Origin of the sequence: Roseateles toxinivorans, assembly GCF_004362525.1 — a bacterium.
Lineage (GTDB): Bacteria > Pseudomonadota > Gammaproteobacteria > Burkholderiales > Burkholderiaceae_C > Paucibacter > Paucibacter toxinivorans.
This window is the reverse complement of the sequence record NZ_SNXS01000001.1, coordinates 857,510-915,180: the sequence shown is the minus strand read 5'-3', so window position 1 is coordinate 915,180 and position 57,671 is coordinate 857,510. Positions and strand designations below refer to the sequence as shown.

Annotated in this window: 39 protein-coding genes (1 of these 39 cut by a window edge); 29 read left to right on the top strand and 10 right to left on the bottom strand. The window is 62.5% G+C overall.

Annotated elements, in window-relative coordinates:
- The 18 genes from DES47_RS04045 to DES47_RS03960 form a co-directional block, all read left to right on the top strand.
- Nucleotides 1-790, top strand: partial view of an HNH endonuclease gene (locus tag DES47_RS04045; protein WP_133699348.1) — the 3' portion only. Its footprint begins 80 nt before the window's first position; 790 of the gene's 870 nt are visible here — the last part of the coding sequence; its start codon lies off the left edge, out of view; the stop codon is at nucleotides 788-790.
- A gap of 96 nt (nucleotides 791-886) precedes the next feature.
- On the top strand, nucleotides 887-2,371 hold the full coding sequence (locus DES47_RS04040; RefSeq protein ID WP_243748146.1) for a type I restriction-modification system subunit M: 1,485 nt from the start codon (nucleotides 887-889) through the stop codon (nucleotides 2,369-2,371).
- Complete coding sequence (locus DES47_RS04035) at nucleotides 2,368-2,577, top strand: hypothetical protein (RefSeq protein ID WP_133699346.1); 210 nt, start codon at nucleotides 2,368-2,370, stop codon at nucleotides 2,575-2,577. Before DES47_RS04040 ends, DES47_RS04035 begins: the two co-directional genes overlap by 4 nt.
- Complete coding sequence (locus DES47_RS04030; protein ID WP_133699345.1) at nucleotides 2,577-4,097, top strand: type I restriction-modification system subunit M; 1,521 nt, start codon at nucleotides 2,577-2,579, stop codon at nucleotides 4,095-4,097. Before DES47_RS04035 ends, DES47_RS04030 begins: the two co-directional genes overlap by 1 nt.
- Entirely contained in the window at nucleotides 4,090-5,265 is a 1,176-nt protein-coding gene (locus tag DES47_RS04025) for a restriction endonuclease subunit S (protein WP_208114896.1), read from the top strand. The genes DES47_RS04030 and DES47_RS04025 overlap by 8 nt, the downstream gene beginning before the upstream one ends.
- Nucleotides 5,262-8,258: a type I restriction endonuclease subunit R gene (locus tag DES47_RS04020; protein WP_243748144.1), complete on the top strand. Its 2,997-nt coding sequence runs from the start codon at nucleotides 5,262-5,264 to the stop codon at nucleotides 8,256-8,258. Before DES47_RS04025 ends, DES47_RS04020 begins: the two co-directional genes overlap by 4 nt.
- Before the next feature lie 57 nt (nucleotides 8,259-8,315).
- Nucleotides 8,316-10,535, top strand: a complete 2,220-nt coding sequence (locus DES47_RS04015) for an AAA family ATPase (RefSeq protein ID WP_133699344.1) — start codon at nucleotides 8,316-8,318, stop codon at nucleotides 10,533-10,535.
- A gap of 32 nt (nucleotides 10,536-10,567) precedes the next feature.
- Nucleotides 10,568-11,683 carry a 5-methylcytosine-specific restriction endonuclease system specificity protein McrC gene (mcrC, locus tag DES47_RS04010; RefSeq protein ID WP_243748143.1) on the top strand — a complete coding sequence of 372 codons (1,116 nt, stop codon included), beginning with the start codon at nucleotides 10,568-10,570 and terminating at the stop codon, nucleotides 11,681-11,683.
- A 124-nt stretch (nucleotides 11,684-11,807) separates the two neighbouring features.
- A complete protein-coding gene (locus DES47_RS04005) occupies nucleotides 11,808-13,571 on the top strand; it encodes a hypothetical protein (RefSeq protein WP_133699343.1) in 1,764 nt (587 codons plus the stop codon).
- Between the two features lie 4 nt (nucleotides 13,572-13,575).
- Nucleotides 13,576-14,331 carry an OmpA/MotB family protein gene (locus DES47_RS04000; RefSeq protein ID WP_133699342.1) on the top strand — a complete coding sequence of 252 codons (756 nt, stop codon included), beginning with the start codon at nucleotides 13,576-13,578 and terminating at the stop codon, nucleotides 14,329-14,331.
- Nucleotides 14,328-15,719, top strand: a complete 1,392-nt coding sequence (locus DES47_RS03995; protein WP_133699341.1) for an EH signature domain-containing protein — start codon at nucleotides 14,328-14,330, stop codon at nucleotides 15,717-15,719. Before DES47_RS04000 ends, DES47_RS03995 begins: the two co-directional genes overlap by 4 nt.
- Nucleotides 15,716-18,571: a DEAD/DEAH box helicase gene (locus tag DES47_RS03990; RefSeq protein ID WP_133699340.1), complete on the top strand. Its 2,856-nt coding sequence runs from the start codon at nucleotides 15,716-15,718 to the stop codon at nucleotides 18,569-18,571. The genes DES47_RS03995 and DES47_RS03990 overlap by 4 nt, the downstream gene beginning before the upstream one ends.
- A gap of 135 nt (nucleotides 18,572-18,706) precedes the next feature.
- Complete coding sequence (locus DES47_RS03985; protein WP_133699339.1) at nucleotides 18,707-22,135, top strand: TM0106 family RecB-like putative nuclease; 3,429 nt, start codon at nucleotides 18,707-18,709, stop codon at nucleotides 22,133-22,135.
- Between the two features lie 30 nt (nucleotides 22,136-22,165).
- Complete coding sequence (locus tag DES47_RS03980; RefSeq protein ID WP_133699338.1) at nucleotides 22,166-22,615, top strand: hypothetical protein; 450 nt, start codon at nucleotides 22,166-22,168, stop codon at nucleotides 22,613-22,615.
- On the top strand, nucleotides 22,612-23,661 hold the full coding sequence (locus DES47_RS03975; RefSeq protein ID WP_133699337.1) for a hypothetical protein: 1,050 nt from the start codon (nucleotides 22,612-22,614) through the stop codon (nucleotides 23,659-23,661). Before DES47_RS03980 ends, DES47_RS03975 begins: the two co-directional genes overlap by 4 nt.
- 458 nt (nucleotides 23,662-24,119) lie before the next feature.
- Nucleotides 24,120-25,580, top strand: a complete 1,461-nt coding sequence (locus tag DES47_RS03970) for a hypothetical protein (protein ID WP_133699336.1) — start codon at nucleotides 24,120-24,122, stop codon at nucleotides 25,578-25,580.
- The gene (locus DES47_RS03965) at nucleotides 25,577-27,481 is read left to right on the top strand and encodes a phospholipase D-like domain-containing protein (RefSeq protein ID WP_166651845.1); all 1,905 of its coding nucleotides are present in this window, start codon (nucleotides 25,577-25,579) and stop codon (nucleotides 27,479-27,481) included. The genes DES47_RS03970 and DES47_RS03965 overlap by 4 nt, the downstream gene beginning before the upstream one ends.
- Nucleotides 27,481-29,553, top strand: a complete 2,073-nt coding sequence (locus tag DES47_RS03960; protein WP_208114895.1) for an SNF2-related protein — start codon at nucleotides 27,481-27,483, stop codon at nucleotides 29,551-29,553. The genes DES47_RS03965 and DES47_RS03960 overlap by 1 nt, the downstream gene beginning before the upstream one ends.
- A gap of 105 nt (nucleotides 29,554-29,658) precedes the next feature.
- Here the strand turns inward: DES47_RS03960 and DES47_RS03955 are convergent, their stop codons facing one another.
- Nucleotides 29,659-30,810: a site-specific integrase gene (locus tag DES47_RS03955; protein ID WP_243748142.1), complete on the bottom strand. Its 1,152-nt coding sequence runs from the start codon at nucleotides 30,808-30,810 to the stop codon at nucleotides 29,659-29,661.
- A gap of 119 nt (nucleotides 30,811-30,929) precedes the next feature.
- Here DES47_RS03955 and DES47_RS03950 point away from each other — a divergent pair, with 119 nt between their 5' ends.
- The 4 genes from DES47_RS03950 (at nucleotide 30,930) to DES47_RS03935 (ending at nucleotide 35,216) form a co-directional block, all read left to right on the top strand.
- On the top strand, nucleotides 30,930-31,928 hold the full coding sequence (locus tag DES47_RS03950; RefSeq protein ID WP_133699333.1) for a DNA-binding protein: 999 nt from the start codon (nucleotides 30,930-30,932) through the stop codon (nucleotides 31,926-31,928).
- Nucleotides 31,929-32,472: 544 nt separating this feature from the next.
- Nucleotides 32,473-33,114 carry a LexA family protein gene (locus tag DES47_RS03945; RefSeq protein ID WP_133699332.1) on the top strand — a complete coding sequence of 214 codons (642 nt, stop codon included), beginning with the start codon at nucleotides 32,473-32,475 and terminating at the stop codon, nucleotides 33,112-33,114.
- Complete coding sequence (locus DES47_RS03940; protein WP_133699331.1) at nucleotides 33,111-33,866, top strand: DUF5131 family protein; 756 nt, start codon at nucleotides 33,111-33,113, stop codon at nucleotides 33,864-33,866. The genes DES47_RS03945 and DES47_RS03940 overlap by 4 nt, the downstream gene beginning before the upstream one ends.
- A gap of 57 nt (nucleotides 33,867-33,923) precedes the next feature.
- Nucleotides 33,924-35,216 carry a three-Cys-motif partner protein TcmP gene (locus DES47_RS03935; protein WP_133699330.1) on the top strand — a complete coding sequence of 431 codons (1,293 nt, stop codon included), beginning with the start codon at nucleotides 33,924-33,926 and terminating at the stop codon, nucleotides 35,214-35,216.
- A gap of 15 nt (nucleotides 35,217-35,231) precedes the next feature.
- Here the strand turns inward: DES47_RS03935 and tcmP are convergent, their stop codons facing one another.
- Nucleotides 35,232-36,446, bottom strand: coding sequence for a three-Cys-motif partner protein TcmP (gene tcmP, locus DES47_RS03930; protein ID WP_166651843.1), 1,215 nt, complete (start codon nucleotides 36,444-36,446; stop codon nucleotides 35,232-35,234).
- Nucleotides 36,447-36,763: 317 nt separating this feature from the next.
- Here tcmP and DES47_RS03925 point away from each other — a divergent pair, with 317 nt between their 5' ends.
- Nucleotides 36,764-37,069, top strand: a complete 306-nt coding sequence (locus DES47_RS03925) for a hypothetical protein (protein WP_133699328.1) — start codon at nucleotides 36,764-36,766, stop codon at nucleotides 37,067-37,069.
- 28 nt (nucleotides 37,070-37,097) lie between these two features.
- Nucleotides 37,098-37,370: an antitoxin Xre/MbcA/ParS toxin-binding domain-containing protein gene (locus tag DES47_RS03920; protein ID WP_166651842.1), complete on the top strand. Its 273-nt coding sequence runs from the start codon at nucleotides 37,098-37,100 to the stop codon at nucleotides 37,368-37,370.
- A gap of 702 nt (nucleotides 37,371-38,072) precedes the next feature.
- On the opposite strand, the gene DES47_RS03915 is transcribed toward DES47_RS03920, so the two are convergent.
- Together DES47_RS03915 and DES47_RS03910 are read right to left on the bottom strand one after the other, a co-directional pair.
- On the bottom strand, nucleotides 38,073-39,149 hold the full coding sequence (locus DES47_RS03915) for an AI-2E family transporter (protein WP_133699326.1): 1,077 nt from the start codon (nucleotides 39,147-39,149) through the stop codon (nucleotides 38,073-38,075).
- A 58-nt stretch (nucleotides 39,150-39,207) separates the two neighbouring features.
- Nucleotides 39,208-40,035: an IclR family transcriptional regulator gene (locus DES47_RS03910; RefSeq protein ID WP_133699325.1), complete on the bottom strand. Its 828-nt coding sequence runs from the start codon at nucleotides 40,033-40,035 to the stop codon at nucleotides 39,208-39,210.
- 183 nt (nucleotides 40,036-40,218) lie between these two features.
- Between DES47_RS03910 and DES47_RS03905 the strand changes: the two genes are divergently transcribed.
- The 5 genes from DES47_RS03905 (at nucleotide 40,219) to DES47_RS03885 (ending at nucleotide 46,734) form a co-directional block, all read left to right on the top strand.
- Entirely contained in the window at nucleotides 40,219-41,880 is a 1,662-nt protein-coding gene (locus DES47_RS03905; protein ID WP_133699324.1) for a long-chain fatty acid--CoA ligase, read from the top strand.
- 29 nt (nucleotides 41,881-41,909) lie between these two features.
- Nucleotides 41,910-42,896, top strand: a complete 987-nt coding sequence (locus DES47_RS03900; RefSeq protein WP_133699323.1) for a tripartite tricarboxylate transporter substrate binding protein — start codon at nucleotides 41,910-41,912, stop codon at nucleotides 42,894-42,896.
- 9 nt (nucleotides 42,897-42,905) lie between these two features.
- A complete protein-coding gene (locus tag DES47_RS03895; RefSeq protein WP_133699322.1) occupies nucleotides 42,906-44,438 on the top strand; it encodes a class I adenylate-forming enzyme family protein in 1,533 nt (510 codons plus the stop codon).
- Nucleotides 44,435-45,403: a tripartite tricarboxylate transporter substrate binding protein gene (locus DES47_RS03890; RefSeq protein ID WP_133699321.1), complete on the top strand. Its 969-nt coding sequence runs from the start codon at nucleotides 44,435-44,437 to the stop codon at nucleotides 45,401-45,403. Before DES47_RS03895 ends, DES47_RS03890 begins: the two co-directional genes overlap by 4 nt.
- 401 nt (nucleotides 45,404-45,804) lie before the next feature.
- Nucleotides 45,805-46,734 (top strand): 2-hydroxyacid dehydrogenase, encoded by a 930-nt coding sequence (locus DES47_RS03885; protein ID WP_133699320.1) that lies wholly within the window; start codon nucleotides 45,805-45,807, stop codon nucleotides 46,732-46,734.
- 3 nt (nucleotides 46,735-46,737) lie between these two features.
- On the opposite strand, the gene DES47_RS03880 is transcribed toward DES47_RS03885, so the two are convergent.
- From DES47_RS03880 to DES47_RS28625, 6 genes are all read right to left on the bottom strand, one after another.
- Nucleotides 46,738-47,577: an efflux RND transporter periplasmic adaptor subunit gene (locus DES47_RS03880; RefSeq protein WP_133699319.1), complete on the bottom strand. Its 840-nt coding sequence runs from the start codon at nucleotides 47,575-47,577 to the stop codon at nucleotides 46,738-46,740.
- A gap of 15 nt (nucleotides 47,578-47,592) precedes the next feature.
- Nucleotides 47,593-49,611 (bottom strand): preprotein translocase subunit SecA, encoded by a 2,019-nt coding sequence (locus DES47_RS03875; RefSeq protein ID WP_133699318.1) that lies wholly within the window; start codon nucleotides 49,609-49,611, stop codon nucleotides 47,593-47,595.
- Complete coding sequence (locus DES47_RS03870; RefSeq protein WP_133699317.1) at nucleotides 49,608-51,800, bottom strand: PqqD family peptide modification chaperone; 2,193 nt, start codon at nucleotides 51,798-51,800, stop codon at nucleotides 49,608-49,610. The genes DES47_RS03875 and DES47_RS03870 overlap by 4 nt, the downstream gene beginning before the upstream one ends.
- Complete coding sequence (locus tag DES47_RS03865; RefSeq protein WP_133699316.1) at nucleotides 51,782-53,683, bottom strand: efflux RND transporter periplasmic adaptor subunit; 1,902 nt, start codon at nucleotides 53,681-53,683, stop codon at nucleotides 51,782-51,784. The genes DES47_RS03870 and DES47_RS03865 overlap by 19 nt, the downstream gene beginning before the upstream one ends.
- Before the next feature lie 4 nt (nucleotides 53,684-53,687).
- Nucleotides 53,688-54,296: a hypothetical protein gene (locus DES47_RS03860; protein WP_133699315.1), complete on the bottom strand. Its 609-nt coding sequence runs from the start codon at nucleotides 54,294-54,296 to the stop codon at nucleotides 53,688-53,690.
- A gap of 26 nt (nucleotides 54,297-54,322) precedes the next feature.
- On the bottom strand, nucleotides 54,323-57,671 hold a 3,349-nt coding region (locus DES47_RS28625; RefSeq protein WP_208114894.1), incomplete at its 5' end, for a right-handed parallel beta-helix repeat-containing protein.

Sequence of the window (57,671 nt, the reverse complement as noted above, 5' to 3'; positions counted from 1 at the left end):
TCCCGTGCCGGTGAAGACTGGCGATGTAATGTGGCTGCTCACCGGGAAGGCGTCAGCGTCTGGCAGCCAGTATGCGTTTGTGTACTGGTTCAAAGTCGAGGGAACTTCGCAGACTGCGGATGGCGCCACCAGACTTGTAGGTAGCCAAGGCAAACGCTTTGCGCCAGCTTGGGCCGTTTCCGTGCGCGAAATGCCCTGGTTTGCCACGCTGTTTCAGAAGGTGCTTGGCAGCGGCGCATTTGGCTGTAGGCCGGTCCCTGCGGAACTTGTGCCGGCTCTTGAAGCTCAGATGGCTGAATCGGAAGGGCCGAACTCGTCACTAGCAATTGGCGACGACGTGACGGCCTCGGTAGAAGCGGCGGAGCCCGGCACTGAAGATGAGCGGCAGCTCAGGGCCGTGCTGACACGGCGGGGCCAGCAGCGCTTCAGGGATCAACTGCTGCAGGCCTATGGGCGGCGCTGTGCGATCAGCGAATCCCGCGTCGAGCAACTGCTGGAGGCGGCTCACATCGTGCCGCACGCAGAGGGCAGTGACTACCGGGTGAGCAATGGCCTCCTGCTGAGGGCTGATTTGCATACCTTGTTTGACCTGCACTTGCTGGGCATCGATGGGTCCTTGCGCGTTCATCTGCACCCTTCGCTGAGGCACAGCGAATATGCCCGCTATCAGGGCAAGCGCATTGAATCCTTGCCAGCATCAAGCGCTGAATGGCCCTCGCCATCGAACCTGCAGTCCCGGTTCGCCCGGTATATCGCCAAGGCGGAGCTTGCTGAGATGGCGTGCGCGTGAGCATCAAGGTGCCAACGATTTCATCACTCTGCGGCCATGCAGGGAAAATGCCTGTCCACATGAAGTCGCAGGAACATTGAAACCATGCCAGAACAATTGGTCAGCCTGACCGATCTTGAGAGTCACCTCTGGGAATCCGCCAACATCCTGCGCGGCCCGGTGGATGCTGCCGATTTCAAGACCTACATCTTCCCGTTGCTGTTTTTCAAGCGCATCTGTGACGTCTGGGATGACGAGTATCAGGAGATCGTTGACGAGACGGGCGACGAGGCCCTGGCCTGGTTCCCTGAGTCTCACCGATTCCAGATCCCCGAAGACTGCCATTGGAACGACGTTCGTACCAAGGCCAGCAACGTCGGCGCGGCTCTGCAGAGGGCGATGCGCGAGATCGAGAAAGCCAATCCGGACACGCTCTATGGCGTGTTCGGAGACGCACAGTGGTCCAACAAGGATCGGCTGTCAGATGCGCTGTTGAAGGACCTGATCGAGCACTTCTCCAAGCTGCCGCTGGGCAACCACAACGTCAATTCGGACCTGCTCGGCGACGCCTACGAGTACCTGATCAAGAAGTTCGCCGATGCCACCAACAAGAAAGCTGGCGAGTTTTACACCCCGCGTAGCGTGGTGCGATTGATGATCGACATGCTCGACCCCAGGGAGAGCGAGACCATCTACGACCCGGCTTGCGGTACCGGAGGCATGTTGCTGGCTGCAGTGCAGCACGTCAAGGAAACCCATGGCGACGTGAAACGCCTGTGGGGCAAGCTCTTCGGCCAGGAGAAAAACCTGACCACGTCGGCCATCGCTCGCATGAACTTGTTCCTGCACGGCATTGAGGACTTTCAAGTCGTGCGCGGTGACACGCTGCGCAACCCGGCATTCTTTGACGGCGATCGTCTTGCCAACTTCGATTGCGTGATCGCCAATCCACCGTTCTCATTGGAGAAGTGGGGCGAGGAGCAATGGATCAACGACCCGTTCGGGCGTAACTTTGCCGGTCTGCCTCCTTCGTCCAGCGGCGACTTCGCCTGGGTGCAGCACATGGTCAAGTCCATGGCCGCTGGCTCTGGGCGCATGGCCGTGGTGCTGCCGCAAGGCGCTTTATTCCGTAAGGGCGCCGAAGGCGAGATTCGCAAGAAGCTGCTGGAGCTGGACCTGGTCGAGGCCGTCATCGGCCTGGCTCCAAATCTGTTCTACGGCACCGGCCTGGCTGCCTGCATCCTGGTGCTGCGTCAGCGCAAGTCCAAGGCCAACAAGAAGAAGGTGCTGATAGCAGACGCTTCGCGATTGTTCCGCCGCGGCCGTGCGCAGAACTATCTGGAGCTGGAGCATGCTGCTGAGGTGCTGGGCTGGTACCGCGGCTATGCGGATGTGCCGCATGCCGCGCGCGTCGTGAGCCTTGATGAGATCAAGTGCGAGGACTGGACCCTGAACATTTCGCGCTATGTCTTGCCCCCGCTTCAAGACGACATCCCTCCGTTGCCTGAAGCAATAGCTGCATTCAAGGCTGCGCTCTCGCGATGCCGAGAGGCAGAGGACGCTTTAGCCAAGGTGATGGCCGACGGAGGTTGGTTGAAATGAAGCAAGCAAAGCTGCATTGCCCAGCCTGCGGAAAGCAAAACGGCGTGAGCATCCTGTATGGCTTTCCGTCTCCCGAAGCGATGAGCATGGCTGAACGAGGCGAGATCGCGCTCGGCGGATGCTGCATTCCCTGGGAGCCCATGGAGAACCGTTGCCTGGCGTGCGAGCACGAGTGGGGTAAGGCCGATATCGGTGAGGACGATTAATGAGCAGTAAACGCATCACCCAACAAGAACTCGAAACCTACCTCTGGGGCGCCGCCGTCTTGCTGCGCGGCCTCATTGATGCGGGCGACTACAAGCAGTTCATCTTTCCGCTGCTGTTCTACAAGCGAGTGTCTGATGTTTGGGAAGAAGAGTACCAGGCGGCTCTGGCCAATTCCAGCGGCGACCTGTCCTACGCCCAGTTCGCCGAGAACCACCGCTTCCAGATCCCCGCGGGTGCGCATTGGAATGACGTGCGTCAGGCCGCCAAGAACGTTGGAGCCACTATTCAGAAGGCGATGCGCGCCATCGAGTCGGCCAACCCCGATCTGCTGGACGGCATCTTCGGCGATGCCACATGGACCAACCGTGAGCGCCTGCCGGACGAAACGCTGAAGAACCTGATCGAGCACTTCTCCACCCAGACGCTATCGGTGACCAACGTGCCCGAGGACGAACTCGGCAACGCCTACGAGTACCTGATCAAGAAGTTCGCAGACGACTCCGGCCACACGGCGGCCGAGTTCTATACCAACCGTACCGTTGTGCACCTGATGACGCAGTTGATGGCCCCGCAGGCCGGTGAGTCGATCTACGACCCCACCTGTGGCACCGGCGGCATGCTGATCTCGGCGCTGGACGAGGTGAAGCGTTCCGGCGGCGAGTACCGCACGCTCAAGCTCTACGGGCAGGAGCGCAACTTGATCACCTCATCCATCGCCCGCATGAACCTGTTCCTGCACGGCGTGGAGGACTTCGACATCAGCCGGGGCGACACATTAGCCGACCCCAGACACATCGAAGGGGACCGCCTGCGGCAGTTCGACGTAATCCTGGCCAACCCGCCGTACTCCATCAAGCAGTGGAACCGCGAGGCCTGGAGCAGTGACAAGTGGGGTCGCAACTCCCTGGGCACGCCGCCGCAAGGCCGCGCCGACTATGCGTTCCAGCAGCACATCCTGACCAGCCTCAGCGCCAAGGGGCGCTGCGCCGTGCTCTGGCCCCACGGCGTGTTGTTCCGAAACGAAGAACAGACCATGCGCGCCAAGATGATCGAACAAGACTGGGTGGAGGCCGTCATCGGATTGGGGCCCAACCTGTTCTACAACTCCCCGATGGAGTCCTGCATCGTCATCTGCAACCGTAAGAAGACGGCTGCACGCAAGGGCAAGGTGATCTTCATCGATGCGGTGAACGATGTCACCCGCGAGCGAGCGCAGAGTTTCCTCACGCCCGCGCACCAGCAGCGCATCCTGGCGGCCTTCAAGACGTTTGCCGATGTGCCCGGTTTCGCCAAGGTCGCCACGCTGGCCGAGATTGGCGCCAGCGGGACCAACCTGTCGATCCCTCTGTACGTGAAGCGCATTGCAGCAGCCATCGCAACCGACAGCAATGGCGACGCGGTATCGCTGCACTCCGCCTGGGCGCAATGGCAGAACGACGGCCGTGCCTTCTGGCAACAGATGGACGCGCTCGTCGCAACGCTGGATGGGCTGATTGCTGAGGACATCGAACGTGTCTGACAAAAAGAATTTGAAGCCGGGCTGGAAGGTCTGGCCCTTCGACCAGATGGCGATAAACGTCAATGTTCGCATCGACAACCCATCTGAGTCTGGGATGAAGCACTACGTTGGCCTGGAACATCTGGATTCCGACTCGCTGAGGATTCGTCGCTGGGGAACGCCAGACGATGTGGAAGCCACCAAGCTGATGTTCAAGAAGGGCGACATCATCTTCGGCCGCCGTCGCGCTTACCAGCGCAAGCTCGGTGTTGCAGCGTTCGATGGCATTTGCTCGGCCCATGCAATGGTGCTGCGGGCCAAGCCTGACATCGTGCTGCCCGAGTTTCTACCGTTCTTCATGCAGAGCGATATGTTCATGAACCGAGCGGTCGAGATCTCGGTTGGCTCGCTGTCGCCCACGATCAACTGGAAGACGATGGCTGTTCAGGAGTTCGCGCTGCCGCCGATCTCGCAACAAATAGAGCTTGTCGAAGTCTTGAGTGCGGTGGAGAAGGCGATTGAGGCACAAACAAGCGCAGCGGAGATTGGTCGAGCAACAAGGTCTGCTCTTGTAGAAGATGTCTTGGCGGCGAACTTCGACCCGAAAGTTGCGAAACCGTTGGGCACATACCTGACAGATTTGAGTTACGGCTCGTCGTCGCGTTCAGCCTACGAGGAAAACGGATATCCAATCCTTCGGATACCGAATGTCCTGAGAGGGCGCGTTGACTATTCGGATATCCAGCACATTGAACTCAATGACACGGAGTACGAGCGCTTGGCTCTCCAAAAAGGCGACGTCCTACTTGTAAGAACCAACGGAAATCCCCAATACGTCGGGCGTTCGGTGGTCATCGACCGCCTCCACGAAAAGACCGTGTATGCCAGCTACCTGATTCGAATCCGCTGTGACGAAAGTACGTTGCGCCCTGCATTCCTTGCTGAGTACCTCAACGCGCCATCAACAAGGCAGCGACTTCGAGGGGAAGTGAAGTCCAGTGCAGGCAACTACAACATCAATATTGCCGGGATTAAGAAACAACCAATCTGCACACCCAACGATGTTGATCAGGATAGCTTGCTGCTGCAATTGAAGGATCTTGATGACGCCATCGAGATACTGGAGTCGAGGGTTGTGGCGAGTAAATCAATTAAGAAGCAGTTGCTCGCTGAAATGTGGGAGGCATGATGTTTACCGAATCCAACACCGTCGAAGCCTACGTCCGCGACCTGCTCGCCGGACCCATAAAGGCTGTCCCGGCCAATACAGCTCAAGAACCGCAAGCCAGCTACGATCCCAGCCCCAAAGGCATCGGCTGGCGCTATGCGGCGCCGGCTGAAGTACCACGCCAGATTCAGGAAGTGCTGGTCGAGCCCTGGTTGCGCGATGCGCTGATCCGCCTGAACCCTGAGGTTGCTGCTCAGCCCGACCGCGCCGATGAGGTGCTCTACAAGCTGCGCGCCATCGTGCTGTCGGTGCGCTCGGATGGCCTGATACGCGCGAACGAGGAGATGACCGCCTGGATGCGCGGCGAGCGCTCGATGCCCTTTGGTCGGAACAACGAGCATGTGCCGGTGCGGCTGATCGAGCTGGATGACCTTTCGCAGAACCAGTACATCGTCACCCAACAGTTCACGTACCGCGCCGGACCCACCGAGCGCCGTGCCGATCTGGTGCTGCTGGTCAACGGTCTGCCGTTGGTGCTGATCGAGGCCAAGACGACCACCCGGAGGAGCGTCAGCTGGGTCGACGGTGCGGTGCAGGTGCACGACGATTACGAAAAATTTGTGCCCGAACTGTTCGTCTGCAACGTGTTCTCGGTGGCCACTGAGGGCAAGGCCTACCACTACGGGTCGATCGGCCTGCCGGTCAAGGACTGGGGACCCTGGCATCTGGACGGTGGCGACGCGCAGCACCACCCGCTGAAGTCCCTCAAGCTCTCGGCCGAGAGCATGCTGCGACCGCACGTGGTGCTGGACATACTCGGAAGCTTCACCCTGTTCGCCACGGACAAGAAGAAGCGCCGTATCAAGATCATCTGCCGCTACCAGCAATACGAGGCGGCGAACAAGATCGTCGAGCGCGTGCTGGCGGGCTATCCAAAGAAGGGCCTGATCTGGCACTTCCAGGGCTCGGGCAAATCGCTGCTGATGGTGTTCGCTGCGCAGAAGCTGCGCATGCATGCTGACCTGAAGAACCCGACAGTGCTGATTGTGGTGGACCGGATCGATCTCGACAGCCAGATCACCGGCACCTTCACCGGGGCGGACATTCCGAACCTGGAGAAGGCCGACAGCCGCGACAAGTTGCAGCAACTGCTGGCGCAGGATGCGCGCAAGATCATCATTACGACGATCTTCAAGTTCGGCGAGACACCCAACGGAAAATCGGGCAGTCTGAACGACCGCGGCAACATCATCGCGCTGGTGGATGAGGCCCACCGTACCCAGGAAGGTGACCTGGGCCGCAAGATGCGCGAGGCCCTTCCGAATGCGTTTCTGTTCGGTCTGACGGGCACACCAATCAATCGCTCCGACCGCAACACCTTCTACGCCTTTGGGGCCGACGAGGATGACAAGGGTTACTTGAGCCGTTACGGCTTTGAGGAATCGATCCGCGACGGTGCCACGCTGAAGCTGCACTTCGAGCCGCGCCTGATCAACCTGCACATCGACAAAGCTGCGCTTGATGCCGCCTACAAGGATCTGACCGGCGGACTCTCGGATCTAGACAAGGACAACCTAGCCAAGACTGCCGCCAAGATGGCGGTGCTGGTGAAGACACCTGAGCGCATCCAACGCATATGTACGGACATCGTAGAACACTTCCAGACCAAGGTGGAGCCCAACGGCTTCAAGGGCCAGATCGTCACCTTCGATCGCGAGTCCTGTCTGCTGTTCAAGGCCGAGTTGGACAAGCTGCTGCCGCCCGAGGCCACGGACATCGTCATGTCGGTGCAGGCGTCCGACAAGAAGGAGCATCCGGAGTACGCGGTCTATGACCGTTCGCGCGATGAGGAGGAGCGCCTGCTCGACCGCTTCCGCGATCCTGCCGACCCGCTGCAACTGATCATCGTCACTGCCAAGCTGCTGACGGGCTTTGACGCGCCGATCCTGCAGGCGATGTACCTGGACAAGCCGCTTCGCGACCACACGCTGCTGCAGGCCATCTGCCGAGTGAATCGCACCTACTCGGAGCAGAAGACGCACGGCTTGATCGTGGATTACCTCGGCATCTTTGATGACGTGGCGGCAGCGCTGGAGTTCGACGACAAGAGCGTCAAGCAGGTGGTCAGCAACATCCAGGAGCTGAAGGACAAGCTGCCCGAGGCCATGCAGAAGTGCCTGGCTTTCTTTGCTGGCTGTGATCGCAACTTGCAAGGCTATGAAGGCCTGATCGCCGCGCAGCAGTGTCTGCCAAACAACGAGGTGCGTGATAGCTTTGGCGCCGAGTTCAGCGTACTCAACAAGATCTGGGAAGCACTGTCGCCAGACCCGGTGCTAGGCCCCTTCGAGAAGGATTACAAGTGGCTGTCCCAGGTGTATCAGTCGGTCCAGCCAACAAGCGGCCACGGCAAGCTGATCTGGCATTCGCTTGGCGCGAAGACGATCGAGCTGATTCATCAGAACGTGCATGTAGATGCCGTGCGCGATGACCTCGACACCTTGGTGCTTGATGCCGACTTGTTGGAAGCGGTGCTCTCGAACCCTGACCCAAAGAAGGCCAAGGAGATCGAGATCAAGCTGAATCGCCGCCTGCGCAAGCACGCTGGTAACCCGAAGTTCAAGCAACTCTCTGAGCGCCTTGATGCATTGAAGGACCGCTTTGAAGCCGGTCAGATCAACAGCGTGGAGTTTCTGAAGCAACTGCTAGAAATCGCCAAAGAGACCTTGCAGGCCGAGAAGGATGCACCGCCTGAAGAGGACGAGAACCGCGGCAAAGCGGCGCTTACAGAACTGTTCAACGAGGTCAAGACGGCTGAGACGCCAATCATGGTTGAGCGCGTGGTGGCTGACATCGATGAGATCGTTCGCATGGTGCGTTTCCCTGGCTGGCAGACCACGCTGGCCGGCGAGCGCGAGGTCAAGAAGGCGCTGCGCAAGGCGCTCTTCAAGTACCGGCTTCATGCGGATGAAGAGCTGTTCGAGAAGGCGTACGGATACATCAAACAGTACTACTGATGCTCTGCTGTGGCCGCGCTGCCATCGAGCGAGCTGTGATTCATAAGGGAGAGAAGAATGACGGAAAAAACGAGCGTGGCAAGCCCGGTCTGCTGGTTTGTGGGAGCGAGCTTCGGTGGTACCAACGACCAGACGCCGCGTTTTCTTGCCGAAGGTGTGTGGGAAGTGGATAGCCCGACTGAGAAGGAGTCGGCACACGTCAATTCGATGAAGCCTGGAGAGCGTATAGCGATCAAGGCCGCGTATGTGCGGAAGCATGACTTGCCTTTTGACAATCGAGGCCAATCGGTCGCGGTGATGGCCATCAAGGCTACCGGTGTCGTACTCTCAAACGAGCGCAATGGTCACAGCGTTAAGGTGAAGTGGAGCCCCGTCAGCCCACCTCGGGAATGGTACTTCTACACCTACCAAAGGACCATGTGGCGGGTTGAAGCAGGCGAGTGGAGTAGCGACGCACTGATCGCTTTTGCCTTTGAGAATCAGCCGCAAGACTTGGAGCGCTTTTGCAATGCGCCGTACTGGCGGGAGCGCTTCGGGACGGGAGCACCGGACCAACGCCGTTTCGGCTGGACGCGGTTTTTTGAAGCTGTTGCTGACAAGCTCTTGGTCTTTCGCAGCATGCGTGCGGAATTGATCGCGGGCTTGCAAGAAATCGGCACGCGCAACGACGTGCTGGACTATCTGGCGGTTGACAAGCGTACCGATGGAACTAAAGGATGGGTGCGCGACATTTGTCCGTTTACTGTGATGGGCAGCTTCAACCGTGGCATCACGGATTCGAACCGGAAGAAGCTCGCCGCTGAATTGGCCAAGTTCCTTGACGTTGATGAGGCTGTCCCTTCGTCGTTCGAAGGGATTCCGCTGCTGCACAACATGAAGTCCTGGTACTTCCCCTTTGAGGAGGAGCGGCAGTCTGACCACATCGACTCTCTCTGGGAGGTTTTTGCAGCTGGACTGGCGTATGCAGGTTCTGATGAAGCCTCCCTTCGGGTCCGTTTTTCCGAAGCCTTTGACCGAGCCAACGGTAGGCCAAATGTGGGCTGGAATCTGACCATCGGCTTGTACTGGATTCGGCCGTGGTCGTTCTTGAGCCTGGACGGGAACTCGCAGGCGTACCTGAGCAACAAGCTCGGACTCCGTCTGGGCAAGAGCGGTCCTAAGGGCAGATGTGCTGCGGCAGACTATCTCGCCGCGATGGATGCGCTTGAACCTCGGTTCAAAGAGGTTGACTACCCGGTGCACTCATACCCGGAAATGTCACTGGAAGCTTGGACGTATCAGGACCCTGTGGCAACAATCGGCGAGAGCGTTTCAATCGATGAGCTAATCGTTGCGGAGGTAGATGACAGCGCGTCCGACACGGTGAGACCTATGGCCTCGCTGGAACCCTTTTCGGTCAGCGACATCCTCAAGGATGGCTGTTTCTTGGAGCGTGATGAGCTTGAGCGCATGCTTGAGCGCTGGCGCGAGAAGAAGAACTTGATCCTTCAAGGCCCACCCGGAACCGGGAAGACCTGGCTAGCCAAGCGGCTGGCCTATGCCTTGATGACTCAGAAGGATGAAGCCAGGATCAGGGCAGTGCAGTTCCATCCGAACTTGTCATACGAGGATTTCGTGCGTGGTTGGCGACCTGCAGGCGATGGCAAGCTGTCCTTGGTCGATGGCGTGTTCATGGAGGCGATCAATGCGGCAAAGGCGAAGCCGAACCTCAAATTTGTTGTGGTGATCGAGGAAATCAATCGCGGCAACCCAGCGCAGATCTTTGGTGAGCTGCTTACGCTTCTTGAGGCAGGCAAGCGTACACCGAGTGAGGCGTTGGAGCTTTGCTATGCGGATGCAGATGGTCGGCGTCGAGCCGTGCACATTCCGGAGAACCTCTACGTCATCGGCACCATGAACATTGCCGATCGCTCGTTGGCATTGGTCGATCTGGCCTTGAGGCGGCGCTTTGCTTTCATCGGTTTGGAGCCGCGACTTGGTCCGGTCTGGCGCGACTGGGTTGTGAAGACTCGCGGGCTGGATACGTCAGTGGCTCAGGATATTGAGCAGCGGGTCAACGAACTCAATGAGGCGATTGCATCAGATGCGCGGCTCGGCAAGCAGTTCCGAGTGGGGCACAGCTACGTGACTCCTGCCCATGCGCTGGAGGCGGGATCTGCTCGGCGCTGGTTCGAGCAGGTTGTTGAAACCGAGATCGGCCCCTTGCTGGAAGAGTATTGGTTCGATGCACCAGACGAGGCTCGCAAGGCGTGCGAACGCCTCTTGAAGGGCTGGTGAAGTTGGTTGGCAGCGATCAAAGAGTCGTGGCAGTGACGGAGCCTGCCGCGGGCTATGTAGGCCGGATCCCCGTCCGCAACCTTTGGCTGCTGATGCTCTATGCGTCTGACCTTTTCAAGGTGCATGGGCATGGCCTGTTCGATCTGGAGGCTATGCCAGATGCGGTGCCTGATCTGATTGCTGAGATCCTTGCACTCGCGGTTGAGCAGAGGCTGCATCGTCAACTGAGCACGGGGTATACAGCCAGGGACGCTGTTTTGAGTCGCGTGCGAGGACGCATTGATGTGCTGAAGACGGAGCGGCATCAACTGCTGCAGCGTGGCGTGATCGCATGCAGGTTTGAAGAGTTGACTGTGGACACGCCTCGGAATCGTCTGGTCCTTGGCGCTCTGGAACGTATTGCTGCTTTGCTGAAGAGCGCCGGTCTGGCCCATCGCTGCAGAGCCCTGGCCGGCGCGATGAAACGTATGGGTGTGTCCGGTGTCACGCCTGCACGCAGTACGTTCAGTACCCAACGCTTTGGCCGACACGATGCCGAAGATCGCGTAATGGTGGCTGCGGCAAAGTTGGCGTTTGATTTGGCGCTGCCGTGCGAATCGGCCGGGGCAACCGCAGCCTTTCGCTCGGATAGAGATGAGGTCTGGGTACGTCGGCTCTTCGAACATGCCGTGGCCGGCTATTACCAGTTCGCCTTGCGCGACAAAGGCTGGCGCGTCAGCCCCGGGCGTCCATTGGGGTGGGCCTTGACTCGAAAGTCAGCGGGCATCGACAAGATCTTCCCCTCGATGCGGACAGACGTCGTGTTGGAGCATGCGGCGACGTCTAGGCGAATCGTGATTGATACGAAATTTAACGCGATCGTGACCGAGGGGTGGTACCGCATGGAGAGCTTGCGCAGTGGCTACATCTATCAGCTGTACGCCTATCTGCGGACTCAGGCTGGGCTGGGCGATCCCGTCGCTGACCGTGCAGAGGGGATGCTGCTACATCCCTCTGTCGGTGTACAGATCGATGAGGCTGTAGAGATTCAAGGCCACGCGATGCGCTTTGTGACGGTAGATCTTTCGGGGCCGAGTATTGAGCTTGGGCGCCAGCTGATTGGGCTGTGTGAGCCGTTTAGGTTTGCTGGCCCGGAGGGCCAGAGCTAGGGACCTTGGGGTTAGTGTCCTGTCGTTTTGTTTGCCGAGAGCAGGTGAAACGAGGAGCGGCATCCCAGATGTCAGCTGGCACACTAAGGCGGTTTCAAATGGTTACATACGGGGAGTAATCGGCGTGAGCGGAGCATTGGATAAGGTCGCCTTAGCGCTGGCGGCAGAGCCACAGGTCGTAGCTGCCGCAGTTGCATTGCTACTCATCGCGACTTTCGGCTACTTGGTCTGGTTTCGCCGGCACATGGCGAACGCATACCGGGCTCTTGAGTCGTTCAAGAAGTTGATCGATGAAGGCCCCAAGGATTGGCCACATGTGCAGCAGCGACTGCGTGAGCAAAGCAGCTCGCACCGCGGTTTGCTGTCGGCATGGCAGCAAACCGAAGAGCGTGTAGTCCTGCTACCGGGCAAGAGCGCGTCTGCTCCATTTTTCTTCGGCGCGCCGAGGGATCTTTGGGCTCCGCAGCGCCTGGTCGGACCACATCTGAATCTGCATCTGGCGGAGGCCGTCCCCAATCTGCTGGTGGGGGCAGGGTTGCTGCTTACCTTTTTCTTTTTGAGTCTTGCCTTGTTGGAGGCAACCTCTGCATTAGTAGCCCAGAACCAAGGCCAGACAGATCTGCTGGCTGCAACGCGCAATTTGTTGGCGGCAGCAGGCGGAAAGTTCCTGACCTCGTTGGCAGGCTTGCTTGCATCGATCATCTGGACCGTTCTATCCAGAAGGCGCATGACAGCGTTGGCCCGTGCGGGCGACGAAGTAGTCGATGCACTGCTGCGCGTTGTTCCTGCCAATGGTGCGGAGGCTTCGGTTCGCCGGCAATTGGAGTTGACGCAGGCGGAGCTCGAATCGGCCAGGAATCGGGAAGAGATAGTCGAAGCACAGCAGGCAATCAGTGAGGAGCTGCTGAACGAAGCGCGTGAACAAAGCGGCAGCCTGAAGCGATTTGAGACCGATTTGGCGGTGACGATCGGCAAAGCCGTGACCGATGCCTTTTCCCCTCAGATGCAGGCGATGACTGAGCGCCTGGTGGGTGCGATCGAGGGCTTGAGCAACCGCCTTGGTTCCATGAATGAACAAGCCTTGGAACGGATGCTGCAAGAGTTCAGCAGTTCTCTGAAGGCCTCGTCAGCAGAAGAGATGGAATCATTTCGGGGGTCCCTTGGTGCTCTGGCCGGGCGCCTGGATGAGGCGGCTGAAGCAATTGAGGCACGAGGAAAGGGCGCTGCTGACGCTTTGGGAACAGCTGGCGAGGATATCGCTGCACGTCTGGGCGGCCTAAACCAAGCACTTGAGGACAATGCCAAGAACCTGAGCGATGCCGCGCATAGCCTGAAGGTTGCCGTCAATGACTTTGATGTGACCCTGGTGCAAGTGACCGACGCGGGCGGAAAGGGCTTGAACGCTTTCAAGACCACGCTGAGTGAAGCTAACACGACCATCGAGCGCATGGGCGAGGCTGCAGACGAGTGGCAGCATGCCGTTTCGACGTTGGATAAGGCAGCGGGGGCGTTGACTGAAGGCATTGATGCCGCCGAGGAATTTTCGCGTGCGCAGCGGGTGGTGGTCGACGCGGTCAGGCAAGCCACACCGCAGGCCATGGATGCCGTGACGCGTGTAACCAAAGTGCTAGAGAGCACGAACGAAGCCGTGGTCAAGGCAACCGATGAGGCACGCAAGAATCTGGATGCCACCAGTGCCGCGTTGGGCGACACCGTGGCCCGCATCACTGAGGGCATTGGCGAGTATTCGCGCCAAGTGACGGAGGTGCATCGCATGATGGACAACAACTTCGCCAAGGCCACAGGCAGCTTTGACAAGGCAGTCACTGGATTGGAGGAGGCAATCGAGGAACTCAGCGAGACTCTCGGCACGCGAGCGGCGGCCTGACGCTATGTGGATCCCTAGGCGAGACAGCTCAGCTCTTGAGGGCAATGGTGGCGAAGGCGAAGGAGGCTATCTGGCTTCAGCGTCCGATCTGCTGATCGGGCTTTTGTTTGTGTTCATCATCCTTGTCGTGGTGTTGGCGCTTGAACAGCGGCGACAGGCGGTGGCCATGAAAGCATTGGGTGACCCGCGGGGCCAAGTGACTTTGGCGATTGGCAAGCGGCTACAGACTTTGCTGACGAATGTGGAAATTGATCCTGCAAGTGGTGTGATCCATCTGCCTGAGGATGTGCTATTTGAGCTGGGGCGTGCGCAATTGACGGATCGCGGCCGAAGTGCTCTTCAGGCATCGGCCAAGGAACTGACGGACGTGTTGCCATGTTTTGTGGCGAGTGAACGAGCCTCTCGTCCTTGCAGGGAAAACCCGGCAGGGCACACGATCGAGACTGTGTTCATCGAAGGACACACAGACAACCGGCCGCTGCTAAGGCCTGGATACGACAACACAAACTTGTCGCTGGACCGAGCGAGATCGGTTCATCAGGCTCTGGTGCAGGACACTGCCCTGGAGAAATACAAGAACGAAGCCGGCCAATCCTTGTTCTCCTTTGCAGCCTATGCCGATGCTCGCCCGCGCCAAGGAACGGATCCCGCCGATGCGAAGAATCGGCGAGTTGACCTGCGCATCGTGCTGACCTATCGGCCCTTGGAGACCCTGCTGCCAGGTACAGGTACTACGTCGCTGCTGGACAAGTCAAAGTGAGCTGGTTCGCCCCCTTGCCTGATGGATTCCCGAAGTTTGACAAGATGCTGTCGACGCGGGATGCCGTCAAGGTGATTGCGCCGCCACCCGTCCTTGCATTGGGCGAGAGGCTGCGGTCTTTGTATGCGGTCAGCCGTGAGACTGGCTATCAGCAACTGGGCTCAGGTGACCTTAGGAAGCTGCCGTACGCCTACTTCATTGACGGGCTACCGCCGTTGGCTGAGGTGGAGCCTGAGTTGGCAATTCGCTACTGGGCTTTTGAGCTGCCGCAAGCACTGTTGACTGGTCCGTCCCGCGTCAAGCGATGGCTCAGGCCCTTGTACTTTGCCTACTGCGAACGATTTGACGCCGCCGATCCAGCGTTCCAACGGTTTGCGGATCAGCTCAGAAATGAACTTGCCCGCGCTTCAGGTGCGTTTGCCGGCGAGCTAAGACGTCTGCAGGCTGAGAGCGCCTTCTTTGATCCTGCGCAGGCGCCCAAGCGTTTGGCAGCACAGTTCATTGACCGCAGGCTGCCGATTGACGACTGGCTGGAAGGGAACTTGTTGTGGCCTGAGTTCACCAATGGCGCGATGGGGCAAGCGGTGTTTCGGGCGATCCTTGCTGTGGATGGTGTCAAGCTTGTTGACGCCCATGCGGTAGACGCCGTATTAGGGTGGTGCAGCCGAATGCCGGTGCCAGTGGTCAAGACATCCCATCGCGTGGAACTGGCAACTGCGTTGCTGCGCCCCTGGATTGGCAGGCCCGTCAGCGACGCGATCAAAGCGAAGCTTTCCCGCTTTTTTATCGACGCCTATGGTGATCCTCGTCTGAGGGGGCATCGACTGGTTCAGTGGGATGGAGTGCCAGAGGAGGTTGTGCGAGTTCTGCTTCGCTGGCTTGCCGGCGAGACGCTGCGGGGCTTCATGAAGATCTTGGAGCGTACGGCGGACGAAACCTGGCGCTATCGCCAGAGGTTTTGGATGGCCTATTACGACGCAGACCACGTTGAGGAGGCATGGCTCGTGTTGGGCCGGAGCGCGATGTGGATGGCCAGGCAGATGCTGGGCCGGCAGAGCGCCGCAGGGCTAGCGGAGTTGGAAGGCAATGCTGACCCCAATCAGTCAGTGCTGCTCTTGCGCATTGGTGATCTGATCTTCACGGAGTGGAGTCACAACGGCAGTTTGAGAGCCTATCGCGACGGCACAAACGGCCCGCAGCTCTACGCGCCGCATTACAGCGCAGCCGAGCTGCGAGCAATGGTGTCTCTGGACTTCCATCAAGGGGTCAACGAACGTCCGCAGTTGGTCCACGCGAATTCAGCGAATGGCACCTGGCAGCGTAAGGCACGTGATTTCGTCAGAAGAAGAACCGGCATCCGGATGCACGACAGGGAGATATTGCTTTGAAGATTGATTTTTCTCCGCAGGGTGCGATGTGGGTGCTTGATGGCCCGGTCGTCGATTGGATTTCATCGTTGCCATTGCAGGCTGCCGCTGCGCTTGAGCAGGCCGCACAAACCTATCAGCTGAACCAGGATTCGAGTTCGATCCGCGTGCCGGCGCACGCCGTCGCCAGCTTTTCGGAGGCTGCTGCGCGGGAACTGGGTCTGCCACCCAAGGTGCCGCTCGGATTTGACGTCCGTTTGTCCGGAGCAATGGGCAAGCCGGGTGCCACCTTGGCCATTCGTTGGCTGCAACCAGGTAAAACGGTTTCGGCGCGTGGCGCGAGCGTGGAAGGGCCATGGGTTCATTGGGACGAGCGGCTCTATCGCATCCCATCGCCGATGTATGAAGCCTTGCAGCTAGCCGATGAATTCAATCGAGTGCCGGATGAGGCGCTAGATGAACAGTTTCGGGTTTGGGCGCGCTTGCGCGAACTGCTGGGAGAGGACAGTGCTGGCGGACTGACTGACGGGTTTCTGCGGTCGTTCAGGGTCGTCACCGCGACCGCATTAAGTTGGTCCTTGAGCACTGATCAGCGCGGGGACATCCAACTGGATCCGGTGTTGTTGACTTCGCAGCAAGTGGATGACGGACAAGATCCTGTTCACTTACGTGCACTGACTGAAGAAGACGAATCGGTGTTCGCCAAACGGCTAGATCAACTGCGATCTGGGGCATCGGCCTTTCCGCTGCATAACGGCACATACGTCGTCGTCGACGAAGGGCTTCAGCAGGCGCTTGCAAAGGTGAAGGAGCTGCGTCAGGCATCTCCGGCGCAGCGCCGGCAAGCGGCGCTCCGACCTGAGGCCATGCTCAAGGAGATGCTTGGGGTTTCAGAAGACGCCACGACCGTCTTTGTAGAAACAGAGCGCTATGCCGACCGCGTCAGGGACATCGCGGAGTGGGTGGAGCCTGTGCTCCCATGGATAAAGGTTAGCCCGCAGAAGTGGGATGCGCCGACAGCCTGCGGCCTTCGCATAGGTGGTGTCGAGTTTCCGCTCAGCCCGGAGTCTGTGATGGGGGCTTGCGATGCAATGCGTGAGGCGATCGCGACAGGCAAGAGCACCGTCGATGTGGACGGCGTTCACTTACCCGTTAGTGCGGCGAACTTGGCAGCGCTTGAGCAACTGCAGCAAGCTGTTCAAAAGCGCAATGCCAGCCTGAATAGTGATGTCGTTAGCCCCGACCTAGACGATCCAGCAAGCGGTAAGAAAGTTCTTGTCATCGAGACCAATCATGATGACAACTCGTTTCAGTGCTCGAAAGTTCAGGAAAGAGGCGGCAAGCCGGGACTGCCGGGGGGATTGAAGACGCCTCCCAAGGTGCACCAGGAACTGGGCATCCGATGGCTTCAGGCGCACTGGACCAGCGGAAGCAAGGGCGCTTTGCTATGTGATGACATGGGCTTGGGCAAGACTTATCAGTCTTTGGCCTTTCTGCAGTGGTTGCGTGAGCAGATGGACGCGGGTGTAATCCCAAGCAAGCCCTTGTTGGTTGTGGCGCCGGTTGGCTTGTTGCGAAACTGGGAGCGCGAGATTCAGTCGCATCTGCTTGCGCCCGGTATAGGTGACACAGTTCTGGCGTATGGGGAGCATCTCAAGGCCTTGCGGCGCGGCAAGCACCGAGATGGCACCGCAGGCCTCGACACCGCCAGCTTGTCGCAGGCCCAATTGGTGCTAGCCAACTACGAGGCGGTATCCGACTATCAGCTGAGTTTCGGTGCAGTCAATTTCGCAGCGGTAGTGCTTGACGAGGCGCAGAAGGTGAAGTCGCCGAAAGCACGTATGACCCATGCCATCAAGGGCTTGAATTGCGATTTCATGCTGGCGATGACAGGAACGCCAGTAGAAAACAGGCTCGCGGACCTGTGGTGCATCGCAGACGCAGTGCAACCCGGCGCACTGGGCGACTTGAAGGAGTTCAGTCAGCGCTTTGAGACGCCAGATGCAGATGTCAGTGTTTTGCGCAGTCTTGTGTGGCAAGAGGAAGAGGACACCTTTGAAGCGAGCACCCCTCGCATGCTGCTTCGACGGTTGAAGAGCGACAAGCTCGAAGGACTTCCTCCAAAACACGAGCACGTCATTCGCAAAGTCATGCCGGCCAGGCAGCACGAGGCATATAGCCGGGCGCTCGCGATGAAAGAGCTTTCCGGCCCCGAAGGGGTGCTTGGGATGATTCACGCGTTGCGACGGACATCGCTTCATCCCGCGCTGACTGAAGGTGGGGCACAGGCAGCAGGAGAGATTCGCGTTGAGGACTCTGCGCGCATGCAGGCCATGATCGAAGTGCTCGATCAGGTGGCGAGGGAAGGTGAGAAGGCACTGATTTTCTTGGAGTCACTTGACCTTCAGGAAGCAACCCAGCTTCCAACCCTGCTTAAGCGCCGCTACGGGTTGAAGGATCTGCCCATGGTGATCAACGGTGAAGTCGGGGCGAATCAGCGGCAAGAGCGTGTGGAGAAATTCCAAGAGACTGGCGGCTTTGATGTCATGCTGCTTTCGCCGAAAGCCGGCGGTGTAGGTTTGACGCTGACCGCAGCCAATCACGTGATTCATTTGTCGCGTTGGTGGAATCCTGCAGTTGAGGATCAATGCTCTGATCGTGTTTACCGGATCGGGCAGACGAAGCCGGTGCATATCTACTATCCGCTTGCCCTAATCCCTGGAGACGATGAACACAGTTTCGACACACAGCTGCAAATGCTGATGGAGCGAAAGCGCAGACTCGCTCAGAACCTTTTGGCAGCGCCGGCCTTCAGCAGGGAAGACTATGCGGCCTTGTTGAGTGGAATTGGCGCCGCTGCAGATGTTCGATAGCTGGCTCGACAAAAAGGGAATCGCTGCTAGGCCGAATAGGGCTGTCGGGCAGAACAAATTCCTGGGCTACGTGGGTACTGGCTCATCTGGTGATCCACTGACTTGTTAGTCTCGTCTGAACCACGGAAGGGCCTCATGCAACTCCAAGCCGACCAGATCCACTTTTCTGCGACAGACCTTGTCAACTTTATTGAGTGCGAGCATCTGACCGCGTTGGACCTACTTGGCCTGCGTGACGATGCAATGCGTTCAGGCAAGGTCAAGGCAGACGAATCTGCTGAATTGATTGCCCGCAAAGGCATCGAGCATGAGCGAGCCTATCTGGCGGCCTTGAAGGCGCAAGGTCTGACCGTCGTGGATGTTGCTGAGCTGGGCGGCTCGCTGGACGAGAAAGTCGCGCGGACCCTGGCTGCAATGCAGGCCGGGCCTGACGTCATCTACCAGGCTGCTCTTCGCGATGGCCAGCTGTTTGGCCATGCTGACTTCTTGCTGCGCGTGAATGGCCACCCATCAGCATTGGGGTCATGGCGATACGAGGTGGCCGATACCAAGCTAGCTCGGTCGCCCAAAGCCAAGTTCCTGGTGCAGTTGGCCTTCTACAGCCAGTTGCTTGCGCGCGCCCAAGGCAGTGAGCCCGCGGCAATGCATGTGGTGCTCGGTGATCAGACGCAGCGGTCTTTTCGCTGCGCGGACTACATGCACTACTTCCGCGCGCTGTTGGCGCGATTCCAGTCAAGGGTGGACGCGCTTTCCGCAGCGGAAGTAAAGACCTATCCCTTGCCATGCAGCCACTGTGATCTTTGCTCATGGCGCGAGGTCTGTGAGCAGCGCCGGCTGGACGACGATCACCTGAGCCAGGTGGCCAACATTTCGCGGGTGCAGTGGGCCAAGCTTGAGGCGCAAGGCATTGACACTTTGGCCAAACTTTCAGTCGTGCCTGACCAGGCGAAAGTGCCGCAGATGCAGCCAGATACGTTGGCGCGCTTGCGCTCTCAGGCATCGCTGCAATTTCGCGCGCGACTGACTGGGCGGCGCGAGGTACTGGTCTTGCCCCCTGATCCCGAGGCTGAGCGTGGCTTTGCGCGTTTGCCGGAACCGGATGCAGGAGACATGTTCTTCGACATGGAGGGGGATCCGCTTGAAATCGGCGGGCTTGAGTATCTGTTCGGCCTTTGGTTTCAGGACGCAGGTGACTGGCTATTCAAGGCCTTCTGGGCGCATGACCGTGCGCAAGAGAAGAGGGCGTTGGAGCAGTTCATGGATTTCGTGACGGCCCGCTTGTCACGTTATCCGCGTGCACACATCTACCACTACGCCAGCTATGAAGAATCGGCGCTGAAGAGGCTGGCAAGCTTTCATGCCACGCGCGAGGTTGAAGTCGACAACTTGCTGCGCAGACGCGCCTTGGTGGACTTGTACAAGGTCGTGCGCGAAGGCATTCGAATTTCTGAGCCAAGCTACTCCATCAAGTACGTGGAGCACTTCTACAGACCGGCGCGGGCGGGCGATGTTCAAAACGCTGGTGCCAGCATCGTGTTCTACGAACGTTGGCGGGAAACGCAGGATCCTCAGCTCTTGCAGGACATAGAGGACTACAACCGCGACGACGTCGTATCGACGCAGCAGCTCCGGGACTGGTTGCTCACGCTGCGTCCGGCTGGCATGAGCTGGCGTACTTCGATGGCACCGTCAGAGCCGGTGGCGGAAACCGGTGGTCGTGCGGAACCGAGCAGGGCGGAATTGGCCGAGTTGCGACTCGTGCCCTATCGCCAGAAGCTGGTGGATGGATTGCCGACCCAGGTTGCCGATTGGACAGACGAGGACCACCAGCGCGAGTTGGTGTATCAGCTCCTGGACTTTCATCGGCGTGCGGACAAACCTGGCTGGTGGGATCTGTACTCACGCATGGACTTGAGCGCTGAGGAACTGATTGAGAGCGCGGATTGCCTGGGTGGGTTGACCCTTGACCCGTCCTGCCCACCGTTTCCGGACAAGCGCTCGACCGTTTACACCTATTTGGTACCCGAGCAGGAAAGCAAGCTGGCGCATGGCGATGCATGTTCGCGAGCCGATACAGCGCAGTCATTGGGAAAGTTGACCTTTGATACAAATGGGCGGGCAGTCTTTCGTCTTGGGCCAAAGAAGGATCCGTTGCCGCCACACTTGAGCATTGGACCTACAGGGCCTATCGAAAATGCCACGATGGTCAACGCGTTGTATCGCTTTGCGGACAGTGTGCTTGCTGACGATGACCGCTACGTCGCGCTCAAACAGCTGCTTCGCAGGCAACGGCCGAAGCTGAAGGGCAGGGCAGATGGGCAACCCGTTCTAGCCGAGGGCCAGGACACCGTGGCAGCAAGCCTTGAGGCGGCCTCCGCCATGGATGAGACCTACCTCTACGTCCAAGGGCCACCTGGATCGGGCAAAACTTACACCGGCTCGCGCATGATTGCGAGCTTGCTATCGCGCGGGCAGCGAGTGGGCATCATGTCCAACAGCCACAAGGCCATCAACCACCTGATGGCGGGTGCCGTGCGAGTGGTCAAGGAGCTTGGGCTTGAGGTAATCGCAGTCAAGAAGGCCAGTCAAGGCAATCCTGACTCAGAGCTCGATGAAGTCGGGCTCGGCGTTCACAACGAATACAGCAACGACGATGTGCTGTGCAGTGGTGCGCAGCTGATCGGCGGGACGGCCTGGTTGTTCGCCGATGAAGATGCAGATCAATTGCTGGACGTTCTGTTTGTCGACGAGGCCGGCCAGGTGGCGCTGGCAAACCTGATTGCCGCTGGAACATGCGCCCGCAACATTGTCTTGTTGGGCGATCAGATGCAACTCGCACAGCCGGTTCAAGGCGTGCACCCTGGGCGTTCGGGCGATTCGTGCTTGGACTATTTGCTTGATGGTGCCGCCACGATCGCGCCTGACCGAGGCATTTTCCTTGCCACAAGTTTCCGTATGCACCCGGACGTCTGTCGATTCATTTCCGATGCGGTGTATGACGGTCGCCTCTTGCCGGAGGCCCATAACGCGCATCGACAGTTGGTGCTGGCGGATGGAGCACATGCGTTGCTGAAATCTGCCGGCATCGTGCATGTGCCTATCCTGCACCAGGGCTGTTCGCAGGGCAGTGAGGAAGAAGCTTTGTTGGTTCGGGAGATCTACCTCAGCGCGCTTCAGCAGAGCTATACCGACAAAGACGGTCTGATTCATTCGATGACGACCGAGAACATCTTGATCGTGGCTCCCTACAACGTTCAGGTGAACCTGCTGAAACGAACACTGCCAGAGGGTGCTCGCATCGGAACGGTCGACAAGTTCCAGGGGCAGGAGGCAGAGCTAGTAATCGTCAGCATGACGACCTCCAGCGAACAGGACTTGCCTCGCAACATCGAATTCCTGTACAGCAAAAATCGGCTGAACGTTGCTATCTCCAGAGCAAAGTGTATGGCGGTTGTCATTGCCAATCCGGCCCTGCTGGCCATCAAATGCCAGACGCCAGAGCAGATGGCACTGGTGAATACGCTTTGTTGGGTCGCCGAGGTTGGCGCGTTGTGTGACCGGTGAAAATCACCAAGCTGCATGGGAGATTACTCAGTGGATGAGAACCAAATTAATGACGCAGACCCTCTACGGCTCGACGAGCTCAAAGCGTTTGTGAACAGCACGGGACGCACTGATCGACAGATCCTGAAGCGAATTGAGTCGCTGAACCTGTCTGCTGATGCCAAAGCACTGCTTGCCGATCTCCTGAGGGTCGCAACCAAGGTCGGTGAACATCTTCTGCGCGTTGGCAGAAAGATCATCGACTTCGTCTTGCTCATGCTCGAGAAATTCCCATTGCTCTCATTCGCTGTGATCATTGCGGCGGTCGTCGCCGCGTTGCTTGGCGCTTTGCCTTTGTTGGGTGGGGCGCTGTCTGCAGTGCTGACTCCGCTTGCGTTGGCACTTGGCGTGACATGGGGAGCAAAGCTGGAGACGGAGAGTCCCGACCTTGCTGAGCGCGTGCGTGATTTCGCAACGGCATTCAGCCGTGCTGCGGCATGAGCACGTACCGCCGAGCTGCGGTATCCGCGCTCGCCGATGCTGACCAGGTCGTGGCCGATCCCTTGCGATTCAAGGCCAAGCTGGCCATCGGTGAGAACGCCTACACATCGCTGCGGTTGGTGAACCGTGCTCGCGAATTGTGGGATGTGCTTGGGGCAGGGGCAACTGGCGCAGCCGTCGCGAAGTCCACGCTGGTTGCGTCAACCTTTTTTGCGCCGTCTGGCATCTTGGGGGCGATTGGGATCGGTACGGCAGCAACGCCGATCGGCTGGGTTGCGCTGGCGGCCCTGGCATCCGGCGGGGCCTGCTATGGCGTCTATCGATTACTCGGGGACTCCAAAGGGGCTCGAGTGATCGAAATTCCAAGGTTCTTGAATACGCCCCTTGATACGCTCGGGCTTGCCATCTTTGACCTGATCAGTCCACTTGCATTGCGGTTGGCTGCGGTAGATGGAGTAGTCGAAGAAGGTGAGCGCCAAGCGTTGATTGACCACATGGTGGATGACTGGGGCTTGGATCGAACCTTCGTCGTTCAAGCTGTCTCTCTGATCGAAACGGACTTGAGGGCTGGCTCTCTGCAAGAAGTTGCTTCGGAACTGTCGGCTTTCCTTCATCAGAACCCAGACTGCAACCACGAAACCATCGCAACGGAGCTTGGCGTATTCCTGCGCAGCATGCTGGAGGCTAGCGGCCCTTTGTCACAACTCGAAGAGCAGGCGCTGGCAGACTGCATAGAGTTGATATTGACGAAGCCGAACAGCAAACTGATTCAGGCAATGCAAGGCGCCGGATATCGGGTCGGAGCGGGGGCAGAAAAGGTTGGCTCTGTCCTTGGTCAAGCCGCTGACTGGAGCAAGGAGCACATGCCAACACCTGAGCAGCTACAGGCAGGTGCTCGTCATACCAAGGATACTGCGGTGGGCGTAGTCAGTTGGGCCAGTGAACGCCTCCCGACTGCCAACCAACTGAATGAAGCGGCCAAGAGATCTGCGTTGCTCGTGTCCGACGCGGTCAAGAAGCTCAAGAAACGAGGCGGCGGTATCTGAACACAAATCAGTACTGCGGGCCTAATCCAGCGCAGCGCGATCTGTTCCTGTCTGGCCGCCAGCCACTACCTTCATGATCGTAAATCCTGCATTGGTTTGGCGCGCATGAGCGAAAGCGACGACTTTGAATACAGCCCCGCTAGTTTATGGTGGCGACACCGGCCTGCCGCTGCAATTCCGCCGCCATGAATACCATGACATCCGCCATCTTCCGTAGCATGGTCTTGCGCTCGACGGTCGCCGGCATTCCTGCCTGACTGACAGTGCCATCGACACCCCGCCCATCGTTCGGCTTTGGGCCATGCGGATACTGGTGCACCTGGGCGCCCAGAAGGGGATGCTGTCCGACAGCGGGTTCAACAACGAGTCGTTGCCCGAGGCGTTGGGCATGCGTCAAGCGGGGTCAGACAAGGCGGCGGCGTGCGATATCTAGCAACTGCGGGCGGAGCTGCACAGGCTTGATCAAGCGACTGAGCGGAAGCGCAAGCAGTTTGTGGTCCCTGCGCCGCAAATCATTGAGTACAGGAAAAATGGCTGGAATGAAACCGCATACAACACAGGCAAGCTGGTTCTTCACTGCACCCACCGATGAGGTGGCAGTCCGGCGAGGCGACCCTCTAGGCCTTCAGGCCATCGCTGAAGACATTGCGGAAAAGCTGGCTCCTGGCCTCTCCAATCGCACCATGGACGCTCGCTGGATTTCTCTTCTGTGCTGGTGTCTTCGCGAGGGCCATAGTGCATGGAAGGCGTACGGAAGCGGCGGCAAAGCCTCAGGCCAAGCCTCCATCGCCAAGGAACTCTATCCCTGGATCAAGCCCCTCGAACTCCTTTGGGTTGCGCGCGCAATAGAAGTGACCCAGGAAGCTGGCCGCGGCCGACAACTGCCGGGAATCCGGCCAATCCGAAAATGGATCGAGCAAGACAGGCGCCCCGGCCAATTCGCCTTCGCCTCCTCATCCTACGAGCAGTATCGATTTACCGGAGCGTACGGAGGTTACCGTGCACCACTTCGCGCACTTGATGGACTGACAGAAGCCGGCGCTGGCTGGCTGCCAGCCACCCAGGGTCTGCAACTCGCCGAAATCGTCAGCGCCCATGTCACCAGTCCGGCCATTTATATGCGGCAGCGAGGTCCCGCTCCCTCCCCCGAAAACCTTTGGACACGCGCGCTCGAATGGAAGCCATCGAGTTCCGACTTCATCCCAACCCTGCTCAATCAGCCCAGACAACTCGATGGCGACGAACGCGCCATCCTGCGACGTGCCCTGTTTGCCAGGCGGGGCAACGGTGATGGACAGAAGCAATCCCTGCGCCGCCTCCAAGTCGTTGAAGCGCTGGCCCGATCCGGAGCGACCGACAGGACGGAACTCATGGCGGACCTCGCGACTGTATTGAAGGCGGAAACCGACCTCGCCTGGTTGCCCCATTTGGCCTCCTTCAGCGCCTTGGCCGACGCAGGAACCACTGCTATGAACGCCTGCTGGCGCGCGGTGTCTAACGCAGGGGACCGCGTCCCCAACTCGACAGAAGTGGCTTCGATCCCCGAGGTTCGCAATGCACTTGCTGAACTTGTGAAGGCCGCGAGGCGCTGGGAATCGAAAGACTCGAACACCTGGGCCCAACGCGCTGGCACCCTGTCGCAGACGATGCTCGCAAGTCCTGGCGACCAGCCTGGGACGCTGCGCCGACTCATCCGCTTCCATTCGCAATACGGCGGGGGATTGAAGTGGGTCATCCTAGATGGCGACAAGATCAGACCGGTTGCGCGCCTGCGCGACGGCGACGCGAGCGTCTACCAGTACCGCCTTCCGGCGCTGACGCGCCTAGCCAGGCAATGCGGAGTCATCACCGGAGTCCCCCCCTTGCTCCAGGAACAAATCGAGGCAGCGCCCGCCTCCACCGAAAGAATCGCTGCATGAGCAAGCCCGCCCACGGGTTCCCCGGGTGGCGCGAGCCGACGCTGGCAGAGCCCGGCGACACAAGCCGACCGCTGCTCGCGGCTCTTCTCACCACTTTCGACCCGCCCCAGGCGGACGTATTGGTGCAAGACCTCCTTCCCGATTGGCTGGGCTTGTCCACTGCCTACGTTGACGAAGGGGCGGACAAGCTCCGGTTCTACGCCGAACTCGAAGACGGCCTTAAAAGACTCCAGGGCCGATTCACCATCGTTTCCTCGCCCGGTATCCAAGAGCAGGGCGGTCACGGCTGGATCTGGCGCTATATCCGGCGCATGCAAGTCGGCTGTAACCGGGCCGCCGTCCAGCACGCCAAGCTCTGGATGTTCCATCGCGCCGGACGGGCAGGGGAGTGCCAGACGCTGGAGGTGATCGTTTCCTCGCAGAATCTCACAGGCAGCGGCTTCCGCGACCAGATCCAGGCCGGCTGGCGCTGCGTCGTTCCGTTGGATGACACGCCGGCGGCAGAATGGAGGGATACCTGGAGCGCACTTCCGGCGTTTCTCCAAGAATTAGCAGTAGCTTGCGGCTCGGCCGGCACCGATGTGCTCAGTTATTGGAATGCCCTGCTGCAAAGGGCGGCGTGCCCCAAGGCGGCCACTTTCCTCGCAAGCGTGCCGGGGAGTCATCCAGCCGAACCTTCAGAAGGAGCCCCGGCCTGGGGGGTCGCCGGGCTGCGCCGGTTGGGAGGGCGTCGTGGCCGGTCGCTTACGGCCATGGTGCCCACCATTGGCAACTGGAGTACCGCCAATATTGAAAAATGGGCAGGACTCGCCGGACTCGGCAAGACGGACCTCTCCATTGCCTGGGTTGAACCCAGCCATCCTTGGTCCAGCCAGTGGCAGCTCAATGCACGGACCGAGTCGGCGCTGAGCGCTGGACGCGTCAACTGGTTGCTGATCGCGCCCCCACACAGTACGCGCAAGTGGAGTAGCCCCCTGTGCCAGGAGCATCGCCATGGAGATACCCGCTGGAGCCACGCCAAGCTCTATGAGATCGGATCCACTGCAGCTCGGCAATTACTATGCACCTCGGCGAACTTCAGCCGCGCGGCATGGGGCGATCCACTTGCCAACGGCATGATCGAAATCGACAACTTCGAATTGGGCGTGGCCATCCCGGCAGATGCCGGACTATCCCGCCTGCCCGTCAACCGAGACGCAACCCGCGCGACCTGTGAGACCGACTTCGTCAAGCCTGTCGAGCAACCCATCGCCTGGATGGCCGCGGAATGGGACGGCGCGATCCTGCGCATCCAGCTGCGCCTCGTCCAGGGCGTGACGCTTCAAGACCGCGTTCAAGTTCATGTTGAAGGACGCGTGCAGCATAAGACCCTCCTTCTCCCCCCAAACCACGCTGATGAAACAAGCCTCGACTGGCCTTCAGTCACGGACGCTGTTCCTCTGCGCGTTCAACTCAGGACCACCACGGGGTACACGAGCGAAGTAGCCGTCGAAGACCTTCGCCTGCTGGAGCCAGGCCAGTGGCTGTCCAATGCCGGATCCCAGGAAGAAATGCAGGACGCTGCCGACCAACTGCTCGAGGAAAAGTACGACTTCTTCGACCAGACGACCAACGGTCCACCGCCAGGTCAGGGCCAACCGTCCGCGACCGCGCCATCCAGCTACGCCGTGGCGGTATACGAGGATTCGCGCCGCCGCTTCGCCGCCATCGACCACTGGGCCGATGTCCTCCTGAAAGCCGACCCATCGGCCAGCGCAGACGTCCTTGCTGACGGCGAGCGCATCGCCAACCGGTGGGCCGCTAGTGGCATGCAGGACAGGCGTCCAGATATCGCGAAGTCCGCCACGCTTGCGGCAGGTGAGTTGCGTGCTCGCATCCAACAAGAGCGGGGGAAAAAATGATGGACGCAAGGACCTGGCGATTCTTGAGAGCCGAGAACGCTGCCGCGTACATCAAAGAGTACGAGAAGCAGCGGAAAGACGGCTGGAAGCTGTTGGAGCTCGCGACGACCCAGCGGCAGTTCAGGACGGCGCGCGACATCCTGAACCGGTTGAAGAATGGCATACGCGGTGTTCTCCTCGCCGATGACGTCGGCCTTGGCAAGACTACTGTCGCCACGCTCTGTGCTCTCGTCGTCGCCGGAAAGCAGGGCAGTGTCCGTATCTTGGCGCCGAATGAAATGATGGCCCGGCGGTGGCGGCAGGAAATCGAAATTCATGTGAATGCATTGACCGCATTTGCCGAGCGCTTGGACCTACAGGCGGTGCGGAGCAACAGGGGCGCTAACGTCAGTAAGCTTAAACCTGGGCAGATCGCAGTCTCCACGCACACAAAAGCGACGGACCTCAGATGCAATCTGTTGATCGTGGACGAAGCACACCGCACGCGGTCCGATCAAAGCCGGCTGGCAACATCAATCAAGGAACAACGTGACGACATCGATCACATAGTGGTTCTGACAGCGACGCCTTTCAGCATCGATTCGCGCGATCTGGCACGGCTGCTTGCACGGGTCGGAGCGGACGAGGATGTCATCAAGTCGATGGCTGTGTTTGCGAAGAACCTCGAAGATTTGTGGAAGGGCAAGGCCATCGGCGACCCAGCCCTGATCGCCGATCAGCTCGCCTCCAGCGCCGGTGCTGCCGTCGAGGCGATGAAGCCCTACGTGATCCGGCATGGAATCGGAAACCTCACCAAGTCTGAAAAAGCGAAGTTCGGCGAGTTTGAGACGGAAAGTCCACGCAGCGACATTGGCGACACGATGCTGGAAGCGATGCTGCGCACGGACCGCGCCTTGCTACTTGGACTTCGCACCAGGGCCTGGACAGGAAAGCGGCGGAACGACCCCAGGTACCACGTCGCCCGAGGCAAGTTGCTCGCCGACCTCGGCGACCTTGCGAAGCGGCTAGAGCACAAAACTGATGCTCCAGATGCCCGCCACGCTGCGGAACACGTCCGCACGGCGATCGCCTGCTTGCAGGATGTACCTGTGCATCCCAAGGTCGAGTCCACCGCTGCATTGGCACAGGGCATCGTAGATGCCAATGAGAAGGTTCTCGTGTTCTGCGATCACCATGTTCCCGCGGGTGAACTTGCTGGCGAACTATCGAAGCGTATGCAGCGGACTCCAGTGGCAAGGTCGCCGGACAAGAAAATCTGGCTGCAGGCATGGGAAGCCGTGCTCGGGGAGAAAGAGGGCTCCGATCTGAAGCCGGACGACCGCCTCAGGCGGCGCAATTTCGTGAACTGGTTGTGTTCCGATGGGGTCCGCGCGCAAGTGGGTGGGTGGCTGCGCCAGTCCTTGCGGCGCGGCATGCACTCGGACAACCTGGCATCGTTGCTCAGGACCCCGGGTTTTTATGTGGAGCCGAAAAGGGCGAGCATCGCCGACCAAGCCTGGGCACTCTACAAGCAGCTCATAGACGAGCAGTCTGCGTCCACTCGGACGCAGCTCCTAAGAGGTTCCCTAGCGCTGCCCGGCGCAACCTTGTCGCGAGCATGTGCAGTATGCGAAGTTCCGGAGGGCACCGATGACCAGTCCATCTACTTCCAAAACCAACCGGACACGGTGCTGGCGATCTTCAATAGTCCGTTCGGTCCGGACGTACTCGTCACCACCGACAAGCTGAGTGAGGGCGTGGATTTGCATCGGTTCTGCAGGCACCTCATTCACCACGAACTCGACCCCAGCCCCGTACGCACGGTACAACGGAACGGCCGACTGCGGCGCGTGGGCAGTTGGGCCGCGAGGACCCATAGACCAATCGTGATTTCCTATCCAGCGCTCCGAGGCACGCGTGATGAGCGCGTGGTGGAAATCATGCAGATGAGGTTGAAGCAATTTGACCTGTTGCTAGGAGGCGTGGGACAGGACATTGATCCCGACGAGAGCACCGCATCTGAACGGCACGCACTCAAAATCCTGGCGCTGGCGCAGGAGAAGATGAAAGGGCTCAAACTGTGTTCGCTCTAACGCAGGACATTGACAATCAGGCAGTTAGGGCCGTTACACAGATGGCGGAATATGCTCACTAGGACGTAGCCTTGGCCAAGTTTCACCGCCGCCAGCTTTTGCTCGTCAGTCGCCATGCCCGGCTACGTCGCCGGCATCAGGTGCTGTCTGCTGGCTATTTTGGCCAGTCTTGGACGGCGAGAACAATCGCGCCGCCGCGCTTCGCTGCGACTCCGCTGCCCTGAAGTACCCCACCAGAGTCGCAGGTGAAGTGTGCCCGGTCATGGCCATGGTCTCCCCGAGCGAGATGTTCTGTCGCGCGGCCTCGGTCACAAAACCTGAGCGCAGTGAGTGGGCGGCGAAGTCATCCGGCAAGCCGGCCAGTGCGGCACGCTCACGCACGATATCGCGCACTGCCGCCGCAGCCAGCGGCTCGCCGACCTTCTCGCCACGGCGGATCCGTCGGAAGATTGGACCGCTGACGATGCCCGAACGACGCAACCAGGCAGAGAGGGCGTCTGCAGCGTCGTCCAGGACGGGCTTCTCGCTGTCAGGTCGTGCCGCACCCGTCTGATTCGTCTTGGAGTGCAGCAGCGTAAAGCTGTAGGCCCGCTGGCCCACCTTGCGGGTGTTCTCCATCGTCGCCGCCGTCACCTCCGAGCGCCGCCGGCCGCCGCTGGACCAGCCAAAGAGGAGGAGGGCGCGGTCGCGGACGCCGCGCAGCGAATCGTCGCAGGTCGCCAGCATCGCCTGTAGCGGCTCTAGCGTCAGGGCCGCCTTCTTGTGCGGTGTGACCCCGCGCTTGGCATAGGCCCGGCGGGTCTTAGCCAGCAGCTCGCGCACCTTGGGGTCATGCATAGGGCTGGCCAGGCTCTTGAGCTGGTGGACCTTGGACAGGACGCTCAGACGCTGTTGGACGGTCGACAACGCCGGCGGGCCAAGCTTGGACTTCACGCCGCACTGGACCAGCGCCTGGTCAACGGCGTCCGGCATGGCCGACTCGAGGCTGGTGCTGGTGCGGCGCTGGACGTGATCCACGATGAACTGCTGGACGGCCGCGACCGACATCGGTAGTTCGATGGGCTGGGCATAGCGGAGCCAGTACCAGGCGGCCCAGTAACGCAGCGCCGCCTGGTAACTGCGCACTGTGTTCTCTGATTCCCCTTCCGCTATCAGCGCGCTGACGGCGTCGGCAGCCATCGGCGTCAAGCTGTCAGGGTCGAGCGCCGCGACGACTTGCGCGGCAGGAAGGACAGGTCGGAGTGCTCGTTTGCTCATGGAGATTAAGAGCTGTAATATGTATGATATATAACAGAGAATTCGTTTAGGTAACGATAACACTTTATTATCGTGACTAATGTAAACCCAGGGCAGGGCGCAGATCAAGGAGAACGAACATGGCACGCGGAATCACCGAAGACGAGGTCTGGAAGGCCTGCGATGCGCTGCTGCTCGAGGGCGCGCGGCCGACGATCGAGCGTGTGCGCCAGAAGCTCGGCCGCGGCTCCCCAAACACGGTCAGCCCGATGCTGGAGACCTGGTTCAAACACCTGGGCGCCCGGATCAAAGATCCAGGAGCCTTCTCGGCGCCAGCGACCATGCCGGACCCAGTGCACCAGGCCGCTCAACACCTGTGGGAAGTTGCCCAAGCGGAAGCGCGCCACGACTTTGACGAGCGCCTCAGGGCCAGTCTTGCTGAGGCAGCTGCCACCGTCGACGCCGAGAAGGACCGATCCGCCCTTGCCGACGCGGCGGCGGCCAGCGCCGCCGCCAGGGCCGCCGCGCTACAGACCGAACTGGTTCAAGTGCGCGAGGCGCTGGAGGGAGCGCGTGCCGCCCATGCCGGGACGGCTGCGCGCTTGGACGACGCTAGGCTGCAGTGCAGCGGTCTCCTGGCTGACCTTGTCCAGGCCAGGCTGACAGCAGACGAGACGCGGGCGCGTGCCGACGCCGCCGTTAGCGCGGCGGATGAGCGAGCACAGGGCGCCGAGCGGCGCGCTGCCCTAGAGATTGAGCGCGAGCGGCAGCTGCGCGCAAAGGCCGAGAAATCGATCGAATCCGTTGCCAAGCGCTTTGAGGAGTCCCTCAAGGCCCAAATCGCAGCGTCCGAGCAACTGACTGCCGCGGAGGGCCGACTTGCGCAGCTCAAGGCCGACTCGCGGCAACGAGAGCTGAGCCTGCTGGCGCTTGTGGATGAACGGGATGTCCGCATCCGACTGCTCGAGGCTGGGCTTGCCGACGCGCAACGGGAGCTGGCTGGACGCACCGCTCAGGAGGTGCTGTTGTCTGAGCTCGTGGCCAAGCTAGGGCCCGCTGTGAAGCAAGCCGGGGCCAACGAAGTCGATGTCGCCCATGCAAGTCGGCGCGGCTCGAAGCGCAAGAGGGAAGCAGCGTGATCGTCTCGCCCCTAGCGCACAACTGGCGCCTCAGCGTCCGGCCTGACCTGCGATCCATGAACGTCATGAACTGGGTGTTCAAGACGCTCGACATGCATGGGCCGGAGGCTCTGCCAAGTTTCGACGGCGCGACGCAGATCCTCGCCGGCTCCGACTACGGTGGGCAGCATCCTTCCTCTCAGTACGAATCGCTGGCCTTCGTAATTGCTGACTCAATAAAGCTGAGGCCATGGGACGAAGCGCGGGTGCGGTGCCGGAAGACGCATCTTCCCGACGGGCGCCGGATGGCCTTGTCGTCCCGCCGCCACGTGGTGCTCCGCCAAAAGTGGACAAGCTTCTGGACTAGTTCTCGAACGACGCCACACCTTTGCGACGAATGGTGCTTTCAATCGACGTCGTGCCCAACTCGAGGAAGCTCAAGGTCCGCCACCTTGCGCTGATGGGTTCGAACTCACTCTTCAGGCCACGCCTCGAAGACCGCAGGAAGTGACTGCCACGCTACATGCACCTTGCATAGTGTACGTTCGTACACCAAAATGCCTCAATGGGACACCCGAACACCGACACAACGCACCTGAGCCGGCTGCGGGACCACTACGCAAGGCACGGCGTTCTGCCGTCCTATGCCGGCATGGGCAAGGTGTTGGGTTTTCGAGCCAAGACCGCGGCGGTGAAGCTCGCCGAGCGTCTGTCGCTCGCCGGTTACCTGCAGCCTGCCCCCGGCGGGAAGCTGGTGCCGACGGCTCGCTTTTTCGAGTTGCCGCTGTTCGACACGCCTGTCCGAGCGGGCTTGCCACAGGCCATCGAGGGACAGGCCGCTTCAGAGTTGGTCGCCATCGAAAGCTACCTGATCGAATCGCCTTCTTCGACCGTGCTCGTCCGCGTTCGCGGAGACTCGATGAAAGACGCAGGTATCTGCGACGGCGACCTCGCCATCGTGGATCGCAATCTGGCGCCGGCTCCTGGCGCATTCGTCATCGCCTTGGTTGATGGCGACTTCACGTTGAAAGAGCTTCGCTACCAGGGCAAGCGTCCGATCCTGTTTGCGCACAATGCGGACTTCCAACCCATCCGACCTACGGGTGAGCTTGAGGTGTTCGGCGTGGTGTGTGGCATCGTCAGAAAACTCAAAGGCGGCTCGGCGGGCAGCCCTCAATACGCCCAGTTTGGAGGAACCAAGTCATGACCACCATTAGTCGCATTGAATGGACCGAACAGACGTGGAACCCAGCCGTCGGCTGCACCAAGATCTCTGCGGGTTGCAAGAACTGCTACGCCGAGACGATGGCCAAGCGGCTCAAGGCCATGGGAACACCTGGCTACGAGAACGGCTTTGCCCTCCAAATCTTGCCGGATCGTCTAAAAGACCCGGTCAAGCGAAAGAAGCCGACTGTGTACTTCGTCAACTCGATGTCGGACTTGTTCCACGAGAAGATCCCCGATGCGTACATCGAGCAGGTCTTCGACGTGATCGCGCGCACGCCGCACCACACGTACCAAATCCTGACCAAGCGGGGCGCCCGCATGGCCCGTTTCTTCAAGAAGCGCACCGTGCCCGAGAACGCCTGGCTCGGCGTCTCCGTTGAGAACCGGAAGCACGGCGTACCGCGCATCGACCACCTGCGACGCGTTCCGGCCAAGATCCGCTTCCTCTCTGTGGAGCCCTTGCTCGAAGACGTTGGCGAGCTCAACCTCACCCACATCCATTGGGTCATCGTCGGCGGCGAGTCCGGACCCAAGGCCCGGCCGATGAAGGAGGAGTGGGCCGACAGCATTCGCACCCAGTGTGAGGAGCAGGAGGTTGCCTTCTTTTTCAAGCAGTGGGGCGGTTGGGGCGCCGATGGCAAGCGCCGCGCCAAGCACGCCAACGGACGGTTGCTGAACGGCCGCACATGGGACGAAATGCCGGCTGGCACGGTCAGTCAGCTCGGCGTTTGAGTTGATCAGCGTGGAACCGCGCGGTTAGGATCTGGCATCCGCACTGCGCCACCCACGATGGTCAAACGAGACGACAAGTACTCTTGGCACGTAGGCAGCTGTCCCCCGCCTATCGATCCACACAGTCTGGTCAAGCACCAGATCGTCAGAAGCTACCTTGAGCGGTACATCCAGGTGCTGATGAGCAACGTGCTCATCGAAAAGCTGACGCTTTCCGTCGTGGATGGCTTCGCCGGCGGTGGCGAGTATTCAGGCGAGAACGCCGGCGACTTCCATGATGGCTCGCCGCTGATTGCTATGAAGACAGTGGCCGAGCAACAAGTGGTTCTCAACGTAGGCCGCCAGAAGCCGCGCCACGTCGACGCCAAGTATTACTTCGTCGAGAAGAAGCGCGGGAACTTCGCGTACCTGAGCAAGCTGGTCGGCGCTACCGTCGAGCCAAGCCGAATTGGCCGGGACATTGAGCTGCTCCAAGGCGCGTTCCAGGAGCGGGTCGGCCCGATCATCAACGACATCCGCAAGCGCGCCGGCGGAGAACGTGCGATCTTTCTGCTCGATCAATACTCGTATGACCAGGTGCCGGCACCGCTGCTCAAGACGATCTTCTCGAGCGTTAAAGGCGCAGAGGTGCTGCTGACCTTCAACGTGGACTCGCTGGTCACGTTCCTGAGTAACACCGAGCAGAGCCGAAAAAAGCTCGAGGAGATCGGGTTGGCCCGCTACATCGACTGGGATTCCCTCGACCAGCTCAAGGCGGCCGGAGGCAATGTCTGGCGCTCGGCGATCCAACGCAACCTCGCCAAGGGCCTGGTCGAAATCAGCGGCGCGAAGCACTACACGATCTTCTACATCACGCCGATGGGCAGCACGTCCTGGACTTACTGGCTCGTGCACCTGTCCAACAGCTTCAAGGCGCGCGACGTGATGATGGAACTCCACTGGGAGAACGCGAACCACTTCTCGCACTACCTGGAGCCAGACATCTTCACCCTGGGCTACAGGACCAACTCCGATCGAACCGCGACCGGGCAGGACACCTTCGACCTCGGCGAAGCACATCACTTCGATGCCATTGCAAATCAGCGGTGCCTGGACGGCTTGGCCGCCAAGCTCGTACCGGCAATCTACGACCTAGGCAAGCCGACGCGATTCGGTGATGTGTTGGAGAAGATTGGTAGCGCTACGCCAGGTACGGCCGACATGATCCGGCAGTCGCTCGACGCTGCGATCCGCAACGGTGACATTGGCGCGGCTGCCGCAGCCGGCGGCGGCAAACGAATCCGCGGCTCGACCTTGCGTCCTGACGACGTTTTGACTGCCGGCCAGCAGCGGCCGATCGTCTTTCTTTGAGCGCCATGTCGGCGGCTAAAACAGAGACGTCGCGCCGATCCAGCCCAGGGTCTCACCGCCGCCGACGTCAAAGTGAAGAGGGTGCTTGTAGCGTCGGCTTGCGTCTGCCGTGCGATTCACTACTTTGCAGGCCTTGATCAGCCGGACCAACGAGGCCTGCAGATCACCGATGAACCAGCCTTTCTCTTCCAAGATGTCGGCGAACGTGGCCATGTCGATGTGTCGATCGCCGCCGCTCAGAAACTTCTGCCAGAACAGATCAACTTCGGCAGCCGAGGCATGGCCAGCTTCGAAGTCGACCATTGTGCCCGGCGCCCACAGCAAGTCCGTGCCCATGGATGCGACCTGTTTCTGATCGCGCAGCACGGCCCGCACCTTGGACTGCAACCGGTCGGCGTTCTCCGAAATCTCCATGAACTCCACCACACCCTTCGGATGCGAGGTGAGATAAACCATGTGGTATTTCGTGCGGTCACGCTCTGGGTTCAACACTCGAGCGTGCGCAGCTCTTGCTGGGCGCGACTTAGACTCAGGAACGCATAGCTTGAGATTCCTGCGGTACGCATGGACCAAGGCACGTTCGCGCTCCTGTGGCGTCAAACCCTCCACATCAAGATCCTCGCCAACGACGGTCGCCATTGTTGGCCGCATGCCTTCAATCGACATCGCGCGGTTGGCATGCTCGTACATCAGGTTAATCAGAAACTCTGACTTTGGCCGGCGCACCAGCGGCGCCAAGATGGGCACGGCGATCGGCGTGTAGCCCATCGGGTCTATGAAGAAGAAGGTGAAGGCATCCGGGCCAACCCATTCGAGGATCTGCTCCCGCAGCGCCACGAAGTCGCCCTGCATGCAGCGCGACTTGATGCTGCGCGGCGTGCCAGTAGCCAGGTAGGCCTGCAGCCTGCGGAACGACGACGCCTTGGCTTCGACATACAGGGCTCGGATCTTGACGTACACGCCCATGCTCGCGAGCTTTTGCCGACAGGTGTCCAGCGTCTTCAGCGAGATCGCGATCGACGTGGACTGCATGTCCTCAGACGGGTCGCCCCAAGGGCCAGCGAAGCAGTCGACGTAGCAGAGCTCAATGCTGGCGCCTCCGTTCTTGGACCCCATGCCGATGATGAGGAAGAGCTTCTCGAGATAGTCCTCTAGCAGCCGATGCTTGACGAGCGCCTGCTCACGCCCGTCATAGGCTGCCGGAATCAAGGGGGCCACGACATCGTCCATACGCTGCATCACTTCAGAAGCTGTATATCCAACCAGTATGCCAGCACTGGGCTATGGTCAACAACTGTCGATATTCCCCAAGATCCGTTGTCTAGGCAATAGCGCCGGATCCCGGCCGATGCCTTGGAAAATTTCTCGCTTTTCATCGGTATCAAATGCATACAACCGGCGTTCCCATGGGTGTGACAGGTCTTTTCGGCCACATAGGCGTTGCTCAGTGATAGCGTGTAGCCAGATGGCTGCTCCGGCCGGTGCCGCCCGGAGCACATGTGGCAATTCCTGAGTGGCCGCGCAGCAATGAGAGTACGGATTGAAAGATGGATAAGCGTAGTGACATGAAGCGTAGGGCGGGTAAAGATCGCCCCTCACAGCAGGATGTCGACAGGCTTGACATACCGGAGGTTGAGCGTGAATTCGGTAGCCCTGACTACGATCGCTTGACTGCGCTGGAGTTGGCCGGCGACCGTGCGGTCCACGCCTTCATGACGGGAGTTGAGGATATCCCCATCCAAGAACGAGATTCGCTTAAGACGCTTAAAGGTATGTTTGGCCCGCAATCCAAGCGGATTTCAATTGACGACATGAATGCGGCAATTGAGAAGTGTGGGGCGGGAACCAAGTGAACGCCGCACATCTCATGAGGTAGTCGCCTTGGACCGCAACGCCGTCATTCGCACTTTCATCACAGCTCAGCGATCCGCGCTGGATCGGCTGGAGTCGTTTGCCGGTACGCCGACGTACGAGCGTCTACTGGCAATCCTATGGACGTTCGCGGACGGTGATCCCGAACCTTGGCTCGCTGCCTGGCTAATCGAACCTAATGAAAGCCTTGGCGATCGGCCGCTTGATGTCGTCGGCCGACCGGGTGGCCTGGAGCTTCTCATTGCGCATCTCGAACGAATGGCCAGCGGTGTTTGCGCCTGATATGCAAGTCGCACTTGCTCAGTCTGGTTGGCCATCCCTGAGGGGGCGCCTGGACATCTCAGCTTCGGCCGACCATGCTTGGCGCTGAGATGCAGTCGCCTTTTCGGGCTTCTTGATAGGAAAAACGCGTAGGACGGCTCACTGATGGAAGATCCACGAAACAGCAGCCAGCGGAGTTGGGCGAACTTCTATTGGGCGTTGTGCGAAGTGGCGCCACTACATCTGCGGTCACCCGATTGCTTGGCAGAGTGTGCAGTCGCAGAATCGGAAGCTTGTGGCGATTGCTTCTGGTCAGACAGCCTAGACACGGTTCTCGATGTCTCCGACTTCAAATCCGCCGTAAGTCGAGCGGCGAGAACTTGATGACAAGCCAGCACCGTGGACCGCTCGGTCCAGCTCTTTAACAAACCGCTCAGGACATCCTGCGCGCCTTGGGCGTGCTATTCAGTTGAAAGTGAAGTCTGTGCGAGCTGGCCAGTTGAGAGTGAAGTCTGTGCGTGGCGGCCAGTGGAGGTGAATGTTGTGCGAGCCGGCCACGGGCAGTTTTCGCTGGCCGTTTGGGGCGTCCAAGAGAGCATCGGTACAGAGTTCACTTAGTCCGGCCAACTAGCTAGCCGAGCTGGGTCGGTCCTCAGAACGGCCCGCACATAAGTTGACATAACAATCATTGTCACCCAAACCGACAACAACGAGGCCCGCTGCCTAGGCCTCGCCTGAGGCCCTGGCCACCACGTAGATATGCCACACCGCAATGAACATCGCCGCGATCGCCGGGCCGATGACGAAGCCGTTGATGCCGAACACGGCCATGCCGCCCAGCGTGGTAATCATCACCAGGTAGTCGGGCATGCGGGTGTCTTTGCCGACGAGAATCGGCCTGAGCAGGTTGTCCACCAGGCCGATGACCAGTACGCCGTAGGCCACCAGGCCCAGGCCTTTCCCGATGGCGCCAGTCATGACGAAGAAGGCTGCGACGGGCACCCAGACCAGTGCGGCGCCGACCGCCGGCAAAAGAGACAGAAAGGCCATCAGCACGCCCCATAGCAAGGCGGCGCCGACGCCCAGATACCAGAACGCCAGCCCGCCGAGCAGCCCCTGAATAGCCGCCACCAAGAGATTGCCTTTGACGGTGGCCCGCACCACGGTGATGAACTTGCCCGCCAGCTCCCGCTTGTGCTCGGCCGCCAGCGGAATCGCGTCACGCACGGCAATGGCCACGCCGCGGCCGTCGCGTATCAGGAAGAAGGCCAGATAGAGGGTGATCACCAGGTTGGCGCCGAAGTCGAAGGTGTTCAGGCCGATGCTGAAGGCCTGGGTGGCGATGAACTGGCTGCCCTGCCCCAGAGCGGCCACCAGCCGGCGCTGCAGCGCGTCGAAGTCGCTGAAGCCGAAGTCATTGAGCAGGCTCGCCATCCAGGCCGGCAGCGCATCGAACACGCTGCGAAGATACTGGGCCGGGTTCCATTCACCGGTCTGGATGTGTTGATATACCAGGGCGGCCTCGCGGGCCAGCGAGGCGGTGACCAGCGCAAACGGCAGCACCACGATCAGCAGCACCGCCAGCAATGTCAGCAGCGCGGCGGTGGTGCGGCGTTGCTTGAGGCGAGGCAAGAGCCAGCGGTACAGTGGCGCGAACAGCAGCGCGATGATGGCGCCCCACAGGATGGCACCGAAAAACGGCAGCAGTATCCAGCCGAGGGCCAGCGACACCCCCAGCACCAGCAGCAGCAAGACCCGCTTTTCCAGCGGCGGATTCGGTTTGATTTCATCGGAGCTCATGGCTGGCCTGTCGGTATGCGGTGGCACGCATCCTACCGGCGCGCCGAGCCGCCGCGACTCAATCACTCCAGTCCCCGGCCTGAATGGCTGCCGTGATGTCGCGTCCGCATTGAATCAGCGCCGGGGCGAAGTTCTCGTGCAGCAGGGCGCCGGTCAGCCGTGCCGCGGCGCCGCCGACGGTCAAGGCCAGCGGCTCGCGGCCATCGCCCAGATCGACGCCCACGCCGATGGCCGCGATCTCGCTCTCCCACTCGGACTCGGAGCTGGCGTAGCCGCGGCGCGCATAGTCCTGCTCCGCCTGCTTCAAGGCGCCCTGCCGCTGCGGCCAGCTTGATGGGTCAAGTGTTGCCAGCCGCTGCGCCAGCAGCGCACGCATGCCGGGCGCCATGCAGCACCACATCGCGCGGCCCATCGCCGTCTCGGCCAGCGGCAGCCGCGTGCCGACATCAAGGCCGAGAATCAGGCGCGCCGTGCTGCGGCAATGGGCGACATAGACCATCGACGTGTCGTGCCGCACACCCAGGGACACGGCCGCCTGCGTGTGCTCGGCCAGTGTTTCCATGAAGGGCCTGGCGATGCGGCCGACCTCGAAATTGGTCAACACACTGAAGCCCAGGGACAGCACGGCCGGACTCAGCGCATATTCACCGCTGTCCGGGCGGTGGCGCAGATAGCCGAGGCTGGTCAAGGTGAAGCTCAGCCGCGAGACGGTGGCCTGCGGCAGACCGGTGCGGCGGGCCAGCTCCTGGTGGGCCAGCCAGCGGTCCTGAGGCTTGAAGCAGCGCAGCAACTCGAGGCCGCGTGCCAGCGCGGTGACAAAACGCCGGTCCTCGGCCGGATCGGCCTGGGTGGCCGGCGCCACACCGGTGCTGCGCTTTCTGCCCATCGAATCTCTCCAATTTTCTGCTGAGCGGAATATTAAGTCGATTCCTGTCGCCGACGCGACCGCAGCAGCACGATTGGCATCAGCTCTTACCCTTAGGTCGATTTACAGCGACCTCGGGCCTCCCTAAACTGGCCGCAGCGTTCCACTCAGCGGAATATCAAGATTGGTCCTCAGAAGCCCACGATGCAAGCCCACCTGAAGCACTGGCCACCAGGTCTGCCGCAGCATCTGAGCGTGCCGCAGACGAATCTGTTCTTCAATGTCGAGGTAGCAGCGGCGCGCTACCCGGACAAGCCCTTCATCGTCTTCTACGACACGACGCTGAGCTATGCCGAGTTCAAGCGCGAGGCCGAGCGCATCGCCGGCTATCTGCAGCATGACTGCGGCGTCAAGCCCGGCGACCGGGTGCTGCTCCACATGCAGAACAGTCCGCAATGGGTGCTGGCCTTCTACGCCATCCTGCGTGCCAATGCGGTGGTGGTGCCGGTCAATCCGATGAACCAGACCGAGGAACTGCGCCACTACCTGGCCGACAGCGGCGCGAGCATCGCCTTTGTGGCGCAGGATCTGCTGCCGCAATTGCAACCTCAGCTGGGGCAGGCGGGGCTGAAGCAGTTGATCGTCGCCACCTACAGCGACTATCTGCGCCAGCCGGCTTCGTTCGCGGTGCCCGAGTTCGTCAGCGCGCCCTGCTCCACCGCGTCGGCTCCGGGCCTGACGGCCTGGGCCGACATGCTGTCAGTCGGCCGCGAGCCCGGCCCGCTGACCGCCGGCGCCGATGATCTCTGCGTGATGCCCTACACCTCGGGCACGACGGGCCAGCCCAAGGGCTGCATGCACACCCATCGCAGCGTGATGAGCACGGCGGTGGGCGGCATCAACTGGTTCGGTCGCACGCAGGATGCGGTCTATCTGTCGGTGCTGCCCTTCTTCCACGTCACCGGGCTGTCGGGCAGCCTCAACGGACCGCTGTACATAGGCGCCACCATCGTCATCCTGCCGCGCTGGGACCGCGACGCCGCGGCCCTGTGCATGCAGCGCTACCAGGTCACCGTCTGGCAGACGATCTCGACGATGATGATCGACTTCCTGTCCAACCCTCGACTCGCCGAGTACGACCTCAGCAGCCTGGCCGGCATACGCGGCGGAGGCGCGGCGATGCCGGCCGCCATCTGCGCCAAGCTCAAGAGCCTGACCGGGCTGGACTATGTCGAGGGCTACGGCATGTCCGAGACCATGGCCGCCACCCACATCAACCCGCCGCATCGCCCCAAGCCGCAATGCCTGGGCATGCCGGTGTTCGATGTCGATGCCCGGGTGGTGGATTCGCTGACCTTGCAGCCGGTGCCACAGGGCGACACGGGCGAGATCATCATCCACGGCCCGCAGCTGATGCAGGGCTATTGGCGCCAGCCCGAGGCCACGGCGGCTGCGTTCGTCGAACTCGACGGCAAGCGTTTCCTGCGCACCGGCGACCTTGGCCGCATCGACGAAGACGGCTACTTCTTCATGACCGACCGGCTCAAGCGGATGATCAATGCCTCGGGCTTCAAGGTCTGGCCGGCCGAGGTCGAGGCGCTGATGTACCACCACCCGGCGATCCAGGAGGCCTGCGTGATCGGCGTGGCCGACGAACGGCGCGGCGAAACCGTCAAGGCGCTGGTGGTGCTCAAGGCCGGCCAGGCCGGAACGGTGACAGAACAAGACATCATCGACTGGTCGCGCGGGCAGATGGCCCACTACAAGAGCCCGCGCATCGTCGAGTTCGTTGCCGCCCTGCCCAAGTCGGGCAGCGGCAAGGTGATGTGGCGCGAGCTGCAGGAGCAGGCCGCGGCCAAGAGTTGACAAGACAAAACACAACCGGAGACAAGACCATGACGATCAAAGCCCCCTCCCCCCTGCGCCGCGGGCTCTTGCTGCTGACGGCCGCCGCCGCGCTGGCCCCCTGGGGCGCGCTGCAGGCGCAGAGCTATCCAACGGCCAAGCCCGTGACACTGATCGTGCCCTGGCCGGCAGGCGGGTCGACCGACCGCCATCTGCGCGCGCTGTCGGAGATCGCCAGCAAGCACCTGGGCCAGCAGATCGTGATCGAGAACAAGCCCGGCGGCGGCGGCACGCTTGGGCCCGGCACGATGGCACTGACGGCCAAGCCCGACGGCTACACCATTGCCCAGTTCCCGCTGGGCATGCTGCGCATCCCGCATATGCAAAAGACGCAGTGGCATCCGCTGAACGACTTCAGCTTCATCATCGGCGTGTCGGGCTATACCTTCGGCTTCACCGTGCGCGCCGACTCGCCGTACAAGACCTTCAACGAGTACATCGAAGCCGCACGCAAGCAGCCGGGCCAGATCAACTACGGGTCCACAGGTACCGGCAGCAGCCCGCATCTGCTGATGGAAGAGCTGGCCGGCAACGCCAAGATCCAGCTGAACCATGTGCCGTTCAAGGGCAATGCCGATCTGCAGCAGGCGCTGCTCGGCGGCCATGTGATGGCGCAGAGCGATGCCAGCGGCTGGGACAAATTCGTCGATGGCGGCCAGATGCGCCTGCTGGTGACCTTCGGCGAGGAGCGCACCAAGCGCTGGCCGCAGGTGCCCACGGCCAAGGAGCTGGGCTATGGCGTGGTCTCCACTTCACCCTATGGTCTGGTCGGCCCCAAGGGCATGGATCCGGCCGTCGTCAAGGCACTGCACGACGCCTACAAGAAGGCCATGGACGACCCCAAGCACATCGAACTGCTGGATCAACTGAACCAGGCGATGTGGTACCGCAATGGTGACGATTACCGCAAGTGGGCCGTCGAAACCTATGCCAAGGACAAGGCCCTGATCGAGCGCCTGGGCCTAGCGGCCAAGTAGGGCTCGCCCGTGGCTGACGCGCCGTTTCGCAATATCGCCGAACTGCTGCATGACCATGCGGCGGCGCAGCCGCAGCAGCCCGCGCTGATCCAGGGCGGGCTGCGCTACAGCTACGGCGAGCTGAATGCGCTGGTGGACCGCGTCGCCAGCGCCCTGCAGCGCGATGGTGTGGCGCCCGGCGAGGCCATCGCCCTGTGCGGCCTGTCCACGCCGCTGCAGGCGGCGATCTTTCTCGGTGCACTGCGGGCCGGTGTGGTGGTGGCGCCGTTGGCGCCGTCCGTCACGCCGGCCGACTTCGCCGCGATGCTGGCCGACGCGCAGGCGCGCTGGCTGTTCGTCGATGCCACGGCGGCCCGGCTGGTGCCGGGTCTTGCCCTGCCGCTGTGCATCGCACTCGATGCCGAAGCACCCGGCCGGGCTTTCGAATCGTGGCTGGCACCGCCCGGCAGCACACCGCAGCCGGTGACGCTGACGCCCGAGGCGCCCTTCAACATCATCTATTCCTCGGGCACCACCGGCACGCCCAAGGGCATCGTCCAGCCGCACGGCATGCGCTGGATGCATGTGCAGCGCGGTGCCGCCTACGGCTATGGGCCGGGCAAGACCACCCTGCTGGCCACGCCGCTGTATTCGAACACCACGCTGGTCGTGTTCTTCCCGACCATCGCCTTCGGCGGCACCGTGGTGCTGATGCCCAAATTCGACGCGGCGGGCTATCTGGCGCTGGCGCAACAGCACCGCGTCACGCACACGATGCTGGTGCCGGTGCAGTACCAGCGCATCATGGCCCTGCCGCAGTTCGGCAGCTTCGACCTCAGCGCCTTCGAGGCCAAGTTCTGCACCAGCGCACCGTTCTCGGCCACGCTGAAGCGCGATGTGCTGGCGCGCTGGCCCGGCGGCCTGGTCGAGTTCTACGGCATGACCGAGGGAGGCGGAACCTGCATCCTCGAAGCCCATAAGCACCCGGACAAGCTGCACACCGTCGGCCGCCCCAGCGAGGGTCATGACATGCGGCTGATCGACGAGGCCGGCATGGAACTGCCCGCCGGTGAGGCCGGCGAGGTGGTCGGCCATTCTCCCGGCATGATGGCCGGCTACCACGGCCAGCCGGAAAAGACCCGCGAGGCCGAGTGGTTCGCCCCGGACGGCAAGCGCTTCATTCGCACCGGTGACATAGGCCGCTTCGACGAGCAGGGCTTTCTGACGCTGTTCGATCGCAAGAAGGACATGGTCATCTCCGGTGGTTTCAACATCTACCCCAGCGACCTCGAAGCGCAGCTGCGCCAGCACCCGGCCGTGGCCGATGTGGCGGTGGTTGGCGTGCCCAGCGTCGAATGGGGTGAAACGCCGGTGGCCTTTGTCGTTCACGCCGCAGGCGACGCCACACCCGACACCGAGCTGCGCAGCTGGCTCAACGAGCGCGTCGGCAAGACCCAGCGCCTGAGCGATGTGCAAACCATTGCCGAGCTGCCGCGCAGCGCCATCGGCAAGGTGCTCAAGCGCGAACTCAGGGATCAGTACAACAAGGAGACAAAGGCATGACCGTGAAGCGCAGAGACTTCGCCCTGGGCCTGGCCGCACTGGCCGCCCTGCCCTCGGCCCAGGCCCAGGCCTGGCCCACCAAGCCGATCAAGATCATCGTGCCCTACCCACCCGGCGGTTTCACCGACATCACCGCGCGGCTGACCGCCCAGAAGCTGCAGGAGCGCCTGGGCCAGACGGTGCTGATCGACAACAAGCCGGGCGCCAACAGCGTGATCGGCGTCGATGCGCTGGCAAAGTCGGCGCCCGATGGCGCGACCTTTGCCGTCGTGATTGCCGCCTATGCGGCCAACACCAGCCTGTACCCGAAGCTGCCCTATGACCCGGCCAAGGACATTGCCGCGGTGTCGCTGATCGGCCTGTCGCCACTGGTGGCCGCCGTCAACAACGACGCGCCGTTCAAGACCGCGGCCGAGCTGATCGCCTACGCGAAGAAGAACCCGGGCAAGATCAGCTTCGGCTCCAGCGGCAATGGCTCGGCCGCCCATCTGAGCACCGAGCTGCTGAAGGCCTTGACCGGCAGCTATATGGTCCACATCCCCTACCGCGGCGCGGCGGCGGCCCTGACCGATCTGATGGGCGGGCAGATCCAGCTCTTTCTGGATGCCGCCTCGGGCCTGATCAACCCCGGCAAGACCGGCAAGGTGCGCCTGATCGGAGTGGCCAGCGACAGGCGCCTGCCGGCGCTGCCGGACGTGCCCACCTTCATCGAACAGGGTGTCACGGGCTTCACCGGCAGCACCTGGGCTGGCCTCTTGGCGCCGGCCGGCACGCCGGCCGCCATCATCAAACGCGTAGCCGACGAGGTGCACGCGATCGTGCGCACCGATGAGGTAAGGCTGAAGCTCGAAGCGATGGGCACCGTGCCGATGGGCGGCACACCGGCCGAGTTCGGCGCCTTCATCAGCAGCGAGACGGCCAAGTGGGGTCAGGTCATTCGCCAGGCCAAGGTTTCGGTGGATTGAGATGAAGCTTTTCGACTCGCGATTGGATGTCGATCCTTGGGGGCTCGCTGCGATGGGGCAGCAGAGGGGGCGGAGGGTCAGCCACTGCGGGCTGAAGCTTGGGCCGGTCCCTTCGGACCGACCTTCAGCTTCTTTATGCCCTCCGTGGCCGGCCCACCACCCCCTCTGCGGATGCGCTGGTGGCCGCCGACCCCGAGTCATGCGCGCGTCTCGCGCTTTGGCGAATCTGCACGCCGGTGCCAGCGGGGATGAGGGCGTGCCGGTCGCCGCGGGCATAAAGAAGCCGAAGTTCGGTCCGTTCAGGGCCGGACGATGCTTCAGCCCGCAGCGGCCGGCGCGCCCTCGTCCCTGCCGCTTCAGTATCTCGTGTGTCGCAAGACAAATTCGGTGGAGCCACTGAGATGGCCATCCTGGTGCTCAGCGACCCGCTGCCCTCCGCATCCTTCGTCGCCGCCCTGCGCGCGAAAGCGCCCGATATTCCCGTCTGGGACGAAACCGACACCCCGCCGCCGGAGCAGGTCGAGGCGCTGCTGGCCTGGCGGCTCAAGCCTGGCCAGCTGGCGCGCTATCCGAATCTGCGGGTGATCTGCGCCATCAGTGCCGGCGTCGAGAAACTGCTCGCCGCGCCCGATTTACCTGCGGACCTGCCGGTGACCCGCATCGTCGATCCGCAGCAGGGCCAGATGCTGGCGCAGTACGTGGTCGCCTGCGCGCTGCGCTTCACCCGCGAGCTGCCGCTATTCGAGACCCAGCAGGCGCGCGGCGAGTGGGGCCGGCGGCCGGTGCGGCCGTTCGCGCAGTGCCGGGTCGGCATCCTGGGTCAGGGCGAGGTGGCGCAGGCGGTCGCGCGGGCCTTCGTGCCGCTGGGCTATCCGGTGGCGGTCTGGGGGCGCGGCCGCAAGGCCTTCGACGGCCTGCAGAGCTTTGCTGGCGATGCCGAGCTGCCGCTGCTGCTGGCGCAGAGCGATCTGTTGGTCTGCACGCTGCCGCTGACGGCGGCCACCCAAGGACTGCTGAACCGACTGACCTTGAGCCAGCTGCCGCCGGGCGCGATGGTGATCAATGTCGGCCGTGGCGGCCATCTGGTCGAGGCCGATCTGCGCGCGCTGCTGGACGAGGGCCATCTGGCCGCGGCGGCGCTCGATGTGTTCGAGCGCGAGCCGCCGCCGGCCGACAACTGGGTCTGGCAGCACCCCAAGGTGCTGGCCACGCCGCATATCGCCGGCGAAGCCAGGCGTGCGCTGGTGGCCGAGCAGTGCCTGGATGCCTTGCGCCGCGCGCGAGCCGGGTTGCCTCAGCCGCTGGCGGTCGATCGCAAGGCTGGCTACTGAGGACTACTGAGGCAATTCCGAAAACACCACCCTCGCCTTCAACCCACCGGGCAAGGCGCCGTTGGCATTGGGCAGCAGCAGATGCACGCGGAAAGTGCCGCTGGCCGCGTCGATGATCTTGTCGATCATCGTCACCGTCACCGGGTAGCGGCCATCCAGCGGCTTCTCCGGCAACACCTCGGCCTTCATGCCAAGCTTCAGCTTCGGATAGAGCGCCGCAGGCAGCAGCACCGACACCCGCAGCGGGTTGATCTGCGCCAGCCGAAGGATCGGTTTCTTGCCGTCGCTGGGCTCGGTCATCTCGCCCGGGTACTGGCCCTGCTCGATGACCACCCCGTCGATCGGACTGCGCAGCTGGCGCTGGTTGACCTGGGCACTGGCGTAGTCCAGCTCCAGCCTGGCCAGTTGCCTGTTCTCGCGGGCCGATTGCGCATCGGCCTGGGCAATGCGTTGCTCGACCTCGGCGTCTTCGCGCTCCTGGGCCGTGCCGTAGTTCTTCTCGGCCAGCTCGGCGCGGCGCTTGAACTTGCGTTCGGCATACTGCACGCGGCTGTCGCCGGCCTTGACGGCGCCGTCCATCGTCGATTTGTAGCGGGCCAGCTCGGCGGCCGAGCGCTCGACGCTGGTGTCCAGGCTGACGATCACCGCGCCCTTTTTGACCACACCGCCCCGCGCAGCATTGACCTGCGAGATCAAGCCAACCACCGGACTGCGGATGTCTATCGTCTGCGAGGGCTCGATCAGGCCGTCGAATTCGTTGGCGCGACCGGCCGCGTGGGCATCGGCGAGAAGGGCCAGAAGAAGGGCCGGCAAGGCGCGGCGATAGGACGAGCGGTGGTTCATGGGGTACCTGTTTCTCTACTCCGCACTGCCCGAGAACGCCAGCTGATGGCGCATCTGCTGGTCCTGCTTCAAGGTGGCGCGGCGTTGGCGCGCATTGGCGGCTTCGGCGTGACTTTGCACGTGTCGCCGCAGCGCTTCAATAGCCCAGACGGGCCATGCGCCCTTCCCCAAGCGTTGGCTCAGCGCAATCATGGCGGCACCTGCATGGCGCAGTATCAGCTCGTCGTCCAGCGCCACGATGGCGCGCACACTGCCCGGGTCGCCCTGGCGCGCGCAACGGCCGTAGAGCTGACGGTCGATGCGCGAGGATTCGTGCCATTCGGTCAGGATCACATGCAGGCCGCCCTGGCGCAGCGCATGTTCGTGCAGGCGGATGTCGGTGCCGCGGCCGGCCATATTGGTGGCCACCGTCACCGCCGCCGGCGCACCGGCCTCGGCAACCAGCTCGGCCTCGTCGGCATTTTGCAAGGCGTTGAGCACGCGGTGCACGATGCCCGCCTCGCTGAGCGTCGCACTCAGCGCCAACGAACAGCGCACCGAACGCGTGCCCACCAGCACCGGTCGCTGCTGCGCGATCATGGCCTTGACCTCGTCGACCACCGCCGCCAGCTTGGCCGTCTGATCGGGCAGCAAGCGCGGAGGCAAGACCTGGCGCCTGGACGGGCGATTCGGCTCGATGCGCAAGCAGGGCTGGCCGAACACCCAGGCCATCTCGCGGGAGGTCTCGCGTATCGTGCCGCTCATGCCGGCCAGGCGCAGATAGCGGGCGAAGAAGCTCTGGTAGGTGATGCGCGCCAGCGTGACATTGCCGCCGCTGACGGCGCAGCCCTCCTTGACCTCGACCATCTGGTGCAGGCCCTGCTCCCAGGTCCGGTCGGGCAGCATGCGGCCGGTGAACTCATCGACGATGACGATCTTGCCCTCATGGACGACATAGTGCTGGTCGCGCTTGAACAGGTGCAGCGCACGCAGGGCCTGCAGCGCGTAGTGCTCCAGCATCCAGGAGGTGCGCCAGACCTCGGAGCCCTCGGCATGCAACTCGGCGAGCTGGTGCAGCCGGTCTCGGCCGGCCGGGAGCAGCTCGATCCGTGCCTCGGCCAGCGGCAGCTCGTAGTGGACATCGGGCTCCAGCGAGGCGGCCGCGTCCAGCAGCTGCCGGTAGACAGCCGCATCGCCTTTGCCCTCACGCTGAGCAGACAGTATCAGCGGCGTGCGCGCCTCGTCGACGAGCACGCTGTCGGCCTCATCGACGATGGCGAAATGCAGGCCCCGCAGGCGCAGCGGCTCGCCGGCCTGCAGGCCGCCATGCAGCTGGCGCACCGCCATCTGCGCGCGGCTGTGCAGGCCCCGGGCATTGACGCGGTCACGCAGATAGTCGAACACCAGGTCCTTGTTGGTGCAATAGGTCAGCGCCTGGGCGTACTGCCGCGCACGCTCGTTCTGCGCCACGCCGCTGTGCACCACGCCGACCGACAGGCCGAAGAAGCGGAACAGCGGCAGCATGGTCTGCGCATCCCGCTGGGCCAGATAGTCGTTGACCGTGACCACATGGGTGGGCACGCCGGCCAGCGCAGCAAAGCTGGCGGCCAGGCCGGCGGTCAGGGTCTTGCCCTCGCCGGTGTCCAGCTCGACCAGGGAGCCGCGGATCATCGTCCAGGCAGCCAGCAGTTGCGGTGGATGCGGGCGCAGGCGCAAGGCGCGAAAGGAGGCCTCCGACAGCGCGGCCAGCGCCCGCGCGGCAGCCGTCTCATCCAGAGGGGCGAAGGCGGCCTTGGCCGCGCGGCGGGCGACCTCGCACAGGGCAGCATCGTCCAGCGGTGTCATTGCCGACGCTGCCGCAGCCGCGGCCGCCAGCAGCACCTGCTGGGCGCGGGTCGGGCTGGGGCGCAGCGACAGCAGAGCCATCGTCGCGAAGCGGTCCAGTGCCGAGGTGTCGGTGTGCGCACGCTCGGCGAACAGGCTGGGCGCCAGCTCGACATGGCGTGGCGGCCAGTCGGCCATGCCCGGCTCCGCAAGCTCCGACAGCGCGCTCATGCCTTGAAATAGCTCAGGAATAGCCGCCGCGCCGCACGCCACAGCCTTGGTGCCAGCGGCTCCATCGCATGGACAAAGCGCACCGCGACCCGGCCGCCGACGAGCCTGTGCGGGAAGTCGGCCGGCAGCGCCAGCTCGTACTCGAAGTGCGAGACGAGGGCCTTGCGACCACTCTCGTCGCGCGGGTCGGTGGGCACCGCCCCGCCGCCCTGGCGGCCCAGCGCGGCGCTGGGCAGCTCATGGCTGGCCGCAGGAACGGCGCTGACGATGCGCGCGCTCCAGACCCGGTCCACATCGAAAGGCAGGCGCAGCTGGATCTCGGTCTTGCCGTCCCGGCGTATCGCCTCGGCCGCGCCCTGGTCGACGATCACCCGCACCCTTGCCGGCTCGTCGGGCATCACATGGCCCAGCAAGTGGCCCTCGCGCAGGTAGCGACCGTTCAGGTCATTGGCACCGTCCAGCCACAGCCGGCCGGCCGCGGCGGCGCGTATCTCCAGTCGGTCGGCCCGCTGCCGGTGGTGGGCCGAGGCGGCCAGCTCGCGGGCCAGCTCGACGCGCAACTGCTCGGCACGGGCCGGATCATCGACCAGGGCCGCATCGACCCGGGCGCGGGCCGCCTCTTCGCGCGCAGCCTGCACCGCCTGCACACGTTCAACGGCCGGATCGTGCAGGCGGGCGACCAGATCACCCGGCTCCAGCCACTGCCCAGGCTCGGCCACCAGCGCTTCGACGAAACCTGCCTGACCGGCGCGCAGCTGGGCACGCTCAGGCAGTGACAGCACGCCATCGACCTGGGTGCGATAGGGAAAAGGCAGCACACCCAGCAGCAGCGCCAGCGCGGCCAGCGCCGCAAGCACGGCACGACGCGCCGGCGCGCCAGCCTCGTTCTTCAGTACCATGCGCTGCAGCCAGGCCAGGCCCTTGTACAGCGGCACACCGAGGCCGGTGACCACGCTCCACAGCGCCAGCGCCATGCCGACGACGAAGTACTGCGTGGCCACAAAGGCGGCGATCGAGAACATCACGATCAACCGGTAGGCGAAGGACAGCGGCGCGTAGAACAGGAACCATCCGGCCTCGCCGCGGGCCGCCACCGGCGAATGGGCGCGTCCGCGCTTCAACAGATAGCGTTCGATCAGGTAGATCCAGTACTGGCTGGCCCGTGGCGCCAGGTTCGGAATCTCCAGCGCATCGCTGGCGATGTAGTAGCCGTCGTAGCGCAGCAGCGGGTTGCCGTTGAACAGCACGGTGCTGACGCTGGCCAGCACGGCCACGTCATAGGCCAGCGCACGGGCAACACCCGGCTCCAGCAGCAGCCACAGATAGAAGGCCAGGGCCGCCACCGCCAGCTCGACCAGCATGCCCGCGCCACCGACCAGCATGCGCGCCCGCTTGTCGGCAAAGGTCCAGGCGCTGGACGCCTCGACATAGGGTACGGGCAGGAAAAGCAGCAGCATCACGCCCATGTCGTGCACCTCGCCGCCATGCAGCTTGCAGGCAATGCCGTGGCCCAGCTCGTGCAGCACCTTGACCAGCGGGAACAGCAGGGCCAGCAGCAGCAGATTGTCCATGGCCAGCAGCTGCTCGCCGAAGTTCTGCGTCAGCTCGTGCCAGTGCAGACCGGCCAGCAACAGGGCCGGCGCCACAAAGGCCATCCAGGCCAGCGCCCCCCAGCGGTTGAGGATGGGATTCAGTGCGCGGACCATGCGGCCCAGCAGGCGGTCGGGATCGACCAGCGGCAGGCGTATGGCCATCGGGTTCAGCCAGCGCTGGCGCCAGCGTTGGCGCGACTGCTTCGCCTCGCGCTCGCGCAGCTCGGTCAGGTCGGGCATCGTGTCGGCGGCCAGCAGATCGAGGCCGTGCAATTGCCCTAGCAGGGCCAGTATCTCTTCCTGGCTGGGCGTGTGCTCGCCGGCCTGTGCGGCCAGCCTGAGCCACAGCTGCTCCAGCGTCGTGCGGCCATCGAGCAACCGGATGATGCGATACGCCGGCGCATCGAAGCGGTGATATTTGCCGTTGATGCCGTCCTCGACCACATACCAGAGCTGGTCGCGGTAGCGGTGCAGATGGACGCGCAGTGCATCGCGCAGGCGCGGTGCCAGCGGCGCCACGCGGTACCAGTGGCTGTTGACCAGCTGGGCACCAAGGCGGTCGGCAGACGCCGAGGCGTTCACAGTCCCAGCGACCACAGCGTGTACCTCGCGCCATCGATGAAGCGGTGCAGGCCCACCCACAGCAGGCTGTGCTCGCCGGCCTCGACCTTGGCCACACCCTCCATGCCAGGCTGTATGCGTGCCAGCTGGGCGGGCGTGGCGTTCAGCGCCGCCTCGACGCGGAAGGCATTGACGCCATTCTCGGTCGTCGCCACCGGTGCAATGCGGGCCACCCGCAAATCAAAATGCTCGCCGGCCAGGCCGCTCAGCACCAGCTCGCCGGCACGCTCGCTGCGCAGCCGGGTGATGTCGCGCTCGTCCACCTTCAGCACCACACGGTAGCTGTCCAGCGGCGCGATCTCGAACAGCACCTTGCCCTGCTCCACCGGTGCGCCGAGCTGCTGGCTCAGATCGCCCTTGACGACCACGCCGTCGAAAGGGGCGACGATGCTGGTGCGGGCCAGGCGTTCACGCACCAGGGCCAGTTCGGCCTGCGTCTGCTGATGCTCGGCCTGGGCCAGGCGCACGGCCACCGCGTCGGAACGGGCCATCGCCTCGCGCAACTTGCGCTCGGTCAGCTCGGCCTGGGCCGTCCACTTCAGGTCTTCCAGTTTCAGCTCCCTATCGTCCAGCCGGGCCAGCACATCGCCCTGCTTGACCGCATCGCCGGCGCGCGCCTTGGCCTCCTGCACAAAGCCACCGAACGGCGCGACGGCTGCGCGCTGCACCCGGCCCTCAATGGTCGCCGGGGCGCTGACGCGGTGCTGCACCGGCACCAGCGCGGCCAGGGCCAGCGCCACGGCAAGGGCCAGGCCGGCGAGCTTCAGCCCGGCATGACGTGGTCCCAGCAGCGCGGCCCGTGCATCGACCCAGGCACTGTGCGCGTGGCTGGCCAGGTTGCGGCGCGCCAGCCTGTGCAGGGCCAGGCCGGGGGCCAGCGCCAGCGCCGCCGTCTGCACAAAGTCGTAAAGCTCGGTCGTGGGTGGGCTGTCGAAGGCCAGCAGCAGCGCGGCATGGGTCTGGCCCTGATGCTGCAGCGGCAAGACCATCACCGCTGCGGCGCCGGCCTCGCGACAGTAGTCGGCCAGCGCACTGGCGGCCAGCAGCGGGGCCTCATGAGCGCTGCCGGGGGTCGGAAAACACTGCGCTTCGCCCAGCAGCACCGCCTCGCGCATCGCCTCGCGGGCAACGGTCAGCAGATTGGAGCGCTGATCGAAGCCGGCCGAGCCTGAGACGCTGACCAGCTCGATCTGCCGGTTGTCGGCCCGCGCCAGCATCACGCTGCGGCTGGGCAGTGCCTGGGCCAGCCGGTTGACGACCCAGCGCGCAGCATCTTCGGCCGCGGCCTCGTTCATCACACCCAGCAGCAGGTCCTGCAGCAGACCGGAGCGACCCAGCTTGTGCTCGCGCTCTAGCAGCTGGCGGCGGTCGAACAGGCCGGTCAGCCAGCCCGCGCCCCAGTGCAGCAGGCGCAGCGCCTCGCGCATCGCGGCGTCTCCGCGCACCACCACATGGAGCACGACGACGCCATAGCTTTGCTGGGCACCCAGCAGCGGATAGGCCCATTGCGCCAGACCGTCGCCCTCGTCCTGCATCGCGCCGCGGCGCTCGACCAGCGCCTGCTGGGCGATGCCGGCCATGAAGGCCATATCGCGCTCCGGGTCGGGCCAGACGGCGGCCGGCGCATAGCTGTCGCCCTGTTCGTGCAGCAGCAACAGCCCTGCCTGGGTGCCTGGAATCCACTGGCACAGAATGCCCAGCCAGGCCCGGCACAGCTGCTCGGAGGTGCGCGCATTGGCCAGCAGCGACCAGAAGTCGGTCGCCATCTCGGGCTCATCGCCCGAGCCGAAGCTGGCCATCACCCGTGGCTCGCTGGCCACCGCGCCCACCACCCGGGCCGAAGCTGCGCCGCCGCTCATTGCTTCAACCCCGTGCGTTGCGGCGGCGCAGCGGCACGGCGACCACCGCCAGGCCGGCCAGACACAGCAGCCAGGCTTGGGGTTCGGGCACGGCCGAGGCGATGACGGTGGCCACGGTCCCGGCCTCCAGATCCTCGTCCAGCGTCGAGTAGGCCAGGCCGAGTATCAGTGCCGTGCTGCCGCTGCTCAGACCGGCGTTGGTGAACGAGAAGCGCAGCACGCCCTCGCCCGCAAACGTGGGCAGTACGAAAGGGTCGGGGAACGGCGGCGCGCCCAGCGCCCAGGTGATGACGAAGACACCGGGCAGGTTGGTGCCGACGAAGGTGCCTGCGCTGAAGTCGGGCGCCGTGCCGGCATAGCTGAAGGTCGGCGCAGCGTCGAGGCTCAGCTTGGTGGCGTCATAGGCCAGGCCCAGGTCGAAGCTGATCAGCTCCAGCGGGTCGCTGCCGAAGTCCACCTTGAAATCAACCAGCGCATGGGCGCCGGGGGCCACCATGACGGGGCTCTGCAACGGGGTCAGTGTGATGGCGGCCTGGCTGGGCGAACCCATCAGCGCCAATGAAGCGGCGAGCGGTGCCAGGGTTTTCTTGAGCAGGGAGGCTATAGTATTCATAAGATTCTCGTTTCACAGTTCAAGGGTCAGGACTTGCGCAGTTCGACGGCCGCTGCCGGTGCGGCACTCACCGTCCAGGCATTGACCTTCCTGGCCGGTGCCTGGGCTTCGGCCACCCAGCTGTCGAGCCAGGCACCGTCGGCCGCGCCGAGATCGAAGCCGCTGGGCTTGCGATCCAGGCTCAGCGACACGCCCTGGACCGTGGGCTTGACGGGGATCGCGGGGATCTCCTTCTGCATCACACCGCCCAGATGCAGGTTCAGTCGCGCCGCATCGCTGGCCTGCACCGCGCCATTGGCCGTGATGTCGCCAAGCAGCAGCGGGTCCAGCAGCGGCCAGGCGGCAAAGCCGCTGTCCTGCTTGCCCGCCACCCGCTGGATGCGCTGGCTGTCCACCGCCGCATAGGCGCCATCACCGCTGGCGTCGCCGATATAGGCCACCACATGGAGGCCTGCATCGCTCTTCACTGGCTTGGCGCCATTGTCGATTTGCGCGTTGCCGAGGGTCAACAGGTTCGAAGAGCCATAGACGGCACTTTGAGGAACCATGGCCTGCAGATGGCCCAACACGATGCGACCGGCCGGCAGCGCACTGCTGGCGACTATCGTGACCTTGGCCTGGCCTGGTGTCGTCAGATCCACATCGACGGTGCTGCCCGCCGGCAGGTTGCCGCCGGCCAGGCCGGTGATGTTCAGCAGCGCCGCGTCGTAGTTCAGGGTAAAGCTGATGCGGGTGGCACCGGCGGCGTTGTCCAGGGTCAGCGGGAAGTTGTACCCGGAAGCCGCGATGGCCAGCGTCTGACCCGGGCCTCGTGCCACTTCGCCTATGCCCAGCACCGCAGCATTGCTGGCCGCGACGACAAAGCTCCTCTGGTAGTTGCCGCCGGCCGTGCCGTCGGCATCGCCATCGAGCAGCGCGCCGATCTTCGTCGTCACGCCGTCGTCGCGCGAGGCCAGGGTCACGGTATACGCGCCCTCGCCCAGCACGCCGCCGGTGCGCACAAAGGTGAAGCCCTTGCCATCGGCATCCAGCACCAGGCTGCCGGCCACCAGCGCACCACCGGGGCCGGTGACGATCAGGTCACTGGCGCCACTGGCCGCACCGGGTGCCTCGCTCTGGCCGCTGTACAGGTTGAGCTTGGCGGCATCGACGGCCTCGGTGAAGCGCAGCTTGAAGCCCGAGTCGGTCTGCGTGAAGCTGCTGACCTGTAGCGGGGCCGCGGCGCGATTGATGCTGAAGGTCCGCACATAGGCGTCGCCGCCGGTGCCATCGCCATTGCCGTCCAGCGCATTGCCGGCGGTGTCGAACAGGCTGCCGGCCAGGGTCAGTCGGTACAGGCCATCGGCCAGAGGGCCGTTGACCAGCTGCAGCGTGAGGTCGGTCGCCGGATAGGAGTAACCGGGCTTCAAGGCGATCAGTTGGTCGTCGGCCGTGTTGAACAGGCCATCGGCCCCGGCCGAACGCAGCTCGTAGTTGGCCGCGCTGCGTGCCGACACACCGTCCAGCGTCTCGCTGAACTTGATCTGCAGGCTGCTGAAGCGCTGATTGATGTTCCCTCCATCGACCGGCAGGTTCGAGATGCTGACGACCTTGGGCGGCGTGCGGTCCTGCGAATCGCCCTGGAACTCATAGGCACCGATGTCATGGAAGTCCAGACCCGGCTTGGGTTCCCACATCAGGGACGCCGCATTCGACAGATTGGACTGGCCGTCATAGGCCGCCAGCACATAGGTCTGGCCATTGCCGGCCGAGACGCCCACCGTCGGCGTCAGCCCCGCCGCGCTCTGACCGTAGTCGAAGCGGAAGCGGCCGTCGCTGAACAGCGTGACCGAGAAGTTCACCGGGTTGGCCGTGCCCTCCTGCACCGCGGCCCAGCGAATCGTCACCTGGCCGCCCACCGTCTTGTCCACATAGACATCGCGGCTGGTATCGGCGCTGTTGGTGGCCAGGTTGTCCCACAGCGGCGCAATACGGGCATTGCGCAGCAGACCGTCCAGCGTGTTGCTGTTGCTATTGCCGGTATCGGGGCCGGCGAACTGCAGGAAGCCGTTCACATCGACCCGCACCGAGGTGTAGGTCTTGCCGTAGAAGTTGAAGCCAAAGGGAAGGCTCAGCTGGGCCGAGCTGTCGGTGTGGCGCAGCGGCAGCTTGGTGCCGACATCGGCAAAGCTGCTGCCACCCATCGCAATGCCCACGTACAGCGGCAGGCCCTCGCCGGTGTTGGCCGTGCTCGGGTCGTCACGGCGCGGGCGGCCTTCGATGTCCAGGCTGGTACCCGTCCACATGCTGCCCGCGTCGATGGCGGCCGAGCCGGCGCGCAGGCCGAAGTTGTCGTCGCTGCCGCCACCGGTCGTCACGCCCTTGTCGCCGAGCACATTGTCGGCACCGTCGATGTCCAGGAACATCGGGTTGCCGGCCTTGCTGCCGGCGTCCTGGCCGGAGGCGAGCCTCCAGGCGGCCAGGCTGCCGGCCTGCGTGCCGTTGATCAGGCCGACGTTGCCGCCCGCCAACGGGGTGTGGAACAGATTGAAGTCCGACTTCAGGCTGGCCCCACCGCTGATGACGTTGACACCGTAGCCGCTGTTGACCCAGATGATGTTGTTGTACAGCTTTGCGTTGCTGCCGTTGACGCGGACCGCATCGCCCACCTCCTGGTAGATGGTGTTGTTCCGCACCGCCTGCGCGCCGCGGTCACCGGTGATGACGACGCCGGCATTGGTATTGGCATAGACCAGGTTGTTCTCGATCTGGCCGCTGGCGGTATCGGCAATGCCGATGGAGTTGCTGTAGATCCGGTTGCCGCGCGCCGTGCCGCTGTTGAGCGTGATGCCGGTGGTGTTGCTGTAGGCCTCGTTGTTCAGCGCCAGCCCATTGCCGTCGACGCGGATGCCGCTGAGATTGCCGTAGGCCTTGTTGCCCGAGGCCTCGGCATTTGCGCCGCTCAGCGCCACACCATGGGTGGCCGCTGCCAACTGGTTGTAGACCTGGTTGCCCATCACCCGCGTGTGGTTCTGCGCATCGATGCCGGTGCCGCCGTTGTCATGCACGCGGCTGTTCTGCACCGTGATGACGCGGCCGGCGCTGTTGCCGGAAACGTAGATGCCCTTGCCGGTGTTGCCATGGATCTCGCTGTTGTCGATCATGCCGCCATCGGCGCTGAGCGACACGCCGCTGGCATTGCCCTGCACCACCGCATCACGCAGCAGGAAGTCGTCATTGCCGCCGGCAATGCTGATGCCTGTGGTGTTGCTGTAGATCCGGCTGGCGATGACGCTGACGCGATCCGAGTCCACCCCGGCGGCCGCCAGCACGCCGGTCTGCGCGCCGGTGAGGCTCAGATTGCGCAGGGTGACGTTGTCGGCCCCGAGGAACTGG

Bases quoted from the DNA above. Each gene is read 5' to 3' on its own strand.
- DES47_RS04035 (WP_133699346.1), top strand. From the start codon at position 2,368: ATGAAGCAAGCAAAGCTGCATTGCCCAGCCTGCGGAAAGCAAAACGGC.
- DES47_RS04030 (WP_133699345.1), top strand. From the start codon at position 2,577: ATGAGCAGTAAACGCATCACCCAACAAGAACTCGAAACCTACCTCTGG.
- DES47_RS04020 (WP_243748144.1), top strand. From the start codon at position 5,262: ATGATGTTTACCGAATCCAACACCGTCGAAGCCTACGTCCGCGACCTG.
- DES47_RS04015 (WP_133699344.1), top strand. From the start codon at position 8,316: ATGACGGAAAAAACGAGCGTGGCAAGCCCGGTCTGCTGGTTTGTGGGA.
- DES47_RS04000 (WP_133699342.1), top strand. From the start codon at position 13,576: ATGTGGATCCCTAGGCGAGACAGCTCAGCTCTTGAGGGCAATGGTGGC.
- DES47_RS03985 (WP_133699339.1), top strand. From the start codon at position 18,707: ATGCAACTCCAAGCCGACCAGATCCACTTTTCTGCGACAGACCTTGTC.
- DES47_RS03975 (WP_133699337.1), top strand. From the start codon at position 22,612: ATGAGCACGTACCGCCGAGCTGCGGTATCCGCGCTCGCCGATGCTGAC.
- DES47_RS03965 (WP_166651845.1), top strand. From the start codon at position 25,577: ATGAGCAAGCCCGCCCACGGGTTCCCCGGGTGGCGCGAGCCGACGCTG.
- DES47_RS03960 (WP_208114895.1), top strand. From the start codon at position 27,481: ATGGACGCAAGGACCTGGCGATTCTTGAGAGCCGAGAACGCTGCCGCG.
- DES47_RS03955 (WP_243748142.1), bottom strand. From the start codon at position 30,810: ATGAGCAAACGAGCACTCCGACCTGTCCTTCCTGCCGCGCAAGTCGTC.
- DES47_RS03950 (WP_133699333.1), top strand. From the start codon at position 30,930: ATGGCACGCGGAATCACCGAAGACGAGGTCTGGAAGGCCTGCGATGCG.
- DES47_RS03945 (WP_133699332.1), top strand. From the start codon at position 32,473: ATGGGACACCCGAACACCGACACAACGCACCTGAGCCGGCTGCGGGAC.
- DES47_RS03940 (WP_133699331.1), top strand. From the start codon at position 33,111: ATGACCACCATTAGTCGCATTGAATGGACCGAACAGACGTGGAACCCA.
- DES47_RS03935 (WP_133699330.1), top strand. From the start codon at position 33,924: ATGGTCAAACGAGACGACAAGTACTCTTGGCACGTAGGCAGCTGTCCC.
- tcmP (WP_166651843.1), bottom strand. From the start codon at position 36,446: ATGGACGATGTCGTGGCCCCCTTGATTCCGGCAGCCTATGACGGGCGT.
- DES47_RS03925 (WP_133699328.1), top strand. From the start codon at position 36,764: ATGGATAAGCGTAGTGACATGAAGCGTAGGGCGGGTAAAGATCGCCCC.
- DES47_RS03915 (WP_133699326.1), bottom strand. From the start codon at position 39,149: ATGAGCTCCGATGAAATCAAACCGAATCCGCCGCTGGAAAAGCGGGTC.
- DES47_RS03910 (WP_133699325.1), bottom strand. From the start codon at position 40,035: ATGGGCAGAAAGCGCAGCACCGGTGTGGCGCCGGCCACCCAGGCCGAT.
- DES47_RS03905 (WP_133699324.1), top strand. From the start codon at position 40,219: ATGCAAGCCCACCTGAAGCACTGGCCACCAGGTCTGCCGCAGCATCTG.
- DES47_RS03900 (WP_133699323.1), top strand. From the start codon at position 41,910: ATGACGATCAAAGCCCCCTCCCCCCTGCGCCGCGGGCTCTTGCTGCTG.
- DES47_RS03890 (WP_133699321.1), top strand. From the start codon at position 44,435: ATGACCGTGAAGCGCAGAGACTTCGCCCTGGGCCTGGCCGCACTGGCC.
- DES47_RS03885 (WP_133699320.1), top strand. From the start codon at position 45,805: ATGGCCATCCTGGTGCTCAGCGACCCGCTGCCCTCCGCATCCTTCGTC.
- DES47_RS03880 (WP_133699319.1), bottom strand. From the start codon at position 47,577: ATGAACCACCGCTCGTCCTATCGCCGCGCCTTGCCGGCCCTTCTTCTG.
- DES47_RS03875 (WP_133699318.1), bottom strand. From the start codon at position 49,611: ATGAGCGCGCTGTCGGAGCTTGCGGAGCCGGGCATGGCCGACTGGCCG.
- DES47_RS03865 (WP_133699316.1), bottom strand. From the start codon at position 53,683: ATGAGCGGCGGCGCAGCTTCGGCCCGGGTGGTGGGCGCGGTGGCCAGC.
- DES47_RS03860 (WP_133699315.1), bottom strand. From the start codon at position 54,296: ATGAATACTATAGCCTCCCTGCTCAAGAAAACCCTGGCACCGCTCGCC.